At 41.2% G+C, this 57,671-nt stretch carries 55 protein-coding genes, 3 tRNA genes and 2 pseudogenes (2 of these 60 cut by a window edge); 27 read left to right on the forward strand and 33 right to left on the reverse strand.

Annotated features, from left to right (window positions below):
- Positions 1-876, forward strand: the end of a protein-coding gene (gene ptsP / locus C3F34_RS04545; RefSeq protein ID WP_104441143.1) for a phosphoenolpyruvate--protein phosphotransferase. The gene continues 1,422 nt to the left of window position 1, outside the view; the window shows 876 of its 2,298 coding nt (coding positions 1,423-2,298); its start codon lies off the left edge, out of view; the stop codon is at positions 874-876.
- On the opposite strand, the gene C3F34_RS04550 is transcribed toward ptsP, so the two are convergent.
- On the reverse strand, positions 873-1,073 hold the full coding sequence (locus tag C3F34_RS04550; protein WP_104441144.1) for a hypothetical protein: 201 nt from the start codon (positions 1,071-1,073) through the stop codon (positions 873-875). The two genes, ptsP and C3F34_RS04550, sit on opposite strands and share 4 nt — an antisense overlap.
- 252 nt (positions 1,074-1,325) lie before the next feature.
- Here C3F34_RS04550 and C3F34_RS04555 point away from each other — a divergent pair, with 252 nt between their 5' ends.
- On the forward strand, positions 1,326-1,766 hold the full coding sequence (locus C3F34_RS04555) for a MarR family winged helix-turn-helix transcriptional regulator (RefSeq protein ID WP_044740108.1): 441 nt from the start codon (positions 1,326-1,328) through the stop codon (positions 1,764-1,766).
- Positions 1,767-2,191: 425 nt separating this feature from the next.
- Positions 2,192-3,127, forward strand: coding sequence for an MDR family NADP-dependent oxidoreductase (locus C3F34_RS04560; RefSeq protein ID WP_044740109.1), 936 nt, complete (start codon positions 2,192-2,194; stop codon positions 3,125-3,127).
- 327 nt (positions 3,128-3,454) lie between these two features.
- Here the strand turns inward: C3F34_RS04560 and C3F34_RS04565 are convergent, their stop codons facing one another.
- The gene (locus tag C3F34_RS04565; protein ID WP_104441145.1) at positions 3,455-5,107 is read right to left on the reverse strand and encodes an acyl-CoA dehydrogenase family protein; all 1,653 of its coding nucleotides are present in this window, start codon (positions 5,105-5,107) and stop codon (positions 3,455-3,457) included.
- A 79-nt stretch (positions 5,108-5,186) separates the two neighbouring features.
- Here C3F34_RS04565 and C3F34_RS04570 point away from each other — a divergent pair, with 79 nt between their 5' ends.
- On the forward strand, positions 5,187-5,789 hold the full coding sequence (locus C3F34_RS04570; RefSeq protein ID WP_104441146.1) for a TetR/AcrR family transcriptional regulator: 603 nt from the start codon (positions 5,187-5,189) through the stop codon (positions 5,787-5,789).
- A gap of 289 nt (positions 5,790-6,078) precedes the next feature.
- Positions 6,079-6,687 carry a LysE family translocator gene (locus C3F34_RS04575; RefSeq protein WP_104441147.1) on the forward strand — a complete coding sequence of 203 codons (609 nt, stop codon included), beginning with the start codon at positions 6,079-6,081 and terminating at the stop codon, positions 6,685-6,687.
- Here C3F34_RS04575 and C3F34_RS04580 read toward each other — a convergent pair.
- Positions 6,637-7,560: a LysR family transcriptional regulator gene (locus C3F34_RS04580; protein WP_104441148.1), complete on the reverse strand. Its 924-nt coding sequence runs from the start codon at positions 7,558-7,560 to the stop codon at positions 6,637-6,639. The genes C3F34_RS04575 and C3F34_RS04580 overlap by 51 nt on opposite strands.
- Positions 7,561-7,750: 190 nt before the next feature.
- On the reverse strand, positions 7,751-9,940 hold the full coding sequence (katG, locus tag C3F34_RS04585; RefSeq protein WP_104441149.1) for a catalase/peroxidase HPI: 2,190 nt from the start codon (positions 9,938-9,940) through the stop codon (positions 7,751-7,753).
- Between the two features lie 314 nt (positions 9,941-10,254).
- Between katG and C3F34_RS04590 the strand changes: the two genes are divergently transcribed.
- Both C3F34_RS04590 and C3F34_RS04595 read left to right on the forward strand, forming a co-directional pair.
- Complete coding sequence (locus tag C3F34_RS04590; RefSeq protein ID WP_104441150.1) at positions 10,255-10,710, forward strand: thiol-disulfide oxidoreductase DCC family protein; 456 nt, start codon at positions 10,255-10,257, stop codon at positions 10,708-10,710.
- Positions 10,688-11,080, forward strand: coding sequence for a DoxX-like family protein (locus C3F34_RS04595; RefSeq protein ID WP_228155330.1), 393 nt, complete (start codon positions 10,688-10,690; stop codon positions 11,078-11,080). The genes C3F34_RS04590 and C3F34_RS04595 overlap by 23 nt, the downstream gene beginning before the upstream one ends.
- Positions 11,081-11,104: 24 nt before the next feature.
- Here the strand turns inward: C3F34_RS04595 and C3F34_RS04600 are convergent, their stop codons facing one another.
- The 7 genes from C3F34_RS04600 to hcaE form a co-directional block, all read right to left on the reverse strand.
- Entirely contained in the window at positions 11,105-12,154 is a 1,050-nt protein-coding gene (locus C3F34_RS04600; RefSeq protein ID WP_104441151.1) for an MBL fold metallo-hydrolase, read from the reverse strand.
- Between the two features lie 237 nt (positions 12,155-12,391).
- Positions 12,392-13,618: a 3-phenylpropionate/cinnamic acid dioxygenase ferredoxin--NAD(+) reductase subunit gene (gene hcaD / locus C3F34_RS04605; protein WP_104441152.1), complete on the reverse strand. Its 1,227-nt coding sequence runs from the start codon at positions 13,616-13,618 to the stop codon at positions 12,392-12,394.
- A gap of 5 nt (positions 13,619-13,623) precedes the next feature.
- A complete protein-coding gene (locus tag C3F34_RS04610) occupies positions 13,624-14,589 on the reverse strand; it encodes a 3-carboxyethylcatechol 2,3-dioxygenase (RefSeq protein ID WP_104441153.1) in 966 nt (321 codons plus the stop codon).
- Between the two features lie 324 nt (positions 14,590-14,913).
- Positions 14,914-15,729: a 3-phenylpropionate-dihydrodiol/cinnamic acid-dihydrodiol dehydrogenase gene (gene hcaB / locus C3F34_RS04615; protein ID WP_016168312.1), complete on the reverse strand. Its 816-nt coding sequence runs from the start codon at positions 15,727-15,729 to the stop codon at positions 14,914-14,916.
- A gap of 2 nt (positions 15,730-15,731) precedes the next feature.
- Positions 15,732-16,058: a 3-phenylpropionate/cinnamic acid dioxygenase ferredoxin subunit gene (hcaC, locus tag C3F34_RS04620; RefSeq protein WP_104441154.1), complete on the reverse strand. Its 327-nt coding sequence runs from the start codon at positions 16,056-16,058 to the stop codon at positions 15,732-15,734.
- Positions 16,058-16,576, reverse strand: coding sequence for a 3-phenylpropionate/cinnamic acid dioxygenase subunit beta (gene hcaF, locus C3F34_RS04625; protein WP_044740119.1), 519 nt, complete (start codon positions 16,574-16,576; stop codon positions 16,058-16,060). The genes hcaC and hcaF overlap by 1 nt, the downstream gene beginning before the upstream one ends.
- Complete coding sequence (hcaE, locus tag C3F34_RS04630) at positions 16,573-17,940, reverse strand: 3-phenylpropionate/cinnamic acid dioxygenase subunit alpha (protein ID WP_104441155.1); 1,368 nt, start codon at positions 17,938-17,940, stop codon at positions 16,573-16,575. Before hcaE ends, hcaF begins: the two co-directional genes overlap by 4 nt.
- 282 nt (positions 17,941-18,222) lie before the next feature.
- Here hcaE and hcaR point away from each other — a divergent pair, with 282 nt between their 5' ends.
- Positions 18,223-19,122 carry a DNA-binding transcriptional regulator HcaR gene (hcaR, locus tag C3F34_RS04635; RefSeq protein WP_044740121.1) on the forward strand — a complete coding sequence of 300 codons (900 nt, stop codon included), beginning with the start codon at positions 18,223-18,225 and terminating at the stop codon, positions 19,120-19,122.
- A gap of 303 nt (positions 19,123-19,425) precedes the next feature.
- Positions 19,426-20,103 carry a DUF1345 domain-containing protein gene (locus tag C3F34_RS04640; RefSeq protein WP_044740122.1) on the forward strand — a complete coding sequence of 226 codons (678 nt, stop codon included), beginning with the start codon at positions 19,426-19,428 and terminating at the stop codon, positions 20,101-20,103.
- 73 nt (positions 20,104-20,176) lie between these two features.
- Here C3F34_RS04640 and C3F34_RS04645 read toward each other — a convergent pair whose 3' ends face one another.
- The 10 genes from C3F34_RS04645 to C3F34_RS04690 form a co-directional block, all read right to left on the reverse strand.
- The gene (locus C3F34_RS04645; RefSeq protein ID WP_044740123.1) at positions 20,177-21,037 is read right to left on the reverse strand and encodes an alpha/beta fold hydrolase; all 861 of its coding nucleotides are present in this window, start codon (positions 21,035-21,037) and stop codon (positions 20,177-20,179) included.
- 280 nt (positions 21,038-21,317) lie between these two features.
- Entirely contained in the window at positions 21,318-22,556 is a 1,239-nt protein-coding gene (locus C3F34_RS04650; protein WP_104441156.1) for an OprD family outer membrane porin, read from the reverse strand.
- A 751-nt stretch (positions 22,557-23,307) separates the two neighbouring features.
- Positions 23,308-24,327, reverse strand: a complete 1,020-nt coding sequence (gene dmpG / locus C3F34_RS04655) for a 4-hydroxy-2-oxovalerate aldolase (RefSeq protein ID WP_016168320.1) — start codon at positions 24,325-24,327, stop codon at positions 23,308-23,310.
- A gap of 10 nt (positions 24,328-24,337) precedes the next feature.
- A complete protein-coding gene (locus C3F34_RS04660) occupies positions 24,338-25,234 on the reverse strand; it encodes an acetaldehyde dehydrogenase (acetylating) (RefSeq protein WP_016168321.1) in 897 nt (298 codons plus the stop codon).
- 25 nt (positions 25,235-25,259) lie between these two features.
- Complete coding sequence (gene mhpD, locus C3F34_RS04665) at positions 25,260-26,057, reverse strand: 2-keto-4-pentenoate hydratase (RefSeq protein ID WP_016168322.1); 798 nt, start codon at positions 26,055-26,057, stop codon at positions 25,260-25,262.
- 214 nt (positions 26,058-26,271) lie between these two features.
- A protein-coding gene (locus C3F34_RS04670; protein ID WP_104442269.1) for an IS4 family transposase occupies positions 26,272-27,362 on the reverse strand; the annotation gives its coding sequence in 2 pieces (ribosomal slippage) (positions 26,272-26,822 and positions 26,822-27,362; 1,092 coding nt in all).
- Positions 27,363-27,663: 301 nt separating this feature from the next.
- A complete protein-coding gene (locus tag C3F34_RS04675; protein ID WP_044740125.1) occupies positions 27,664-28,269 on the reverse strand; it encodes a glutathione S-transferase family protein in 606 nt (201 codons plus the stop codon).
- A 79-nt stretch (positions 28,270-28,348) separates the two neighbouring features.
- Entirely contained in the window at positions 28,349-29,032 is a 684-nt protein-coding gene (locus tag C3F34_RS04680) for a helix-turn-helix transcriptional regulator (RefSeq protein WP_104441157.1), read from the reverse strand.
- A gap of 74 nt (positions 29,033-29,106) precedes the next feature.
- Positions 29,107-29,775, reverse strand: a complete 669-nt coding sequence (locus C3F34_RS04685) for an HAD-IA family hydrolase (protein WP_104441158.1) — start codon at positions 29,773-29,775, stop codon at positions 29,107-29,109.
- A 247-nt stretch (positions 29,776-30,022) separates the two neighbouring features.
- Complete coding sequence (locus C3F34_RS04690; protein ID WP_104441159.1) at positions 30,023-30,961, reverse strand: RluA family pseudouridine synthase; 939 nt, start codon at positions 30,959-30,961, stop codon at positions 30,023-30,025.
- Between the two features lie 755 nt (positions 30,962-31,716).
- On the opposite strand from C3F34_RS04690, the gene C3F34_RS04700 reads away from it, so the two are divergent.
- The 5 genes from C3F34_RS04700 (at position 31,717) to C3F34_RS04720 (ending at position 37,500) form a co-directional block, all read left to right on the forward strand.
- Positions 31,717-35,043: an Rne/Rng family ribonuclease gene (locus tag C3F34_RS04700; RefSeq protein ID WP_044740128.1), complete on the forward strand. Its 3,327-nt coding sequence runs from the start codon at positions 31,717-31,719 to the stop codon at positions 35,041-35,043.
- Between the two features lie 188 nt (positions 35,044-35,231).
- A complete protein-coding gene (locus C3F34_RS04705; RefSeq protein WP_044740129.1) occupies positions 35,232-37,073 on the forward strand; it encodes a long-chain-acyl-CoA synthetase in 1,842 nt (613 codons plus the stop codon).
- A 133-nt stretch (positions 37,074-37,206) separates the two neighbouring features.
- A tRNA-Lys gene (locus C3F34_RS04710) sits at positions 37,207-37,282 on the forward strand.
- Positions 37,283-37,300: 18 nt separating this feature from the next.
- Positions 37,301-37,376, forward strand: a tRNA-Lys gene (locus tag C3F34_RS04715).
- A 48-nt stretch (positions 37,377-37,424) separates the two neighbouring features.
- Positions 37,425-37,500 (forward strand) — tRNA-Lys (locus tag C3F34_RS04720).
- A 98-nt stretch (positions 37,501-37,598) separates the two neighbouring features.
- Here the strand turns inward: C3F34_RS04720 and C3F34_RS04725 are convergent.
- Positions 37,599-38,255, reverse strand: coding sequence for a hypothetical protein (locus C3F34_RS04725; RefSeq protein ID WP_158654333.1), 657 nt, complete (start codon positions 38,253-38,255; stop codon positions 37,599-37,601).
- A gap of 293 nt (positions 38,256-38,548) precedes the next feature.
- Between C3F34_RS04725 and C3F34_RS04730 the strand changes: the two genes are divergently transcribed.
- Positions 38,549-38,815, forward strand: a complete 267-nt coding sequence (locus C3F34_RS04730; protein WP_044740555.1) for a PspC domain-containing protein — start codon at positions 38,549-38,551, stop codon at positions 38,813-38,815.
- Between the two features lie 85 nt (positions 38,816-38,900).
- Here the strand turns inward: C3F34_RS04730 and C3F34_RS04735 are convergent, their stop codons facing one another.
- Positions 38,901-40,001: an HPP family protein gene (locus tag C3F34_RS04735; RefSeq protein ID WP_416333158.1), complete on the reverse strand. Its 1,101-nt coding sequence runs from the start codon at positions 39,999-40,001 to the stop codon at positions 38,901-38,903.
- Between the two features lie 122 nt (positions 40,002-40,123).
- On the reverse strand, positions 40,124-40,534 hold the full coding sequence (locus C3F34_RS04740) for a lysozyme inhibitor LprI family protein (protein ID WP_104441162.1): 411 nt from the start codon (positions 40,532-40,534) through the stop codon (positions 40,124-40,126).
- 260 nt (positions 40,535-40,794) lie between these two features.
- Here C3F34_RS04740 and glyQ point away from each other — a divergent pair, with 260 nt between their 5' ends.
- The 6 genes from glyQ to C3F34_RS04770 all read left to right on the forward strand — a co-directional run bounded on the left by glyQ (position 40,795) and on the right by C3F34_RS04770 (position 47,691).
- Entirely contained in the window at positions 40,795-41,772 is a 978-nt protein-coding gene (gene glyQ, locus C3F34_RS04745; protein WP_104441163.1) for a glycine--tRNA ligase subunit alpha, read from the forward strand.
- Positions 41,772-43,841: a glycine--tRNA ligase subunit beta gene (glyS, locus tag C3F34_RS04750; RefSeq protein ID WP_104441164.1), complete on the forward strand. Its 2,070-nt coding sequence runs from the start codon at positions 41,772-41,774 to the stop codon at positions 43,839-43,841. Before glyQ ends, glyS begins: the two co-directional genes overlap by 1 nt.
- 90 nt (positions 43,842-43,931) lie before the next feature.
- Positions 43,932-45,638 carry a DUF262 domain-containing protein gene (locus C3F34_RS04755; protein WP_104441165.1) on the forward strand — a complete coding sequence of 569 codons (1,707 nt, stop codon included), beginning with the start codon at positions 43,932-43,934 and terminating at the stop codon, positions 45,636-45,638.
- 161 nt (positions 45,639-45,799) lie between these two features.
- Positions 45,800-46,189, forward strand: coding sequence for a hypothetical protein (locus C3F34_RS04760; RefSeq protein ID WP_044740561.1), 390 nt, complete (start codon positions 45,800-45,802; stop codon positions 46,187-46,189).
- Positions 46,190-46,498: 309 nt separating this feature from the next.
- Positions 46,499-47,074, forward strand: coding sequence for a hypothetical protein (locus tag C3F34_RS04765; protein ID WP_104441166.1), 576 nt, complete (start codon positions 46,499-46,501; stop codon positions 47,072-47,074).
- Positions 47,075-47,262: 188 nt separating this feature from the next.
- Entirely contained in the window at positions 47,263-47,691 is a 429-nt protein-coding gene (locus tag C3F34_RS04770) for a hypothetical protein (RefSeq protein ID WP_016168340.1), read from the forward strand.
- 61 nt (positions 47,692-47,752) lie between these two features.
- On the opposite strand, the gene C3F34_RS04775 is transcribed toward C3F34_RS04770, so the two are convergent.
- The 3 genes from C3F34_RS04775 to C3F34_RS04780 form a co-directional block, all read right to left on the reverse strand.
- Positions 47,753-48,706, reverse strand: coding sequence for a 2-hydroxyacid dehydrogenase (locus C3F34_RS04775; protein WP_104442291.1), 954 nt, complete (start codon positions 48,704-48,706; stop codon positions 47,753-47,755).
- 97 nt (positions 48,707-48,803) lie between these two features.
- Positions 48,804-49,001: a hypothetical protein gene (locus C3F34_RS20250; RefSeq protein WP_158654334.1), complete on the reverse strand. Its 198-nt coding sequence runs from the start codon at positions 48,999-49,001 to the stop codon at positions 48,804-48,806.
- 124 nt (positions 49,002-49,125) lie between these two features.
- Positions 49,126-50,409, reverse strand: a complete 1,284-nt coding sequence (locus C3F34_RS04780) for a hypothetical protein (protein WP_044740563.1) — start codon at positions 50,407-50,409, stop codon at positions 49,126-49,128.
- A gap of 277 nt (positions 50,410-50,686) precedes the next feature.
- Between C3F34_RS04780 and C3F34_RS04785 the strand changes: the two genes are divergently transcribed.
- Both C3F34_RS04785 and C3F34_RS04790 read left to right on the forward strand, forming a co-directional pair.
- Positions 50,687-51,463, forward strand: a complete 777-nt coding sequence (locus C3F34_RS04785) for a class I SAM-dependent methyltransferase (RefSeq protein ID WP_104442292.1) — start codon at positions 50,687-50,689, stop codon at positions 51,461-51,463.
- Positions 51,464-51,484: 21 nt separating this feature from the next.
- On the forward strand, positions 51,485-52,036 hold the full coding sequence (locus C3F34_RS04790; RefSeq protein WP_104441167.1) for a hypothetical protein: 552 nt from the start codon (positions 51,485-51,487) through the stop codon (positions 52,034-52,036).
- Between the two features lie 93 nt (positions 52,037-52,129).
- On the opposite strand, the gene C3F34_RS04795 is transcribed toward C3F34_RS04790, so the two are convergent.
- The 3 genes and pseudogenes from C3F34_RS04795 to C3F34_RS04805 all read right to left on the reverse strand — a co-directional run.
- Positions 52,130-52,537 carry a GFA family protein gene (locus C3F34_RS04795; RefSeq protein ID WP_016168346.1) on the reverse strand — a complete coding sequence of 136 codons (408 nt, stop codon included), beginning with the start codon at positions 52,535-52,537 and terminating at the stop codon, positions 52,130-52,132.
- A gap of 65 nt (positions 52,538-52,602) precedes the next feature.
- Entirely contained in the window at positions 52,603-53,790 is a 1,188-nt protein-coding gene (locus tag C3F34_RS04800; RefSeq protein WP_104441168.1) for a TIGR03862 family flavoprotein, read from the reverse strand.
- Between the two features lie 3 nt (positions 53,791-53,793).
- A pseudogene (locus C3F34_RS04805) lies at positions 53,794-54,159 on the reverse strand (SAM-dependent methyltransferase); the annotation flags it as partial.
- Positions 54,160-54,199: 40 nt separating this feature from the next.
- Here C3F34_RS04805 and C3F34_RS04810 point away from each other — a divergent pair.
- On the forward strand, positions 54,200-54,862 hold the full coding sequence (locus C3F34_RS04810; RefSeq protein ID WP_104440784.1) for an IS1595 family transposase: 663 nt from the start codon (positions 54,200-54,202) through the stop codon (positions 54,860-54,862).
- Positions 54,863-54,892: 30 nt separating this feature from the next.
- Here the strand turns inward: C3F34_RS04810 and C3F34_RS04815 are convergent.
- Positions 54,893-55,189 (reverse strand): annotated as a pseudogene (locus C3F34_RS04815) (SAM-dependent methyltransferase); the annotation flags it as partial.
- A gap of 87 nt (positions 55,190-55,276) precedes the next feature.
- On the opposite strand from C3F34_RS04815, the gene C3F34_RS04820 reads away from it, so the two are divergent.
- From C3F34_RS04820 to C3F34_RS04830, 3 genes are all read left to right on the forward strand, one after another.
- Entirely contained in the window at positions 55,277-55,450 is a 174-nt protein-coding gene (locus C3F34_RS04820) for a DNA gyrase inhibitor YacG (protein WP_016168349.1), read from the forward strand.
- 160 nt (positions 55,451-55,610) lie between these two features.
- Positions 55,611-55,793 carry a hypothetical protein gene (locus tag C3F34_RS04825; protein WP_016168350.1) on the forward strand — a complete coding sequence of 61 codons (183 nt, stop codon included), beginning with the start codon at positions 55,611-55,613 and terminating at the stop codon, positions 55,791-55,793.
- Positions 55,794-56,130: 337 nt separating this feature from the next.
- Positions 56,131-56,313 (forward strand): hypothetical protein, encoded by a 183-nt coding sequence (locus tag C3F34_RS04830; RefSeq protein WP_016168351.1) that lies wholly within the window; start codon positions 56,131-56,133, stop codon positions 56,311-56,313.
- A gap of 147 nt (positions 56,314-56,460) precedes the next feature.
- On the opposite strand, the gene C3F34_RS04835 is transcribed toward C3F34_RS04830, so the two are convergent.
- Positions 56,461-57,105, reverse strand: a complete 645-nt coding sequence (locus C3F34_RS04835) for an MBL fold metallo-hydrolase (RefSeq protein WP_016168352.1) — start codon at positions 57,103-57,105, stop codon at positions 56,461-56,463.
- Positions 57,106-57,120: 15 nt separating this feature from the next.
- Positions 57,121-57,671 carry the 3' portion of a ferrochelatase gene (gene hemH, locus C3F34_RS04840; protein ID WP_104441169.1) on the reverse strand. It continues 463 nt past the right edge of the window, so 551 of the gene's 1,014 nt are visible here — the last part of the coding sequence; its start codon lies beyond the right edge, outside the window; the stop codon is at positions 57,121-57,123.

The raw sequence follows: 57,671 nt of genomic DNA on the forward strand, positions 1-57,671 counted from the left end.
TCTGAAATTCCCTTTATGCTCCGTGACCGCTTCCCTGGGGAAGAGGAACAACGTGCCATCTACCGTCAGCAGCTCAGCCACTTTGCCAACAAACCTGTGGTGATGCGTACCCTCGATATTGGTGCGGATAAAGATTTACCTTACTTCTCGATTGAAGAAGAAAACTCTGCTTTGGGCTGGCGAGGTATCCGTTTTACCTTAGATCATCCCGAAATTTTTTCTTCACAAATTCGTGCCATGCTCAAAGCCAGCATTGGGCTAAATAATCTGCATATTTTATTGCCAATGGTGACCAGTGTCAGTGAAGTCGAGGAAGCCCTATACTTACTCGATCGTGACTGGCAAGCCGTACAAGAAGAAGAACAGGTTAAAATCAATAAACCGAAAATTGGTATTATGGTTGAAGTACCGAGTGTACTACTACAAATTGAAGAATTTGCGGAATTAGTGGATTTCTTTTCGGTTGGCTCGAATGACTTAACCCAATATTTATTGGCAGTTGACCGTAATAATCCTCGTGTTGCCAATGTCTACTCGCACTTTCATCCTTCGATTTTAAGAGCTTTAGCGCGTTTGGTTCAAGAGTGCCATAAATACAATAAGCCTATCAGTATTTGTGGTGAAATGGCTGGCGATCCGCTGTCTGCCGTTCTGCTTATGGCAATGGGCTTTAATACACTGTCGATGAGTTCAAGTAACATCTTACGTGTCCGTAAAGCGATTTGTCATGTTCCGATGTCTGATGCTCAAGAACAACTCGATCGTGTTTTAAAAATGAGTAATCCACTCATGGTGAAAAGCTGGATGGAATATTATTTCAAAACTCACGGTTTAGCCGATATGGTGAAATCGAGTACCCGTATTGTAGGTGCCTAATACACCAATCCTGCCGTAAAGAGTGGCAATAAAAAAGGGCGATAATCTTCAGAATATCGCCCTTGCTTATGTTTGCTATAACCTCGTTTTGCATTTTTCTTTCGATCTACAAAAACTTGGCTTTTGTTGACTTCATGCATGTGTTTTGCCACAAAGTTATGTATGACAAGTTCTGCTTGTCGTTTCTGTTTGGCCATTTTTTCACCTTTTGGATACAGACTTTTCAATTTTTCTGCATTTATAGCAGGAAAATGATCATACGCTTTTCTGACTATTTTACAAGCAGATTTAGGTGAGAATAGACGTCTTTCCTAGCGTTCCACCCCCATAACCTCAATAGAAGTAATCTCATTAAAATTTCGTCTAAGCATCTGAATGTGCAGATAACTATGTCGGCCATGCTGGCTTAAAGTTATAATAGAAATCATTTCATAGATTGGTATCGCCAAATGTCAAATCAAGAGGAGTTATTAAAGCTCGATAATCAACTTTGTTTTGCTTTATATTCAACTCATCTTGCGCTGAATCAGTACTATCGAAAATTATTACAACCTCATGGCATCACCTACCCACAATATTTGGTGATGCTGATTTTATGGGAGCAAGATCAACTGACTGTTTCAGAAATTGGACAGCGGATTTTTTTAGAATCTTCTACCCTTACCCCTTTATTAAAACGGCTAGAAAGTTTGGGTTTTATTGAACGTAAACGCTCGGTTGAAGATGAACGACGTGTCCTGATTTATCTAACAACTGAAGGACGTGCTTTAAAACAAGCCGTCATGCCTATTCCTGAACAGATTCTGGCAGCTATTCAATGTGCACCCGACCAAGTGAGTCAGTTGCGTGAGGAACTCAACCACTTACGTGCTCAATTGAAAGAACAATAATACAGAAAATGGATCAAATTCAGATTGAAATACAATCGCTGTACATTTTAAAATCAATCTAGCACATGCATTTATCTACACCCTCTGACAAACTTTTCAGCTTTAAAAATACTGAAAATTCGTCAATCTATTCATCAGCCCTGTCGTTGGGTCATTCAGCTTGGATACCACCTTAATCACCCAACGTTCTAAGGAAAAAACAGACAGGATAAAGGCCTCATCCAATCAATAAAAAGAATGAGCGTTAAAGCTATTTAATCCTTTAAGCAGGTATCAACAAGAACAATAGATTAACAATCTTTTTTATCCAATGCTTTGGCTTAATCCGTGCAATATCAATCCGAAGAAAGCAACTGTAAAAGGATAATAATAAAAAAAGGAATCAAGCATTTAGCTTGTTTAAATATCCACAAGGAAAATTGAGTATGGATATATTTGATATGGTTCCCTTGTCTTTACCAAATTTAACTGTGGGTGAGTTTTTGGTTAGGCAGACGCATATCTGCTTAGACCCTGTCATGCCTTATTGGTTACACCAAAGACATTACAATTCATTTACCTCTACGCAATATAGCGAAAGTCTTCAATCTTATGGCGTAGGTGAGGTCATTGAGTCCTTAAATCCTCAATTTCCTGTAGGAGCTCAGGTGGTGGGAATTACAGGCTGGCATGAATATGTTTTGGGCCATTCTGAAATGTATATTGTCGATTCTAGCCTACCTGCTGAAGCCATCCTTGCTCTCTTCTATTTTACTGGGCTTACGGCCTATATTGGGTTAATCAAGCTTGCTCAACCGAAAGCAGGAGAAACGCTCTTGATTGCCAATGCAGCAAGCACATTAGGCGCATTACTCGGTCAACTCGCAAAAGCCAAAGGGCTGAGAGTTATTGGCTGTTCAGACTCCAATAAGAAATGCCAGCACTTGGTGAATCAATTGGGGTTTGATGCAGCCATTCATGTGAATAACTCACATTCCGCAACGCAATTAAGCAGTGCAACCCCAGACGGTATAGACATCTTTTTTGATAATAAAGATGAACCGCTGCAAAAACTGGTTTATCCGCAGATGAATCCTTTCGGACGTGTCATCGTATTAGATAAGCAATCGACACATCATCAAACTTCTCACCCTGCACTATCTTGCAAGGAAATTCAGCATCGCTACCTAAGCATACACGGCACCATGCTAAGTCCTTATTTAGAGTTTATGAATGAATCAAATCGAGTGATGGCAGAATATTTAACGCAAGGGAAAATTACGTATCAGGTGCATCTGATTGATGGCTTTACCCATTTACCCGAAGCATTAATTCAATACTTCAATGAAGAGGCAATGAGTACCTTGATTGTGAAGTTTTAGCTCCACATGAATTTAATTTACTTCGGATTTAAAGGGCTTAGTTGCTTAAAAAGACGGTGACATAACAAATAAAAAAAGCCCAACATCCTGTCGGGCTTTTTCCATATTCGTTGCTCGGTATAACTTCCTGTTGCACCAAAACGATCCTTGCTTTAGAACATTTCAATCCTTGAATGTTCTGGAACATCCTGTTCCTGAATGAAATGCATGATAGGTGATTTCAAAAAGATTGCCTATACGCAAAATCCTTCATTAATTGTACGTTATAGCTTACACATTTGATTAAAAAATAAACTTCTTGCGCTAATTAAGGCTAATAACAACTCTTTAAATCGCCAACACGCGCTCCAAAATTTTATCAACATCGCTCGGTTGTATTTCAAGCATGCCCACAACACGACCATGAAATGCCTGATAACGAGATTGAATAAATGCATCTGCAATAAACGTTGGAGCATATTGTTGTAATAAACTGGCTTGTGCCAAGATGACCAATCGACTTACCAAACTACGAGCCATAAATTGCAGTTGCTCAGGCGTTTGCTGGAATAACTGTAGCAATTGTCGTAGTTCTGTTTTTAATAATGGCTGCTGATGGCTTGCATCCGCGAAAGACTGCAACAACACCTGCATGGATTCTGGCTCACGTTGAATCGCCCGCAATACATCTAAGCACATGACATTGCCTGAACCTTCCCAAATGGTATTTACAGGCGCTTCTTTAAAAATTCGCGCCATAATTCCTGCATCGACGTAACCATTACCACCAAAAACTTCCATCATTTCACCAGAGAGTTCCACCGCACGTTTGCAAATCCAGAACTTGGTAGCAGGTGTCATTATTCTTTTCCATGCCACCGATAAAGCATCATCTTGATCATAACAATGTGCCAAATGGAAACTGAGTTGCACTGCGGCTTCGGTTTCCAAAGCTACATCGACTAAAACGGCTTGCATCAACGGTTGATCAGACAAATGTTTTCCAAAAGCCTTACGCTGTCGGGTATAAGCAAGACATTGCACCAAAGCTTGCCGCAACATAGCACTACTGCCTACCGAACAAGTGAGTCGAGTGTAATTTGCCATTTCAATAATGGTGGGAATACCACGCCCCACCTCACCAACCATAATGCCCCACGCCTCTTTAAATTCAACCTCAGAACTAGAATTACTACGGTTCCCAACTTTGTCTTTTAAACGCTGTACCTGTATGGCATTTTTACTGCCATCTTCTTGCCAACGCGGTACAAAGAAACATGCCAAACCATCTTGTTCAGTTTGTGCCACCACCAAATGGGCATCGCACATGGGGGCAGAGAAAAACCACTTATGCCCTGTGAGCAAATAAGCTTGACCACGCCCCGACTCTGCGACTGGCACAGCCATGGTTTCATTGGCACGCACATCTGAACCACCCTGCTTTTCGGTCATGCCCATGCCCAGCCAAATCGATTTTTTCTGGCTAATCAGCACATCACGCTCATCATATTCTGTCGAGAGTAACTTATCGCCTATTTTGGCCCATAGTTCAGGCTCGCGTTGAATCAGCGGAATACTGCCGAGCGTCATCGCGGTGGGACACAAACTGCCACATTCGACTTGTCCACTCATATAAAAACGCGCCGCCCAATCCACCCATGCCGCTTTAGGTTGCTGGACTAAAAATGGATGAGCATGTAGTGCATAGTTGCGATTTAATGCCATCCACCGATGCCATGCGGGATGAAACTCAATAAAGTCTTTCCGACGTCCACGTGCATCAAAGGCATGTAAAATGGGGGGATGCTGATTAGCTTGATCGGCATATTGATAATATTCCGCCGAGCCAGCGACTTGTCCCAACTCCGTCAAAGCGACCTGATCCTGACTGCCATACCGAGCCAATATTTCTTGTAGAATCTGATCGGTACTAAATAAGTTATAGTCCTGTTTTTCATCAAATTGATTGCTGATTTGATGGGTCGTCCATGTATTGATCATTTCAACTTTGCTCTTGTTCTAGTTCGCTTTTCATTTCAGTATAGAGAAAAATTCATCTTGATATGTTCAGCTTTGTGCCATGAAAAATCCTGAAGTCCAAGTGCGCCGTAGACCGCGCCAATCCAGAGCCAAGCTCACGCAAGAAGCTTTGCAAGAAAGCTTTATTCGACTTTTACATGAGCGTCATGCGCATGAAATCACCATTCGTGAAATTACGGATATGGCTGGTGTTGGTTTAGGCACCTTTTATGAGTACTTTTCCAAGAAAGAAGATTTGATTGCATTGACCATTCATCAACATGTGAAAGGTAATGCAGAACAGCTAAAAAGTTATGCACAAAGTCTGATGGAGTTATCCACAAAATTAAGTTTTACAGACTATTTACAGCAGATTATCCACTTTCAGCTTGAACAGATTCAGGCTCGGCAGTTTCTTTGGGCACAGGCTTTTTTGCTCGAACGGCAGGTTTCGAACATTGAAAGTTACCGTAAAAGTTATGCCATGATGGTGCAGATGTGGTACAGCATCCTTCAGCCTTATATTGAGGATGAAGCTCAACTCAAGGGCATCAGTTTAAATGTGCAACGGGTGTGTTATGGCTTTGTGTCGCAGAGCTTGTTGGTCGAGCCAAAGTTTGTGGAGTGGGATCAACTCGAAAAGGATATTCACCAGAGTTTGTAGAAGCTTAATTTTTAATAAAAAAATTTTATACGCGAAGTAACCATCTTCGATTGGCAAAATAAAACTGTACTACTTTCAAAAAATCCGACTTGTTTCAAATTCGGATTTCTGTGTATTATTTAACAATAAATATTTGATATTTAAATAAAAATGAATTTAACTTTACATCATATCTATGATATTAAATAGCGGAAATTTCTAAAACTGTTTTTGATAAAAACAGGCTAATTCTATATATCGTATGATAGTAACCTTGAGCTACATAGATATTTATAAATTGATCGTAAAAATGTCATTAGCAATAATTTTAAGCATGTTCGTGTTCTCTCTAAGTATGTCTATTTCGCCTGGTCCTGTGAATATAACAATACTGTCAACGAGTTTAAAACATGGTTTTATTAAAACATTTCCTTTTATATCAGGAGCAACTATTGGATTCGTATTGCTTTTAATATCCGTAGGATTCGGATTTTCTAAAATTATAAATACTTATCCTATCATCTTTAGGTTATTAGAGTTTTTAGGCGCTTTTTTTATTATTTATATAGGCTATAAAATACTATCTTCTAAACTAGAAATTGAAGTCAATCATAATAGCTCTATACCCAATTTTATCGATGGATTCTTATTGCAGTGGTTAAATCCTAAAGCATGGATAGCATGTGCTTCAGGTACTGCTTTATTTTCAGTGCAGAATACTAACACTCCGCTTATAGTATTTATCTGTATTTACTTTCTAATTTGTTATTTATCTTTAGCTATATGGGGAGCTTTAGGTGAAAAACTATCTATTGCATTGAGTAATAGTAAGCGTATTTTATTGTTCAACAGATTGATGGGCTTTTCTTTAATCTTCATTTCTATATATATGATATTTAAGATTTTCACTGTTAAATGAGCTATAAATTTTATTAATTAACGAATAGGCAATACTATTGATGGGTAAATTGGCTGGCCAAATTGCATATACGTTTAAAGGTTGTAGTTCCCATTGAGGTAAAACTTTTACAATATCCCCCTTAACAATGTCATTTTGAATTAAATAATCAGGAGGAGCAGCCAAACCAGCATCAAGTTTTGCTAGTTGATAAGAAGCTTCTACATTATTTACACAAATATTTGGATTATATGAAATTTTTATTTCTTCACTATTCTTGTTGTTTTTCAATATTCTTGAATGTGGGCGCATACTTAGACCAATCCATTTCATTGCTTCTAAGTCATAGGGTATTTTCGGTTCACCGTAGGTCTTAAGAAAGTTTTTAGTTGCAACAATACTTCTTGGTAGATCAAATAAATACTTAGCTTTTAGAGAGCTATCCAAAGGCTCTCCTATTCTAAAAGCTACATCTATATTTTCAAAAACAATGTCATTTTTTTCATCATCACAAGTAATATTTAATATTAAATCAGGAAAATCCTTTATAAAATCAGTAATGTGATTCATAAATTCTCCATGGATAAAAATAGCAGGAATTGAGATATTTAATTTTTTATTCCCGATGATTGAGCTTTTTTTTAAATCGTTAATACCTTGCTCATAAGTTTCTAATATGGATTTAGCGGTTTCTAAAAGCTTTTCTCCATCATGTGTGAGAGTTATTTTTCTAGTATTTCTATAGAATAAAGCACACCCCAAATTTTTTTCTAATTTTGTAAGGTGTTGACTAGCGGTTGCACTCGATAAGCCTATCGCTTTAGCTCCTTTGCTAATAGAGCCTATTTCAGCAATTTTTGCAAAAACTATTAAATATCTAATATCTTCAATCATTTCATACCATATATTAAATAAAATCTAAAATTAACATAATACACCGTCTAAGAAAGGTAATTCATAACGTAGATATTCAAATATCTTAAGGTGTAAAAAGTATTATTTGCACAACTCATTTAAGTTTAAATTAAAAAGCATCATTCCATAAAAAACCGCTCTTACGAGCGGTTTTTTATTTGAGTGAAAACTACTTCACATCAAAACGGTCTGCATTCATGACTTTATTCCAAGCGGCAATAAAGTCATGTACAAATTTCTCTTTGTTGTCATCCTGTGCATATACCTCAGCATATGAACGTAAAATTGAGTTTGAACCGAACACCAAATCCACACGGGTTGCCGTCCACTTCACAGCACCCGTAGCACGGTCACAAATTTCGTAACGGTTTTTACCCACAGGTTTCCATGTATAATTCATGTCAGTTAAATTGACAAAGAAATCATTGGTTAAAACTCCCACACGGTCAGTCAATACGCCTTCTTTCGCACCGCCGTAGTTGGTATCGAGCACACGCATACCACCAATTAATACCGTCATTTCAGGTGCGGTTAGACCCATTAATTGGGTACGATCTAACAGCATTTCTTCAGGTTGCACCGCATAATCTTGTTTTTGCCAGTTACGATAGCCATCATGGGTGGGTTCCAAGTCGGCAAAAGAATATTCGTCGGTTTGCTCTTGCGTTGCATCACCACGTCCAGGCGTAAATGGCACTTTCACATTCACACCTGCGGCTTGCGCTGCTTTTTCTACCGCAGCCGTACCTCCCAATACAATCAGGTCAGCTATACTGACTTTCTTCGCTAACCCAGCCTGAATTTCTTCGAGCTTTGCGAGCACTCGTTGCAAACGCTCAGGCTCGTTGCCTACCCAGTCTTTTTGAGGAGATAAACGGATACGAGCACCATTGGCACCACCACGGTAGTCTGAACCGCGATAAGTTCTAGCACTGTCCCATGCTGTTGTAATTAAATCACTGCTGGATAAACCACTATTAATGAGTTTTTCTTTCAATTCATCAATTTCTGCTTCAGACAACGTGTAATCCACTGTCGGGATTGGATCTTGCCAAATTAAATCTTCTGCAGGAACATCTGCACCCAAGTAGCGAGATTTTGGTCCCATGTCACGATGGGTCAACTTGTACCAAGCACGGGCAAAGACTTCTGCCAAACGTGCAGGGTCTTTATAAAAACCTTCTGCAATTTTGCGGTATTCAGGGTCCATTTTGAGAGCCATATCCGCATCGGTCATCATTGGGTTACGGCGTACATTCGGGTTATGCGCATCAACAGGCTTGTCTTCTTCCTTAATGTTGATCGGTTCCCATTGTTTTGCCCCAGCAGGGCTGGTGGTTTTTTGCCACTCATAAGTGAATAGTAGATAAAGGAATTCATTATCCCATTTGGTTGGATGCGTGGTCCATGCTCCTTCTAAACCGCTCACCATGGTATTAGAGCCGTTACCTGTGCCTTCTGGGTTATGCCAACCTAAGCCTTGGAATTCGACATCAGCCCCTTCCACATCTTTACCGAGTAATTCAGCTTTACCATTACCATGCGCTTTACCCACAGTATGACCACCGACTGTGAGCGCAACGGTTTCTTCGTCGTCCATTCCCATACGGTCAAAGGTCACACGCATATCTTGTGCGGTACGCAATGGATCTTGCACACCATCCACCCCTTCAGGGTTTACATAGATCAAGCCCATTTGTACCGCAGCTAGAGGATTTTCTAATGATTTACGGTCTTGGTCACTGCCATAACGGTTGGAGGTTGGTGCCAACCATTCATGCTCTTCTCCCCAGTAAATGTCTTTTTCAGGATGCCAGATATCAACACGACCACCACCGAAACCAAAGGTCTTTAATCCTGCAACGTCATACGCCACTGTTCCTGCAAGGACAATTAAATCGCCCCAAGACAGTTTATTGCCATATTTTTTCTTAATTGGCCAAAGTAAACGACGGCCTTTATCCGTATTAACGTTATCTGGCCAGCTATTCAGTGGGGCAAAACGCTGATTACCCGTGTTGGCACCACCACGGCCATCTTGCTTACGGTATGAACCCGCCAAATGCCATGCCGTACGCACAAACATCCCGATGTAGCTGCCATAATCTGATGGCCACCAATCTTGGCTACTGTTTATCAGGTCGCGAATATCTTGTTTAACGGCTTCTAAATCGAGAGATTTGAAGGCTTCAGCATAATTAAAGTCAGGATCGAGCGGATTGGTTTTGGTATCGTGTTGTGAAAGGATGTCTAAATTAAGTGAATTTGGCCACCAATCGGTATTTGAGCTGGCAGCGGAGGTATTGGCACCATGTGAAAATGGGCACTTACCTGACGAGGCTTGCGAATTATTGTCCATGTTATGTCTCCAAACTCAAGTCTTTCAATGTTTATTATTGAACCGTGTAAAAGTAGTGTTCGACTATCAACATAGCCTTTTTTCTAGACAAGCTAAAGCGGTATTTACTAATCAAAACAATCGAATTCTTCTATATAAGCATTGAAGAAAAAAAGATTTTTAAATGGCTATAGACACACATTTGATGTCTGTAGGCTTCGTAACACTCATACCATTTAGCATTTCAAACAGCATGATTTTGAATAAAATATAGGCTACATATAGCCAGTAAATTCTGTTATTTTGAACAGATGAGAACTTTAGAATATAAAAAAATGCAGAATGATCTCGATCACATCATTCAACAATATGACATCATCTTATTTGATGCGATTTGTGTTATCTGTAATGGTTGGGCACGTTTTCTCATCCAACATGATACGCAGGCTCAATTCAAACTCGCTTCAGCCCAGTCCCTTTTGGGAGAAAAAATTCTTGAATATTATGGGATGTCGACCACACATTACACCACTATGATTGTGATTATCGATGGGCAATTATTTACAGAATCTACCGCCCTATTAAAAGTACTGGCTCGGCTCGGTCTGCCTTTCTCTCTGATGAAAACTGGTTATCTTATTCCACGACCATTTCGGGATTTTTTGTATCGTCGGGTTGCACTTAATCGCTATACCCTTTTTGGTAAAACTGATACTTGCCTCATTCCATCCCAAGAAAATAAACATCATTTTCTAGAACAGATCATCCGTGAATACTCAACGACTCAATAAAAAGACGCTTCAAACCATTCATATGAGCCTAGCAATACTGTGGATTTATCAAGGTCTGATTCCCAAAATTCTATTTCAAGCCGATGATGAACGCCGTATTTGGATGTTACAGGGATTTAATGATCAAGCTGCAATTAGCCTGATGCAATATTCTGGCGCAATCGAAATCATCTTCGGAGCATTATTTTTAACGGGTTATAAAACCTTAGCGCTCCATTATCTCAATATTGTCGGTATGCTCGGATTAAGCTTTTTAATTTTGATTGTCGACCCACACTATTTCACCCAAGCCTTTAATCCCTTTGTGATGAATATTGCGATGCTGGCTTTGTCCTTAACCGCCATTCGCCTCATAAAAGATCAAGAATAAACACTTTAAAACACGGATGATGCTTTAAACAATTAAACGCTTACCTTCCCGAATGCAGTAAAACGGATTCATTAATTTTGACGAACCACGCATCGCTACATGTAAATCATGTTCAGGCTGCTCGCGTGCTTCATCCGTCAATTGATAACTACGGTAATGAATAGCCAATGAACATCTGGCATGTAAATCTTTATGTGCCTGAAAAGCATCTTCAGGGTTCATATGCATATAACGCATCAACTCACGTGGCTCATAAGCACCAATCGGCAACAAGGCAATACGTGGAGGCCCCAAACGGGTATGAATTTCCTTAAAATGCGGTGAATAACCTGTATCGCCTGCAAAGAAACTATATTCACGTCCCTGTTTAACTGCAAAACCACCCCAAAGCGCCATGTTCTGATCACGTATTCCACGACCAGATCCATGTTGTGCGGGGGTATAGATCAATTCCAGTTCATGAAACTGTGCAGATTGCCACCAGTCCAGTTCAATCACATGCATACTTTTCGGTAAATACCAGCCATTACCCAAGCCTGTGTAAATCGGCATGGCGAACTTGTCATGCAACCAGTTCAGGCTTGCCAAATCCATATGATCATAATGATTATGGCTGAGCAAAACAGCATGAATGGGCGGTAATTCTTCTAGCGCAATCCCTGCGGGACAAAAACGCTTCGGCCCACGGCCCTGTTTCGGACTGACAAATTCAGCCCAAACAGGATCCGTGAGAAAATTATAAGGGCCAATCTGTAATAATACGGTGGCATGTCCCACAAACCAGACTTGCCAATCATTCAGTGCTGCATTGGGACGACTTTGTGGCAATACTCGTGGGGTGGTAGAAGCAGCATCTAATGGGGCTTCTTTGTCCCAAGTCGATGACTTTCGTTTTAACAACCACTTGAACAAATCAAAATGACTACGCCCCTCTGGTGCATGCAAAGGATTCGAAAAACGCGTGCCGTTAAAGTGGGCAGATTCAAGATACTGAAAAGCGGGTTTACGCCAAGTATGTGACCAACACTCTTGGGTTTTAATCTGAAAATGTGGTTGTTCTAAGTTCTGCTTCATGTACTGTCATTATCTATAAGAAATATCACATTCACTGCAATAACATGAATGTCGAGATTGGCGTGTTTCTTATTGTAGATACTCTGTTTGGTAATTCAAGCCAAACTGTAAAATATACCCCTTAGTCTTCGATGGGGTCAGGTGAGATAGTAACGCGCGTGGTCATACTAAAATTTGATGAAAAAAAGCGGCAGACTGGAATTCAGCCCAGTCTGCCGAGGTTGTAAACCCAGAAATTTAAGCAATTTTGCGTAAATCTAAACCTTGATCCAAATGCTGTTCGGCTTCAAATGCTGCATTTTTAGCAATTAACTTTTTCAAGTGACGCATCTCTTTGGCTGCATTTACTGTAATACCGCCCACAATGATGCCATTGGTTACACCAAACAGCACACAAGAACAAGCTGAACCTAAAGTGGCATCCATTTCACCGCGGACATGCCATTCTACTGCCTGCATATCACCGACAAACTGATAGTTAATATCGAGCTGATCCGTCCAGAACCATGCAGGATTTGGTTTTGGATGCTCCACACCCATCACGTGACGTGCAAAAATTCCAGCCTGTAAATTGGCATTTTCCCATGTTTCCACACGACGGTAATGCCCATCATCACGTAATTGAGTCGCGACATCACCCGCGGCATAAATATCGGGATGTGAAGTTTGGCAGTTTTCATTGACCTGAATCGCCCCCTCCACCGCTAAGCCAGCATCTAGCGCGAGCTGTGCATTCGGGACAATGCCAATGCCATAAATCACTGCATCTGCACGTAACTCTTCCCCTGTTGCAAGGGTGATTACCACAGTTTCACCATCTAAATGACAGTGATTAATGCTGCTATTCAAGCGTACATCGACACCCGCAAGACGTTGCTGTGCCAATAAAAACTCACTCAAAATCTGCGGGGATGAACGCCCCATTACCATTGGTCCCATTTCAATCACGGTCACTTGGCAATCTTTAAAACGCGCAGAGGAAGCCAGTTCCAATCCAATGACCCCTCCACCAATCAAGACAATTCGCTGTCCAGCTTGTAGCACAGGCACCAGTGCTTGAGAGTCTTCTAGATTACGTAGGGTATAAACATGTTTACCTAAAGCATCGAAATTCGGCAGGCGACGTGCTGCACCGCCAGTCGCAAGCAACAGTTTGTCATAAGCAACAACATTACCCTTTTGCAATTCAACGGTTTTTGCCTCTGGGTTAATTTTGACTACGCCATTACCACGAATATGAGCTACGCCCAAGGTCGCCAATTTCTCTTCAGATAAAATCTCAACCTTGGTTTCTTCAGGCTTTAAAATCACATCTTTGGATAAAGGTGGACGCTCATAAGGTAAATGAACTTCATCCCCAATCAGGATAATGTTGCCCTCATACTTGTTACCGCGAAGTTCTAAAATCGCACTCGCACCCGCCTGTCCCGCACCGACGATGACAATGGTTTCAATATTGCTCATTTGATTCACCCTTTTAACTCTGCCGATACAATACCAAAGCCCGCAATCCACTCGCTGATGTCTTCATAACAATGCGTGGTCATCTCGTATTCACCGAGTTCATGTAATGCAGCAAATGCCGCCATCCAAGAACGGACTTCCTGACCACCACGCCCACCATCACGGCGAATGTCTGCTTCAGTCATCGCTTCAATTGTGGCGAAGTCTGCTTTGGCAAATGTTTCAAGCAATGCACGATCCCATTCTGGATTGAGTGGCACAGCAACAGATTGATCGCCCGCAGCCAATTTCTGCCCAACAGCAATAATTTTGGCTTGACGATTATTCCGCGACTCTACAGATGGGTTACGTCCACAAATTAAAAACTCTTCCACTTCTGGCGGTACAGCGCCCATTTGTGGGGTCGGAGGATCATGCGAAAGCCCACCTGTCCCTAAAATTAACACTCGTTCATTTTCAAGATTTAATGACCGAATAAACTGTCCAACCGCACGTCCCAAAGCAATCGTTCGCTTGGTGGTGGGCATCGGTGCCGCTGCGCCATTAATAAAAATCGGAATGGTTGGATAACGATCTAGCTGACCATCACACAGGAAATGCAGTGGTTGCGTCACGCCATGGTCGGCTTGCATTCGGTAGGAATAGGCAACATCGACACCTTCATCAAGTACACGACGCACTAAAGCAATCGCAGTGTCTTCAGGGACATTAATTTTGTCGTTGTCTTTGCCGTAGTCCCAATCACCTGCCGCAGTTGCACGAATACCCACACAGAAACTTGGCATCAAATCATAGAAAAAACCATTAAAATGGTCTGGACCAAAGGTAATGATGAGGGTTGGGTCATACGCTTTGACTTCTGCTGAAAGTTGGGCAAAAGTATCACGTACAATCTGTTCTTTACGCTGTTCTTGCGGTGAAGCAAATTCCATTAAGGGACTGTGCGATGCACAAATGAGTTTAACGGCCATGTGTGACTCCAAAATAAAAATATCTACTAAAAAGACAGCTGCCCAGTAAAGTCTTTAGCAAATGGCTTAAATCATTGTGAGTGGTTTCAAATGAAATATAGAATTCACGATGCTATTCACTATCACGGTTGGCGACATGGACGTCGCCGTTGGGTGGGGGTTTCAGGGATGAACCTCTCACCCAACAATGGATTTTTGTTACTTTTGATCCGTCAAAAGTAAGGAAATGCCTCCGAAAAACCATCTAAACTTTCGCATTTATTTGAGGCTGTGCTTCATTTAATTTAAATCTGGGCTAATCAAAAACAAAGCAGCACACCCAAATCACTCATCAAAGAACCCTGCACGGGGTTGGCGTAAACCACGGATGCCTAAACCACATTCAGCATTGATCAGAACACCCGTCAGTGGACGGTTGTTTTGACGCGATGCCAATAAAACGTATGAACCCGTCATCTCTTCAGGTTCAGGCAAGAAATTCAGTGGCATACCACGAGCAATCTTTTCAGGGTCACGTGCATCGAGTAGCCCCAAATTTTCTTGACCTAAAGATGCCGCTCCTTTGATATTGACATTCATACCTGACGGCGCCACCGCGTTCACTCGTACTTTAGGCGCAAGTTCATAGGCCAATTCTTTCATCACACCTACACCAGCATGCTTAGAGGCTGTATATACGGGGCCTCCGCCTGCCGAGTACAAGGCTGAATTAGACAAAGTAAATATGATAGACCCTTCAGAAGCTATCAATGCATCCAGTGCAGCTTTTGCCCCCAAGATGAGCGACTTGGTGTTAATGCCCATAATTTCATCAAAGGCTTTGTCTAACTGCTCACCCGAAGTATTGACGATATCGGCATAATGATCCCAAATACCTGCATTACCGACAAAACAGTCCAGTTTGCCAAAACGCTCAAGCGTGGCATTCACGGCACGGACATTGTCTTCATAGCAAGCCACATCACCCGCAATGGCAAGAATGCGATCACCAAAATGTGCCTGTAATGCCTCAACTTTGGCTTGTGAACGCTGTAGAACAGCCACTTGTGCACCTTCTGCTAAAAAGCGCTCAACCAAAGCCCAACCCAGACCAGAACCGCCTCCCGTAATCAGGGCAACTTCACCTTGTAGCCAGCCCATGCTTATCCCCCTGTCATTTCAACAAACAATTGCCCATCTTCCACAATCACAGGAAAGGTCTGAATAGAATCGGTCGCAGGTAGGCATAAAGCCTGACCTGTTTTTAGACAGAAACGCGCAGAATGTAATGGGCATTCCACCGTGCCGTCCTCTTCCAAATAGCCTTCTGACATGGATGCATTGCCATGTGAACAACGGTCATTCATGGCAAAGAACTCACCACCATTGTTGAATACAGCCAGTGCTTCGATACCGTTCACACCGCAGTCCACTTTCAATGCTTCGCCTTCATCTAATTCATCGATTTGGCAAACAAAAATCTTATTCATTAGAAGAACACACTCAGGTTATGGGAGTTGTAAGTCACTTGGTCTAAAGTGATTTTACGGTTAAAAATCTGGAAACCCTGCTCGGTATCCACTTTGCGAATCTTGTCATGACGCTTACCGCAGTAGATGGTGACATCTTTTTCTTTCTGGGTACGGTAGAGTAAATACGTCACGTAAACGTCATACTCACCTTCGACTTCAGTCGCTTCAACCATGATGTTAGAAACCATATGCGTGGTGCGTGATGGAGGTTCTTCAGCCCATGCCATCCCTGTTTCCAAACGTGCAACACGACGTTCTAACAAGTCTTTAGTATCGTTAAATACCCACGTCGTCGGTGGCTCAACAGAACGACGACGGTCACGAGTTTGCGCATTCGGTGTGGTGCGTAGGGTATAGGCAATATCATCTGCCAAGACATCCAACCACTCACGGAATTTCCAGTCGTCGAGCAATTTTGCTTCACGGTAAAGGAACTGACTGATCTGATGTTGAAGTTCTAAGCTGATCTGACTCATTTCATCAACTCCTTTTCATAGTCTTCCGCGGCTTTTTCGACTTCTTCCCATGTTTCATGAATCAACAAATCTGCCCAACGACGGTACATTGCTCGTGCTGCTGTTTCAGAGAAAATGTAGTTAGTGATGCCTGGAATGCCATCTTCACGGACTTTTTCATTACCCAAGCCCATTTCCATAATCAACGGATTGTTACGCGCTTTATAACCACGAAGTACTTTTTGGATTTCAATCCAGTTTTCCGAGTCATCTTGCTCAAGGAAACCCGCAGGTCCAAAAGCACGCGTTGCAGAACGCTCAAAGGCTTCTTTCACTTCTTGAGAAGCTTCGGCGTCGGCGATACAGAACGCCCAGACTTCAGTTTTATTTGGACCGCGCGGATGCCATACTCGAAGCGTTGCCGTTCCATTTAACCACGACATGGTCGGGAACATGGTGTTATGCCCCGCAAGACGTAGTGCACGTACTTTACCCAAACGCTCTTTAACTTCCTCAAAGGTTTCACGGAAGTAGTTCGCTACTTCACCATCCACCCAAACGTTTGCATCGGGCTTTTCTGTAAAGAAGAAGCCTGAACCATGACCACGTGAACCGTACTGAATGGCATCTTTAGCGGTTTCCCAAACAGGACGTGCAGTTTGTGCAGCACCGAGTTTTTTAGATGAGTCATCGTCGGGTTTTGCACCCAAAACTTGAATGGCAGAAGCATGTGAAAACAATGCATGGTACTGGTCCGATGCAAACTGTTCCGCAGCAAATTTCCAGTTACACTCGATTTCCCATTTGTGTACCCCACCAATAATTTCCGTTCCGCCAGGACGACGGTCAAGCACACCATCTAAATACCAAGCAATGTCACCCATGTATTCAACGAGGTCAGGTGTAGATTCATCCCAACAACCGAAAATTAAACCTTTGTAGCTTTCGACACGGTTAACTTCAATCAAACCCCATTTTTCTTTACATGCGCCCTGTGGAAAAGCACGATCTTCTAAGGGAATATCCTTAAGTGAACCATCAACTCCATAAGACCAACCATGATATGGGCAGGTAAAGGCACGGGTGTTGCCACAATCAGCAAAGCTGACACGCATAGAACGGTGACGGCACTGGTTTAAAAGTGCTTTGATTGAGCCATCTTTTTGACGTACGACAATAATCGGGTCTTCACCCATATAAGTATTGAAAAAGTCGCCTGCCTTTGGAATTTGGCTTTCATGACATAGAAATAACCATGTACGCCCAAACACGCGTTCCAGTTCTAATTCGTATAAATCTGGGTCTGTATAGATGGATGGCGAGATACGTCCATTTTGTGCATCGACCAAAGCGTCGATTTCACGCACATCAATTTTTCCACTCATGAAAAGCTCTCCTGCGACCAATACACGGCACAACGTAAATAGACTCAACTTTTGAGGCATCATGATTTTTTAGACGGTTTTAGGGAAATATTTTTTTTGTTTCAATTAATACGTTTTAGCAATTATTGGAAAAGCTATTTCTTATATTAAAATCTCCGCACTCGGTTCAAGACCATTTATTTTCTAAATACTTGAATCATCTTCACGGCATAGTTGTTTATAGATTATACTTTGCCGTAGTCGTGGTAAGACATTTTTTGGATTACTCTGTGGGTTATTTATATGGAACTTAGACACCTTCGCTATTTCATTACCGTTGCTGAAGAACTGAACTTCAGTAAGGCCGCACTCAAACTGTATACTGCCCAACCCTCTTTAAGTCAGCAAATTAAAGACCTCGAAGAAGATGTTGGGGTACAGTTACTGTATCGAACCAAGCGAAAAGTGGAACTCACAGAAGAAGGGGCGGTTTTTCTAGAACAGGCACGCCTGACCTTGGCTCAGGCAGATAAAGCGATCGCTATGGCACGTCAGGTGTCACAAGCCAAGCAGCAAATGCTACGCATTGGTTTTGTCCCCGTCGCAGAAATGAAAATTTTCCCTTATGTCCTGCCGAATTTGCGGGTACAAAACCCAGACTTAAAAATTGAATTGCTCAGTATGAACAATACCGAGCAAATGCGCTTGCTCAAGAAAGGTGAACTGGACATTACCTTTACTCGACATAATTTTCATAGTGATGAAATCGAAAGTCAGTTTGTACTACGTGAACCGCTCATCTTCCTACTTCCGAAAGATCATCCTCTAGCAAAGTACGAACGCATTCCTGTTAAGGCTTTAAATGGTATTGATTTTATTATTCCTGCAGTCGAGCAATCACAGACCTTGCACCATACCATTTTAGAATTTGCCAAGGCGCAGAATATCGAATTTAACATCGTGCAAAAAGCTGACAACATTTTGTTCAATATCAACTCTATTGGCATGGGGCTTGGCTGTACCATTTTACCCGGTTACATTGCCCCACTGACCATGAGCAACACGGTAATTCGTCCACTTGAGGTTGAGCTACCCTATTTAGATTTGTATGTAAGCTATCGTAAAAACAACTCTTCACTGGCAGTAAATAAATTTTTAGAATTGCTGACCCGAGTTTTTTATTTAGATATTAATCGCGAATAAATCCACATACAGTCCAGATGAATCACTCAATTTGGCACACCATTATTTCCTGAATAAATAACAGTGTGCCTTTTTCGTGGCAAAATACCCTATATCACCAGCGTATTTTCGCCCTTTTGTGTTAAGTAATGCGCATCATATTCCACGTTTTTACTTTGCTTGCTTTTCAAGCAGAAGCATACTGATCACAAGCCAATTTTTTGTCAGGTTTTACCTACAACTTAAGTCTAAACTTAAACTTATATTCAAATAAATATGAATGCCTGAGTTGCACAAAAAAGTAAAACTAAAAAGGAGAAAATCATGCCTATGCCCACCTTACATCGCTTAAAAACTGGGATGCAATTTCGCCCTTACTTTTTTATTACTTTTTTGCTGACCGCCCTATTGTTTGGCTTACTCACGCTATTTACCAACTGGACATGGTCAACCAGTTTACTCATCAGTTGGAATATTGCCGTTTCCAGTTATCTCATTAAAACCATGACTACGCTCTGGTCTGTAGATCATCAACATATTCTGCAACATGCTCAACAACAGGATGCCAGTAAATGGATTATTTTATTGCTGGTGATTTTGACGCTAGGAATGTGTCTGATCGCAATCGTCATTGAACTTACGCATCTACCGCATAATACTGCACTGACATTTGGGCATCTATTGTTATCTCTGCTGACCATTATCAGCGCATGGTTTTTTATGCATACCATTTTCGCGATTCATTATGCGCATGACTATTACCTTGCTGTAGATGATGCTCAAGATGCAGGACTCGATTTTCCTAAGACCCGATATCCGACCTATCCCGACTTCTTATACTTTAGTTATGTGATTGGTACCTCTGCGCAAACTGCGGATGTTTCCATTACTTCCCGCTCCATGCGGATTTTAAATATTGTGCATATTATTCTGGCGTATGGTTTTAACACTTCCATTTTAGCCATCAGCATTAATGTTGCCGCAGGTTTTATCACACTATAAACTTGTTTGACTACGATGAAATTTCTGACATAAAAAAGGGATGGCTTAACCATCCCTTATCTTGCTTAATCGATTATTTAACACCACGTACGGTCAAATAATCTTTAATCACTGTATTAAATTCTTCGGCTTTTTCCACTTGTGACCAATGTCCACACTGACTAAAAATATGTGCATCGGCAAAAGGAACGGTATTCAAAATATCCCATGTACGAGATACAGGAATCACCACATCCTGAACACCATGAATCAATAGTACAGGCACTTGGATGTCTTTCATTTTTTCGAAATCGAGCGGGAACTCAAAACGGTCACGGTCACGTGCGCCCACGACATCCATTAAACGGTCTGAAGCATAATCATTTTTTGCTGCTTCATAACGAACTTTAACCAATTCATCGGTAATTAAGCTCTTATCCACCACAAACATCGACAAGGTGTTTTTAATGCCTTCTTCAGTCAACACTGGGTTGGCGTGGGCTTTTAGTGCAGCAGTTTGCTTCGCACCGCCTGTACCCATCGATACAATGCCCAACACACGTTCAGGGTAATCCAGCACCATTTGGAAGGCTAACCACCCCCCTAAGGAGTTACCCACTAACCAAGTTTTTTCAATACCCAAAGCATCCAATGTACGCACTGCATGATCGACCCATGCGCGAATTCCATAAGCCGTACCATCCGCCACCACTGTTTGACCATAGCCAATCGAATCTATGGCGATACAACGAGCTTGTTCACCAATTTGCGGTAAATTCAGCCACCAATTTGCTGCTGCAGAAACACCTGTTCCAGAGCCGTGTAAAAATAAAATCGGCGTTCCTTGCCCCACTTCATGGTAATGGGTTAACTCACCTTCAGCCGTTTCAATCCATTTATCTTCCAAGCCAAAAAATGGGTCGGTGGTGTAATTCGGGATTTGGACCGTGCTCATACATACTCCTCGTACAGCCTAAGACCTGTCTGATGTTCTGTGTTCAGGACAGGTCAATTCATTCATTTCGACAGGTTTTACTGCTCCATCTTACCTGTTCAAAAGCCTTGTACTGATACTTGTTTTCGATCACATACTATAAAAAAACGATTATTTAACATTATGTTTTAAAACAATATTTTCACTTAAAAATGAAGTATCAGCTCACAGTAAACGGTTTACGCTACACTGAAATAATAAGAGCGATGTGTGACCAAATCGCTCGATGGCAGTTTTAAACTTAGAATTTATAGCTATAGGTGGTCGCGATACGGTACTCTTTCAGGTCGCTTTTCCAGTCATAATCGGTATCGATATACATTGCCTGAACGCCCAAACCTTTGAATTTGCCTTCAGGTACCGTGTAATTCACAATCAAGTTCAGCTCTTGTTCGTCCTGATTCGTTTTTCCGCCCGCTTTAGCATCAAAGCCTGCAAAGTAAATGGCATTGGCATTTAAGCCTTTTAGCCCCAATTCGGTAAAGTCATACCCATAGGAGATATTCCAAGATTTCTCTTTGGCATTGGTAAAGGTTGCAACAGACCAATTCACCAAATAAGGCTGTGGTACCCAACCTGCCAATGTTGGGAAATTATTTTCCCCAAACATTTGTTGATAGCCCAGACCAAAGGTATGTGCACCATGATTGAATTTCGCCCCAATCGACAAAGCTTGGTTATCAATCTCACCATACAATTTATCGCCTGACTCAGAATTATCAAAATAACGAACATGGCTGGTCAGCTTAGTCTTCGAACCCAGCGTGGTGTTGTAATTGATACCTGCATAATGCTGCTGATAAATGTCTTTGACATCGGCATACCAATAGCTTGCTCCAATCGCAGGATTAAACTGATGATCAATCCCTGCGATATACATCCCATCCGCTGCTTTAGCAGTATTTGGGTTATTGTTCGGAAATAAACTTAAGTCCTGAAACTGATTGTCATAACGTGCATTAATCCCATCAATATATGCCAAACTCAGTTTAGTATCTTTCAGCTTTTTAGACTCCAACCATGCCCCGCTATACGTGGTCAATAACTGACGCGATGGATCAAATACTAAAACTGGAGAAACAGGCAATAACTCACCCACTTTCAATTCTGTTTGCGACACCTTGGCTTTTAAAGTCGCGCCCACTTTGCCAAAATTGCTGGCTTGTTCCTGTCCATTATGTGGAAGTACCCAATCGGCATTTTTGTCACGGCCATTTAGACGAAATGCATGTTGCACCAAAAGATCGGCGCCCAATTGCAAGCCACCCACTTCGGCATATCCTGATTTGGCATCTAAGGTGATGGCCTGTGACCAACTGCCCCAGTTGTTTTGTGGCACAGTTTCATACTGACGGTCTAAATAGAAATTTCTGAATTTTAACTGGACTTGGCTATCGTCGATAAATTCTGCATTCGTTGCAGTTGTACCTAATGCTGCAATTGCAACACAGATGGCTGTCCATAAAGTTTGACGACGCATGATATTCATTCCAATGATCACATTAAACTATGACACCATCATGCGGAACTCATCGAAGAGAAAAAATCCGACCACAGTCTTAAGAAAATGCGCTTCAACCCGACTTAACCCACTGAATAAAGCTCGCATTTTTTTGATTAAGATAAAATTACAATAATTCACTCTTTAGCAGATTTCGCAAGATGTGATGAAAGATTGAATCTATACCGTTTTTATTCGCCAAATCTGATTTATTTTCTGAATTACTGCAATGCTTAAGTGTTTTTTTGTTTAAATTTTAAGATCATATTTTCTAAGTTAGTTGCAGAATTATAAGAAAAAACGCTCATATCACAGATTTTTTCTATATGTACATCATGATGTTGAAGAGCATTAAAGCGGGAAAACTGTGCAAGCAAAAAAGGGAAAAGTTTGATTTTTTAAATGCAATCTAAAATAAAAAATCACTTTGCAATAATAACTATATTTTAAGTACCACCTTCTTCTTTTTAAGCTATTCACTACGGAGTCTTACCGCTTTAAATCCATTTTTCGGAGCTCATTTCGTTCTTTTGTTACGCCAAAAGAACCAAAAGCATTTGTCATCAGCAAAACCTGTTCAACAGATACATTAAAATACTGCTATTGCAAAAACAGGCAATTTCAAATTTCACGCAGGTTGCTGATGACATTTCACACTTCAAATAATTTCTAAATTGCAAAAAACAAAAAAGCGTCCCCAAGGACGCTTTTTAAATACATATTGATCAGCTTAAACCAAAGCAGCCTTCGCTTTCGACATAGTCAAAGCCAAATCTTCAATCATGTCTTCCTGACCACCGACCGTACCACGACGACCTAATTCCAATAAAATCTCACGTGCTGACACACCATATTTGGCTTCTGCACGTTTTGCGAATAATAGGAACGATGAATAGACACCTGCATAACCTAAAGTGGCTGCATCACGGTCAGCACGAATTGGGTTCAGCATCATTGGAATCACCAAATCCTCTGCCACATCCTGTACTTTAAACAGATCCACGCCTGTCTCTAAGCCCATACGGTTGGCGACTGCAATGAACAATTCCAATGGTGTATTACCCGCGCCAGCACCCAAGCCCGCAGATGCTAAGTCCACACGAATTGCGCCTGCATCAACTGCAGCTACTGTATTTGCCACGCCCATACCCAAGTTATGATGCCCGTGGAAACCCAGTTCAATACTGCTGTCCAGTTCTTGACGCAGCAAACCAACACGGTCCGTCACATCTTGCGGCAGCATATAACCCGCAGAGTCAGTCACATAAATACAGTTCGCGCCATAAGACACCATCTTTTTCGCTTCTTCTAAAAGACGTTCAGGTGATGCCATGTGTGCCAACATCAAGAAACCCACGGTGTCCATTCCAAGCTGACGCGCAGCAGTGATATGCTGTTCTGAACAATCGGCTTCGGTACAATGCGTTGCCACACGAATGGTCGACACCCCAATTTCATGGGCCATTTTCAAATGATCGACTGTACCAATACCAGGTAACAGCAATGCTGAAACTTTGGCATTTTTCATACGTGGAACAACAGCAGACAAATACTCTTCATCCGTTGCTGCGGCAAAACCGTAGTTCACCGATGAACCACCTAAACCATCACCATGCGTCACTTCGATCAGTGGCACACCTGCATCGTCCAAAGCGGTTGAAATTGCAATCATTTGCTCAACAGTAGTTTGATGACGCTGAGGATGCATCCCATCACGCAAAGTCATATCATGCACAATAATCTTAGACATGGGTTGCTCCTTATACTTCAGCCGTAGCCAATAAACGTTCCGCAAACATTTCCGCAGTGCGCGCAGCTGCCGCAGTCATAATGTCCAAATTCCCTGCGTACTTCGGCAAAAAGTCGCCTAAGCCTTCCACTTCAAGGAACATTGATACGCGGTTACCATCAAATACTGGACCATTCACTAATTTGTAGCCAGGTACATATTTTTGTACTTCGGTAATCATGGCTTGCACAGATGCTGTAATTGCAGCTTGATCTGGTTCACCTTCAACCAAGCAATGCACCGTATCACGCATCATCAATGGTGGCTCGGCTGGATTAATAATGATGATGGCTTTACCTTGTTTTGCACCACCCACTTTTTCAATTGCACCCGCAGTAGTACGCGTAAATTCATCAATGTTTTTACGTGTCCCAGGACCGACCGACTTGGTTGAAACGGTTGCAATAATTTCACCATAACTGACAGGTTGTACGCGGGAAATCGCTGCAACCATTGGAATGGTCGCTTGACCTCCACAGGTCACCATATTCACATTCGGCAACTCACCAGCATCCAAGAGTTCTTGAAGGTTGACAGGCGGTACGCAAAATGGACCAATCGCAGCAGGCGTCAGATCAATCATCTGCACACCTAATTCGTTCAACTTACGGCTATTTTCCGCATGAACATAAGCTGAGGTCGCATCAAAGGCAATTTGAATTTCATCCGCAAGCACATGTGGCAATAGTCCATCCACACCTTCTGCTGTGGTTTTTAGCCCCATACTCGCGGCACGGGTCAGACCTTCTGAACTTGGGTCAATCCCGACCATCCATACAGGCTCAAGGAATTCGCTACGCTGCAACTTATACAATAAATCTGTTCCGATATTTCCCGGACCGATTAATGCACATTTAATCTTTTTCATGCATCTACTCTCTCAAAAATCCAATTTATTCCGCAGCAAATGCAGCGACTACTGAACCAAATCCTTCAATTTCAACTTTAAATTCATCACCCGGTTGTACAATCACCATTGGACCTAAAGCACCTGTTAAGATGATGTCACCAGCAAGCAATGGACGACCACGGCGCACCATTTCATCGGCAAGCCAAACTGCGGCATTTAAAGGGTTCGCTAAGCAGGCTTTACCGATGCCTTGCGAAACCACTTCATCCCCACGAGTCATGGTCATTTTGCAATTGACCAAGTCAAGTTGATCTAATTTGACTGGACGTGAACCCAACACAAACGCCGCAGAAGACGCATTGTCCGCCACAGTATCAATCAATGAAATTTTCCAGTTTTCAATACGGCTATCCACGACTTCTATCGCAGGCAAGGCATACTCAGTTGCACTGATAATGTCTGCATAACTGTGTTTTTTTTGGGTTAAGTCTTTGTTAATCACCAACGCAATTTCAGCTTCTACTTTCGGCTGAATCAATAATCCTGCTGGAATGACTTCGCCATCCCCATAAGCCATGTCTGCGAATAACATTCCAAAGTCAGGTTGGTCGACCCCAAGTTGCGCTTGTACTACTTTAGACGTCAGGCCAATTTTACGCCCGACTAAGCGACGCCCTTCTTTCAAGGCACGTTGAGTATTTACTTCCTGAACCGCATAGGCACTATCGACGTCTGCTTGTTCCGCACCCAGTTGTGGGCGAATGGGTGCTATCGCAGTCTGTGTAAGCTCAGCGTTACGTAAAGCCTGCGCAACGGATTCAAAAACAGCAGAATTCGACATCTAGATTTCCTTAAACTGCAAAAATGGACGGATACTGTTTTAGATGAAAAATGATTGAGTCAGATTTAAAACTCAGATCGATTAGAACAATTGCGACAGACAAGCGCTGTCTGATCATCTATAAAACGCGTATGTGTATAAACAGTTCAAGCATCGGAAAAATGACGGCTTTACGCCAATACTTATTTTATTTTTTCTCTGTACACGACAAATTTCATAGGGCCCTTGTCCTATCAGGCTTTTTCTTTCTTAAAATTGCTAGCACTTTCTTAAATTCTTCTTTTTTTCCAAAACCAATCAAACGTAGAATAGCCATCTGAACATAGTCCAAACCGTAGCGAAATAAACTTACTGAAAGTCGTCCATGCTTCTTTAGTTTTATCGCTTTTTTTCGATCATGTTGCCATTCACCTGTTAAATAGCACCAACAGAAACCGATCGCTAGCACTGCTATCAATTTCTTGACTCGTCTAGGGTCTGTTAAACGAGTATTTTCAAGATTGAATCCACGTCCTTTGAGACAACTAAATAAGGTTTCGATTTCCCAGCGTAATGCATAATCACCAATAGCAGAAGCATTAAACATAGGAGAAACAACAAGTAAAAGTTCTCCATCTTCTAATCGTAGCGCACTAATATACAGTTTCACTCGACCAACCCAAATACGTCGTTTACGACATTCTGTTTGACCAACTTGAAGATGACGAAATAAATCACTAATTTTATGATTCTTGGCTAAGTGATTGGTCACAATAAAGTTTTTTTAACACGTATACAGAAGTTAATGTCATTTTCAATTAACCATGTAAACCATTTCTCACCGATAAATTCTCTGTCTGCGAACACATTCACAATACGATCTTTACCAAAAATGGAGATAAAGCGTTGAATCAAAGCAATACGCTCTTTTGTATCTGAATTTCCACGTTTATTGAGCAATGTCCAAACAATAGGTATCGCTATTCCACGATAGACGATGGCTAACATCAAGATATTGATATCTCGTTTTCCCCATTTCCAGTTGGTTCTATCCAAAGTTAATTGGACTTTATCGAATGAAAATATATTGAAAATTAACTGAGAAATTTGACGATAATCGAAATACTGATCTGCAAAGAAGCGTTGTATACGTCGATAAAATGATTGTGGTAAGCACGTGATGGGTAAGGCTTTAGATGCAGAAGAAAGATTACATGTCTGTTTTACAATTAATGCCAGCATAATCAGTGTAAAACATTTTACACGTGACTTGTTCCACTTTAGATATTTGTTTAAGATGAGATGTAACTCATTGAAATGTGTCATCATATTCGTCGTCAGAAAACAAGTATTATGCCATTATTTCAATGAGTTGTCTTTTTTTGTCGTGTACAAAGTTATTTTTTACAATAGTTAGAACTTATAAATCTTTTTTGTTTTATCCATCAAAATAAACAGTGTAGAAAAATCAAAGAGAAAAATGCGCAAACCATTCAGAATTAGGCTTTATATAGTGGATTAAATTTTTTCACCTACGACTAAAAAATAATACGCGAGCAGTCTCTGGGGATAAATCTACAACTCAAAAAAGCCTCTTTCATCAGAGGCTTTTTTGAGTCAAATGACCTTATGCTGCAAACAAAGCAGGATTTTTCTTTAAACTTTCACGTTGCTGTATGGCCGATACATAGCGGTCAATTGCAGGGTGTGGCTTTAATAAATTCATTTTTAATTGCCACATGATGATTGCCCCTAAACTAATATCGGCTGCCGTAAACTGTGAACCGCATAAATACGGGCTTGCTTGTTCCAAACCTTGAACCAAGGCTTGATAGGTATCCTGATAATCACCATAGCCCATAAACATTTTTTGCTCTGGTGCAACTTGAACTTTTAAATGCTCATTGTCCGAAGCGGCCGCAAACGGGCCTGCACCAAAGAATAACCAACGATAATATAGACCTCTTTTCGGATCATCGAGTGCAGGCGCTAAACCTTTTTCAAAGAATTTATCTGCCAAATATGCACAAATGGCATCCAACTCATAAATCACCACATCACCATCAACCAAAACTGGCACTTTACCAAAAGGGTTGAGTTTTAAAAATTCGGCTGATTTCATTTCCTCGCCATAAGCGACTTCTATACGGTCAACCTCAATCCCCAAATCAAGAATGAGCCAATCCACCACAACGCCCCGAGATTGCTGATTTGTATATAAAGTTAAAGCCATTGTTCTATCCTCTGTGTTTATTGTTTTTTTAGAATAGAACGGAGCTGTGTCAGTTTTTGTCAGTAGTGTTGGGTCATTTTTATGAATTTGAAAATTCCTTTTGACACCATTGCTGAAACAAATGACGTTTAAATTGAGGATAGACTTGTTCAGTCAATATGAGCGTTTGTATTCGATCTAAACGGAAATTTCTAAAATCTTCCCGTAATTCACACCACGCAGCCAACAACATTTTGTCGTTAAAATATCCCAATGCAAACGGCCATAATTGCCTGTGTGAAATCTTTTTTTGTTCATCAATATAATCAATCTGGATTTTAATTTGTAAACGAATGGCAATACGAACTTGTTCAACAACCGTTTGGTCAACTTCAATCCACGAATGAATGGATTTGAGATAAGTATCATTTAAAAATTCTTGTTTTCTTTGCGGTAATACAGCTCTTAATTTGCTTAATACCGAATGTGAAGCCTGTTGTAATGCTTGATCAGGAATAGATTTGGCCCATTGTAATGCCAAATACATGGCTTCAATTTCTGATTCATCCAAACTCATGGGTGGAAGAAGAAAGTTTTCTTTTAATTGAAATCCTACACCAACACTTCCCTCAATATTGACCCCTTGATCACGTAAACTTTCAATATCACGATAAACACTTCGCACACTGATTTGTAAATGTTCAGCCAAACGTTGCGCAGTAACAGGATAACGCTGTTCACGAAGATGCTGTAATAAATGAAGTAATCGAATAGAACGACTCATAGCGGATTTTCTTGTTATTCAAAAGTAATTTGAGGCGTATATCCTTACACGCCTTGAAAAATAATCAACTGCGCTTAAGCCACATCAGAAGCATTGACTTGCAAATTTAAAAACTGATCTAAACTTGCGACATCATCGGCAATGGTCAACGGATTAAACTGCTGCAAAATATTTTTAGTATGTACACCATAGGCGACGCCGACTCTTGGCATGGCAATATTTTGTGCCATTTCCAAATCATAAGAAGTATCCCCGACCATAATTGCCTGTTCTGGGCGTAAGCCTGTGAACTGCAAGATTTCCTGCAACATCAACGGATCAGGTTTAGACTTAGTTTCACTTGCTGCACGCGTAATCTCAAACAAATCATGACTATTGGTTTGAGCCAGCACACGATCCAAACCTCTACGGCTTTTACCTGTCGCCACCGCAAGTCGTGCACCCTGATTTTTGAGTCCGTACAACATTTCCGCAATACCCGCAAACCAGGCATCATCCTTTGAATGTGCAACGTAATGATCGCCATAACATTTCAAAAGATCAGTATGTAATTCAGGCACTGTCGGAAATAAAACTTGAGCCACTTCAGGCAAACCTAAACCAATAATACTTTTTGCCGCTTCAGGAGTTAGGGGTTGTTCAAATTGCTGCGCTGCAAACAAAAGACTATCTACAATTTGCCCCACTGAATCAAATAATGTGCCATCCCAATCAAAGATAATCAGTTCTACAGGTTTTTGCATGCTGGGGTTCCAATATTTGCTTTTATGAAGAAAATTTACACGATGCATTTGCTACATGATGGCGACAAGGATGTCGCCGTTGAGCTGTGATACAAGGACGTTCCATCAGCTCAACAAAAGATTTTTGTTACTTTTCATCTTTGAAAAGTAAAAATGACCAATACAGCATCATTTCCAGTTAATCACGACAAAAGAGGTCCTATTTTATTACCTCTCTCTAACCCTCTCCAAAGGAGAGGGAAAAGGTTTAGTCCTTTTTCTGTGCTCTTAACTGCGCCACAATACTCTGCATATCCTCAGGTAAAGGCGCTTCAATTGGTGGATAACCAGGAATATCCAAACGCATAGCGTGTAAACATAACCGACGCGGTTTAGGGCCATTGTACTCAGTTTCATGACCATATTTATCATCACCAACCAAGGGATGACCAATACTTAAACCATGTACACGAATTTGATGGGTACGACCTGAAAGCGGTGAAGCATACACCAAAGTCGCATGCATAAAACGCTCAGCGACATTCCACTGAGTTTTCGAATCTTTCCCTTCTTTAGATACGCGCACACGACGTTCACCGTTCGAGAGTTCATAACGATGTAAAGGCGCATCAATCAACTGTTTATCAAGGCTCACAACACCTTTGACCACAGCAGCATAAGTCTTTTTAATTTTGTGTTCACGCAGCATATCTTGCAAAGTTTTTAACACACTACGTTTTTTAGAAATCATCACCAAGCCAGATGTATCACGGTCAATACGGTGAATCAGTTCCAAATATTTTTTACCCGTCGCAGTCCGTAAGCCTTCAATCAGACCATAAGCCACGCCACTGCCGCCATGTACCGCGATGCCCGAAGGCTTATTCACCACCATCAAGCCTTCATCTTCATACACCACACGACTCAGTAAGCTTTGCGCCACTTTGTCAGACACAGGTGCTGCCGTTTCATCTTTTTGTTCATAACGAATCGGTGCAACACGAATCTGGTCACCAATCGCCAATTTAGTTTCGGCTTTAATGCGCTTTTTGTTCACGCGCACCTGCCCTTCACGAATCAAACGATAAATGCGACTTTTCGGTACACCCTTGAGTCGGCTAAATAAAAAATTATCGATGCGTTGACCCGCTTGATGCTCATCCACTTCAAACCAAGTGACACTTTGCCATTCTTGCGTAGAATTCATACAGATACTGTGACCTAAAAAAATACTAAAATTGATTAAAAACTGATCATTTAGGCTATACTTTTCACTAGAAACGTAAGCTTAGCCCATAGGCAGATGATGCAAGGTTTGCTATAGTCAGCGCACGGAAACCACCGTAAGTGAATCATCATCAACACATTTCAATTATATTCATATTGAAATATGGCTGAAATTTTGATTATAAACTCGGAAAGGTCCCAAAAGAATTATGCCGACGCCGAAGGCTTATTATATCGGCAAAACTGCAAACTGTTGCGTTTAATTGTACCTCAGGTACATAAATCAGTTTGCCTGAAAAAATATGTCGCCAACCTCAAGTTGGTTTTTAAACGTAAACTGATACACATCAGATTAGTCGCACCCTGAAACCACATTCAGGCTACAGCGTCTGATGCATTGGATCTGCACAATTTGTAAAGATACGACGATAATTCCGTATCAAGACACTCTTATGTAGGGATGCTCTTCGAGCAATGTGACAGTGAAAGTTACTCACATCCAATGCACCGCTTGTCCGCCAGTGAAGTGTGCAGGTGACTTTAATCGTTTAAAGATTGAAGCCGTATTGCCATCATCAATACGTGAATCAAAACTGGAGCCCATCTTTAAAAAGGCCAGTGAAAACCCTCAGACCACAATTGGTTTATTTGAGATCTGAGTTTGATCCGTGATGTTTGATGTTCGCTACGTGTATAGCGATTTTTTGCTGTGTATCACTATAAGGTGTTACACCCATGAAACGTATGTTGATTAATGCAACACATGCCGAGGAAATCCGCGTTGCACTGGTTACAGGTCAGCGTCTTTACGATTTTGATTTAGAAAATCGTACCCGTGAACAAAAAAAATCGAATATCTATAAAGGTCACGTGACTCGCGTTGAACCTTCTCTAGAAGCCGTATTTGTTGAATACGGTGCGGGACGCCAAGGCTTCCTGTCTATGCGTGAAATCGCAAATTCATATTATAAAGCTGACCCTCGTCAGACTTCGAATATCCGTGAACTGATTACTGAAGGCACTGAACTTTTAGTTCAAGTTGAAAAAGAAGAGCGTGGCAACAAAGGTGCTGCACTTTCTACTTTCATTTCTTTGGCAGGTCGCTATTTAGTCCTCATGCCTAACAATCCAAAAGGTGGTGGTATCAGCCGTCAAATTTCGGGTTCGGTTCGTGAAGAATTGAAAGAAATGCTTGCATCACTCAATGTGCCTCGTGGCATGAGCGTGATTGTACGTACTGCGGGTATTGGTCGTTCTCAAGAAGAATTACAACTCGATCTACAGCACCTTCTCGACCTTTGGGCACAAATTCAAAATACAGCGAGTTCTGGTCCATCACCAATGTTGGTGCACCAAGAAGCAGGTGTCGTGACACGTGCCATCCGTGATTACTTACGTGATGATGTGGCTGAAATTTTAATTGACTCTGAGCAAGCCTATAACGAAGCTTATAACTTCGTAAAAGCGGTGATGCCTCGTCAAATCGACAAGTTAAAAACCTATACTTTGAATGAGCCTTTATTCGCTCATTTTGGTATCGAAAGCCAAATTCAAACCGCTTACGAGCGTGAAGTGAAATTACCTTCTGGTGGTTCAATCGTGATTGACCAAACAGAAGCTTTGGTTTCTATCGATATTAACTCGGCAAAATCGACTCGTGGACACGATGTAGAAGAAACCGCACTCAATACCAACCTTGAAGCTGCTGAAGAAATTGCACGTCAATTGCGCTTACGTGATATTGGCGGTTTGGTAGTGATCGACTTCATCGACATGACCAAAGACCGTAACCAACGTATGGTCGAAGCGAAATTACGTGAAGCCACCCAAAGTGACCGCGCGCGTATTCAGTTTGGTCAATTGTCTCGCTTCGGTTTAATGGAAATGAGCCGTCAACGCTTACGTCCATCTTTAGAAGAAGCCACTGGTTATGTTTGCCCACGTTGCCACGGTACAGGTATGGTGCGTGACTTGCGCTCACTTTCACTTTCAATTATGCGTAAAGTGGAAGAAATTGCCCTACGTGAACGTCATGGTGAAGTTCAAGTTGAAGTGCCTGTAGAAATTGCAGCATTCTTATTGAATGAAAAGCGTCACAGCTTGGTTTACTTAGAACAAACGTCAAATGTGCGTGTAACGGTATTGCCACACCCACACTTAGAAACGCCTCATTACGAGATTTCTTATAATCCTGAAGGCTTCGCGCCAACCAGCTATGAACGTACTGAAGCAACTCGTTCTAGCGAAAAAGAATTGGGTTATGAAGCTTCAGATTGGCACTTAGAAGATGCCGATCAACAACCAAGTGTTGCACCAGTTGCTGACAAACATGGCAAGAAAAAGCCACAGCAAGCTGCTCAACAACAGCAAACTCCTGCTGCTGCACCAACTGCATCAAGCAGCCCATGTGCATGGTTAGAAAACTTGTTTGTTCAAAAGCAAGCTGCAACTGTAGATCAAGCACGTACAGCAAATAATGCAGCAGCCGCAATTGAGCAAATGGTGAATGGTGGTGCTGTCAGTCGTGGCCAGTTTGGTCAAGTGACCACCCCTGTTGCTGTTGCGCCTACGCCTGTAGCCAACAACAACGTGTACTTATCAGCAACATCTGCTCCACAAAAAGCGGAGCAACGTGACTTTGTAGAAAAAAATTCTGAGAAAGAAGAAAAATCTCAACGTCACAACAAAAAGCGTAACAACAACAAGCAACGCGAACAACGTGAGCAACCACAAGAACAAAATCAAGTGGTTGAAGAAGTTGTGCAAATGACGCGCCAAGAGCAACGCCAAGAACAGCGTGAGCAAAAGCGTCAACGTCAACAACAACGTCACCCTCAACAGCAAGATCAACAGAGCGAAACGCATGCTGAGCAAACTGTACCACGTCGTGACCGTAACAACCAACAGCGTCCAAATCGCCCCAATCGCCATCGCGACCAAAGCGTATTCAATGAACAGCAAGCTGCGGTAGCTGCACCTGCTCCAGTCGTGGTCGATGAGCAACAGGTCAAGGTAGAAGTGATTGATGCTCCGCGTCAAGACATCCTGCCGACAGCACTTGTGGTGAATGTTGATCAAGCTCAAAGTGAAATCATTGCCATCAACACGACCTCAACCGCAAAGGCCGTTGAAGCAGCAAAACCTACCACCACTGAAACATCGGAAGTGGTTAAGGCAACTCCTGTAGCGGTTGAACCTGAAGCAAAAGTTGAAGTTCAAACTCAAGCACCAACTGCTGAAGTTAAAACAGAGGAGCAAAAACCTCGCTCTGATGGAAAACGTGCGAGCAATGACCCGCGTATGCGTCGTCGTCAACAACGTGATGCTCAAACTAAACAAGTGCAAGCGCCTAAGCTTAATCCATCACAAGTACCGACTTTAGCGCAATACACGGTAGGTAGCTTAATTCGTCAAGTGTATGGTGAAGATTGTGCCGTACTGATTGAACAATTTGGTTTAATTCCAACCTTCAACCGTGCATTAGAGAAGTTCACTGCTGAATATGCAGCGAGCCTCAATACCAGCACTGTAGCTGTTGAAGTTGAGAAAAAACCTGTCACGCGTGATGTCGAAGTGGCTAAAGCGACTCCTGAAGCTGAACCTGCACCAGTGTTGGACTTAACACCACCAAAGCCAGAGTCAGAAAAGCGTGTTGCCAATGACCCGCGTGAACGTCGTCGTTTAGCAAAACAAGCCGCTGAGCAAGCGCTTGCACAAGCAAAACAAGCACAAGCGGAAGAAGCACCAGTTGCAGCTGAACCAACTGCTGTGGCAGTAGTTGAAAAAGTTGCTGAGGTGGTTGAACCTGCCCAAGCAGCTACCGAAGTTACAGTAACCGAAGCTGTTGCTGAACCCGTAGTAGCAGAAGAAGCAACGGTTGAAACAAAGGCGCCTGCGAAAGCCAAAGCGAAAGCAGAACCTGTACAGACTGAGTTGGCTGTAGATGTTGTCGAAGATACAGCGACAGAAGAAACTGCGGCTGAAAAGGAAGAGAAAGAAAAAGCTCGTCCGCGTCGTCCACGTGGTCGCCCACCGAAAAAAACCACACCTACAGCAGAGTAAGTATTTACCCAATTGTTGTAAAATAATTAAAACCTAGTCATTTCGATGGCTAGGTTTTTTTTGTTATTTTGAACAGATTAGGTTGATTGCACTAGAAAGAAACGATTAAAAGGACAACTGTACAGATTACTTCGTTCAACCTGTAGACAAAGACATCGTATTGGACACGAAAAATAAATAGGATTCTTATGAGCCAAACCACACAGAGCGATCTTATTGGAATTACAGACGTCGCTGCCAAAATCCCACAATTTATTGGAAAACTTCCGCATCTGGTTACAGGGTTGAAACAAGCATATTTACGTACCCCGAACTCACCCGCGGGCTTAGGTATTGCGTTTGAAAAAGCCGTAAAACGCAACCCACATGGCTACGCATTATTATTTGAAGAACAGAAATATACTTACCAGCAACTCAATGATTGGGCAAACCAAATCGGACATTATTATCTGTCGATTGGCGCACAAAAAGGTGACGTCATTGCAGTGATGGTCGAAAACCGCCCAGAACTGGTTGCCAGTGTCTTAGCCTTGGCAAAAATTGGGGTAACTGCTGCTTTAGTGAATACTTCACAAGTTGGCAAAGTCTTGGCACATAGTATTAATTTGGTCAACCCAATTGCACTGATTGTCGGAGAAGAATGCCGTACTGCCGTAGATGAAATTCGTCAAGAGCTTAACTTACCTGAGCAGCGCTTTTATTGGTTTGCCGATCAAGAAACACGTCAACATGCAGGTACAGCACCTGCACATTATCTGAACTTAGCTGAAGAAATCACCACCTTCCCGACCTTTAACACGCCAACCACACATAGTGTGAAAGGCAAAGATGGACTATTTTACATCTATACTTCGGGCACCACTGGCTTACCGAAAGCGGTCATCTTCACCCATAGTCGCTGGACACTTGCCTATGGCACTTATGGACACGTGCTGGATTTAAACAGTGACGATGTTATGTACGTTACCTTACCGCTCTACCATGCGACAGGCATTGTGGTGTGCTGGTGTGGTGTGATTGCAAGTAGTGCGACTTTGGCATTACGACGCAAATATTCGACCTCTGCATTTTGGAAAGATGTGCAAAAATTTAACGCATCTGCGATTGGCTATGTAGGAGAACTATGCCGTTACTTAATGGATGCACCTGCATCGGAGTTAGACCATACCCATCGTGTCAAAAAAATGATTGGCAATGGCATGCGCCCGAATATCTGGGACAAATTTAAACAACGTTTTGGTGTAGAAGAAGTGCTTGAACTCTACGCATCTAGTGAAGGTAACGTTGGCTTTAGCAATGTATTTAATTTCGACAACACTGTCGGATTCTCCCCAACACCGTATGCCATTGTTCAATTCGACAAAGAGAAAAATGAACCTATTCGAGACACACATGGTTGGTGTCAAAAAGTAAGTAAAGGCGAAGTCGGCTTGTTGATCGGTAAAATTACACGTCGTTCCCCTTTTGATGGTTATACCGACCCTGAAAAAAACAAATCCGTGATTATGTCCAACGTGTTTAAGAACGGGGATGCTTACTTTAATACGGGTGATTTAGTCCGTGATATTGGTTTCCGTCATGCACAGTTTGTAGATCGTCTCGGCGACACCTTCCGCTGGAAAGGGGAAAATGTTTCCACCACCGAAGTCGAGAATATGTTGTGTGAATATCCAAAGATTGTCGAAGCTGTGGTGTATGGTGTAGAAATTCCAAACACCAATGGCCGTGCAGGCATGGCAGCCATCACCTTAGCAGAGCAAGCCCAACTGAATGAACAAGACCTGCAAGCCATGCTCAGTTGCTTCAAAAAGAGTCTACCTACCTATGCGATTCCTGTATTTTTAAGAGTCCAGAAACAAGTCGAAACCACAGGTACCTTTAAATATCAGAAGAACAAGCTAAAAGAACAAGCCTTCAATCCAGAAAAAACCGATGAGCAAATATTAGTCTTATTGCCAAATAGCAGTGCCTATTGCCATATGAGTACTGAAATTTACAGCAATATTCAGCAGTATCAGTATCGCTTCTAAATTGAAATTTTGGCAATTTTTTGCATAAAATCAGGCAAAGTTGTTGTATTTATAATCAAACATCAACAACTTTGCGATTTTTCTCTTGCGCTCGTTCGATATCTTGCTACAATACGCTCCATCAAAACGAGATGGGTCGTTAGCTCAGTTGGTAGAGCAGCGGACTTTTAATCCGTTGGTCCCGCGTTCGAGTCGCGGACGACCCACCACTTATTTTGATTCCTGATGGGTCGTTAGCTCAGTTGGTAGAGCAGCGGACTTTTAATCCGTTGGTCCCGCGTTCGAGTCGCGGACGACCCACCATCTTTAAGCTTTATCTAAAAGCTGTCATAATGTGAAAGCATTCTAAATGGGTCGTTAGCTCAGTTGGTAGAGCAGCGGACTTTTAATCCGTTGGTCCCGCGTTCGAGTCGCGGACGACCCACCATTTATTGCAAAACATCTTAAAATATCTCTTTTAACACCGCTCTCCGCATAGCTACTGCATTTTCATAGCATCTTTATCTCTTCTAATTTTATTGCAAATTATTGATCTTTAATTAAACGATAGGCTTGTGTTGGCATCGGATAGCCCGCTGCAAATAAATGCTGATTAATTTGATTGTCCAAATCTAAAGTTCGATCCAAATCTAAAATAAGATTATGTTGTTTATCCACTCGATAATAAAATTCCGCACCCTCTTCCAAATGCACCACCAATTCAGAATCTTCTGGGTTCACTGACCACGTATCACGTCGATAGGTTCGAATATTGCTGTCTTCAGCCATTTTTTCACTAAACAGCTTGCCCGTGTAAACAATACTCCGATAGGCAGAACCATCGGCAGCCAAAGTCAGAATATATTCTGCTGAACCTTCGGAACATTGAACAAAGTCATCTTTACAGGAAATCTTGACATGATAACGCCCAACATAGGGAGCTTGTTCATCGACTAAATCTTGTTGCACTTTTGATACCGACTCGTTAGGCATACTTGCCTGCCCTGCCAGTTCTGTGAGTTTCTTGCCTGACTGCTGTGAATGGGCAGTAGATGTAGGCTGTGCTTCAGAAGCAGATGCTGTTTGATCAGCATCTGAAGGAGTTGAACGACTACATGCTGTCAAAACTAGACTGATGCATAAACACCCCAATAACGTCTCTCCGAACTTCTGATGAAGTCGTACACTTTTCCATTTCATCACGTTAATACACAACCCACATTTATTTAACCGAGCACCCAAAGGGTAAAAAAATGTTATTGCGTCATTTATCCTTAAATTCAGCAATAGCATTGCAAGTACCTGTATTTACTTATCAAAAACAAAGGTATCTGTAAATTTGATCACATTTTATGTAGAGCTCGGCTGAACGCCTATATGTATTTACATAACTTAACTATTTTCGTGCTGGCTTTGCTTTAAAAATTGAATTGCATCACCATTTCTTAATTATGGGATTGCAAAATATCTCTCATTCTATTTTTAAGGAGACCTGAATGGCCAATGTTGGTTTATATCGTTCGAATCGCCAAAATATAATTGCAGGTGTTATGGGCGGTATTGCTGAACGTTTTGGTTGGAATGCAAACTTATTAAGAATTATTTTCTTTTTGGTTTCAATCATGAGTGCCGCATTTCCAGGCATTTTAGTTTATTTGATTTTATGGCTCGTCATTCCGAAACGGGTAGAAGCGATGGATTCAGATGCATCGAATTACCCACGCCCTATACGTACTGTGAATAACAACAAGACGCCATTATAGATTTTAAAACAACATCTTTTGACCTACCATTTTGGTCGCTACGACTTTTTCCCCAAAGAGTCGTAGCTTTTTTTATTTAGCTCACTTATTTTTGATTTTTCAATTGAATTAATTGCTGGTTTAATGCCGCAATCATATCTGCACGACTGATCATTCCCACCAACTGTTGCTGCTCAACCACAGGAATGTAGTTAAACGAACGCTCAACAAAATACGGCACCAAATCTTGAATCGGCTGGCTCGGCTGTACCGTCACCACTTGTCGATTCATAATCTGTTTCACCTGATGCTCCCAACTGGCTTTCGGGTCGGCAGCACGTTTAAACCATTCCACGACTTCATACAGTGCTAGAGTTCCCACCAACTGCCGTGCGTTATTGACCACAGGCAAGCTCATTAAATTAATCTGTTTAAATTTATCTAAGGCAAGATGAATATCATCTTGCTCATTCAGCATCAGTACATCTTTAGACATCAGGTCTTGGCAGGTTAGTTCGTTCACTGCACGTGCGTTGGCAATTTCCTGCGCCTTGAGAATAATCTTTTGTAAATCATATTCACTGATGTCGAGCAACTGTGGCTGATGCTCCAACACATTATGAATATCTTGCGGCTGAATGGTGACTTTTTGAGTCGGTGTTGGATCGATGGAACGTGAGTTTAGCTGTGCCGTTTGCGGATATTGGCGCCCCAACATTCGGTTAAAAATAATAGCGATGATCAGTAGCAATAATGAATTCAACAACACAGGATAGGCAATAAAAGCATAACCTAGTTCATGTACGCTTTTACCACCCAATACCGCAGTAATCGCAACTGCACCGCTAGGTGGATGTAAAGAATCGGTGCTCATCATCAAAAAGATCGAAAACGCCACCGCAACACTGAATGCTTCAGTTAAATTCGGCATATATAATGCACAAGTGACACCGATAAAACCTGCCAAAGTATTACCAATAATCATGTTCCATGGCTGTGCCAGAGGACTGGCGGGTACAGCAAACAGCAATACAGAAGAGGCGCCCATTGGGGCAATGTACCATACATTAATATCACCCAATACCCACCAACTAATGAGCGAGGAAAGTGCCAAGCCCAACAATGCACCTAAACCACAGAGTATTCTTTCCTTTAGCGGCAACACTTTAAAATTTGGTTTTAAGGTATTTAACCATTCAAGTTGCATATGAAACACAGCCGCCCTTCTACTTTTTCGCACTTAACTGGTGCAAAATTATACGTGGTCTTACCAATAAGATGCATTTATTTTATATCTTACTTTTATGAGTAATTCTGTTGAATAACCTGTTAAATATATTGCTGTAACTGTGCAACCCGCTCAGCATAATGCTGAATTGGGCAATATGAATACATCGACGAACCAATATACTGTCCAGCATTATCACACTCTTGATCAACATACGCCTTCCACAAACGCTGTGACTTTAAAATGGCTTGGTAATGTTCGGGCTGCTTCCATTCTGCACTTTGTGCGCGAATTTGATCGAGTAATGCCACAATTTGCTTTTCGTAACCTTGTTTAGTCTGATCCGCACAAATTTGTACCACGCTATTGTTAATCCCTGGCAATTGCTGTTCTTGAATGGTTTGCTCAACACATTCACTATACGGATCCGACTCAGTTGTCGGTTGTTGGGCACACGCCAATCCAATAGCACCAAAAACCAATACACTGGTAGATAGAATAAATTTCAGCATAGCTTGAACTTTTGTTGTTATAAATTGCTGTCACTATAACAAAATACTTAACGATCCCCCAATCCACACAATTGATCATCAAGCTTAAAACTCAGATTTAAAGCATCTAAATTCAGCAGTTCAGTTCATCCAATAGTGTTCAAGCTGCTGCAAATACATGTATAAATTTTAAATTGATGATTCAAGCTGAACCCTTTGCCACTCCCCTGCAAAATCCTTATACTTAAGGGCAATTTTTCTCATAAATTCGTGGATGCTACATGAGTCGCGCCATCTCGCACATTGATACATTTCAGGGCTTAATTCTTGCCCTACAAAACTATTGGGCCGAACAAGGCTGCGTCGTACTACAACCTTACGATATGGAAATGGGCGCTGGAACATTCCACACCGCAACATTCTTACGTGCTTTAGGGCCTGAAACTTGGAATGCTGCATACGTTCAACCTTCACGTCGTCCAAAAGATGGTCGTTATGGCGAAAACCCGAACCGTTTACAGCACTACTACCAATTCCAAGTGGTGTTGAAGCCTAACCCAGATAACATTCAACAGCTTTATCTTGACTCATTAAAAGCGATTGGTATTGACCCACTTGTTCATGACATCCGTTTTGTAGAAGACAACTGGGAATCTCCAACACTCGGTGCTTGGGGCTTAGGTTGGGAAGTTTGGCTGAACGGTATGGAAGTGACTCAGTTCACTTACTTCCAACAAGTCGGTGGTGTTGAATGCTACCCTGTAACTGGTGAAATCACTTACGGTTTAGAGCGTTTAGCCATGTATCTACAAGGTGTAGACTCAGTTTACGACTTGGTTTGGACCAAAGGTCAGTTTGGTACGGTAACCTATGGCGATGTATTCCATCAAAATGAAGTTGAGCAATCGACTTACAACTTTGAATATGCCCCTGTCGACAAATTGTTTGAATTGTTCGATTTCTACGAAGGTGAAGCCAACCGTTTAATCGAAGCGAAATTGTCTCTTCCTGCTTATGAACAAGTGGTTAAAGCATCTCATACCTTTAACTTACTTGATGCACGTGGCGCAATTTCTGTGACTGAGCGTCAACGTTACATCCTACGTGTACGTACTTTAGCGCGTGCTATTGCACAAAGTTATGTACAAGCGCGTGCAGAGCTTGGCTTCCCAATGGCGGAACCACACTTACGTGATGAAGTATTGGCACAGTTAAAAGCACAAGCTGAAAGTGAAGCAGCAAAGGCGGAGAAAAACTAATGAGCAAACATACTGTTTTATTCGAACTTGGCTGTGAAGAGCTTCCACCAAAAAGCTTAAAAACTTTACGTGATGCCTTACAGGCAGAAACGGTAAAAGGCCTAAAAGATGCTGGCTTAAATTTCGCATCAATTGAAGCTTATGCAGCTCCACGTCGCTTAGCGCTTAAAATTGTTGATATCGATGCTGCTCAAGCTGATACACAAAAACGTTTTGATGGCCCTGCAGTTCAAGCGGCTTACGATGCAGAAGGCAAACCGACTAAAGCACTCGAAGGCTTTATGCGTGGTCAAGGGATTACAGTTGACCAGCTTTCTACTTTCCAAGCAGGTAAAGTTGAAAAAGTTTGCTATTTAAAAGATGTGAAAGGTCAAAGCCTTGATGCTTTACTTCCACAGATTTTACAAACTGCGTTAGACAATTTACCAATTGCTAAGCGTATGCGTTCTGCTGCAAGCCGTACCGAATTTGTACGTCCAGTGAAATGGGTTCTTTTACTCAAAGACGATCAAATTGTTGACGCGACTATTCAAGATCACAAAGCTGGCAATGTGACTTATGGTCACCGTTTCCATGCACCTGAAGCTGTGACGTTAGCGCATGCAAATGACTATTTAGCTGCTTTAGAAAAAGCTTACGTTGTTGCAAACTTTGAAAAACGTCAAGCAACCATTCAAGAACAAGTAAAGAAATTGGCTGATGAAGTTAATGCAACTGCGATTGTTCCAGCTGACTTACTTGATGAAGTAACAAGCCTCGTTGAATGGCCAGTTGCTCTTCGTGCAAACTTTGAAGAGCGCTTCCTTGCTGTTCCTCAAGAAGCGCTCATTACGACAATGCAAGACAACCAGAAGTATTTCTGCTTGATCAATGCGGAAGGCAAATTACAGCCTTACTTCATTACTGTTTCCAATATTGAGTCTAAAGACCCAACGCAAATTATTGAAGGTAATGAGAAAGTGGTTCGTCCACGTTTGTCGGATGCTGAGTTCTTCTTCTTACAAGACCAAAAGCAACCGCTTGCATCTCGTAAAGAAAAACTGGCGAATATGGTATTCCAAGCACAATTGGGTACGCTTTGGAACAAATCTGAACGTATTGCCAAATTGGCGGTAGCCCTTGCGCCAATTACAGGTGCAACCGTTGCTGATGCTGAAAAAGCAGCACTTCTGGCAAAATGTGACTTAACCTCTGAGCTTGTGGGTGAATTCCCAGAACTTCAAGGTATTGCAGGTACTTACTACGCAAGTCTTGAAGGCGAAAATGACGAAGTGGCTGAAGCTTTAGGTGAGCAGTATCTTCCGAAATTCGCTGGTGATGTTTTACCAAAAACTAAAACAGGAACGACCATTGCCCTTGCAGACCGTTTAGACACGCTTACTGGTATTTTTGGTATTGGTCAAGCGCCAACAGGTTCTAAAGACCCGTTTGCATTACGTCGTTCTGCCATTGGTATTTTGCGTTTAATGACTGAAAACAACCTTGATGTTTCAATTGAAGCACTCATCAAGTTGGCTCTAGCGGCTTATGGCGATGTATTGAAAGATCACGACAAGACTTTGGCAGATGCAGTTGCGTTCTTAGAAGGTCGTTACCGTGCGAAATACGAAGACCAAGGTGTTGCGGTTGATGTGATTCAAGCGGTTCAAGCTTTGTCTCCAAAATCTCCACTTGATTTTGACAAGCGTGTAAATGCGGTCAACCACTTCCGTAATTTGCCTGAAGCTGCTGCTTTGGCTGCAGCAAACAAACGTGTTGCTAACATTCTTGCAAAAGAAGCAACTCCTGAAGGAAGCGTTGTTGAAGCGAAATTGGTGGAAGATGCGGAGAAAGCATTATTCGCTGAACTTCAAGCCATTACCCCAGTGGTTGAGCCATTATTGGCTGCAAAAGACTACACCGAAGCAATGTCTAAACTCGCTGCCCTTCGCGCGCCAATTGATGCCTTCTTTGATGGTGTAATGGTGATGGCAGATGATGCAGAATTGAAAGCTAACCGCTTACGTTTACTGGCGCAGTTGCGTGGCTTATTTACAAGTGTTGCGGATATTTCAGTGTTACAGCACTAAAATTTAAGTTACTTGAATTTAAAATAAAACCCCGTTATAAATTAGCGGGGTTTTATTTTAATTCATTTATAATTTATTAATAGGTAAACAATGGAAGCAGGAAAAAGAACTATTCGTGAAGTATTTAACCGCGGACGTAATTTAGAAATACCTTTTTTCCAACGCCAATATGTTTGGGATGAAAAAGAATGGGAGCGTTTTTTAGATGATATGGAACAAATATCAACATCCAAAAAACCATATTTTTTAGGCTCTGTCATTTTAAAACAGCAACAAACTCCATCTAATTCAGATGAAAGAAGAACTGTTGTCGATGGTCAACAAAGATTGACTACTTTAAATATATTTTTTAAAGTTCTATGCTTAAAAGAAGATTTAAATAGTGACTTCCAACAAGTTTTTAAAAAACAAAGAAAGCCACATGATAATATTTTAATTCATAATAGACATGACATCTCATCCTTCAACAAAATACTAAATTTGGAAAAATTAGAAGACATCACATCAAGCGATCAAATTACAAAAGCATATAATTTTTTTAAAGAAAAAATTGATAATACTCGTTTAGCCCATTTAGATATTTTCAATCTATTAGATAATATTGTATTTGTTGGTATCGATCTTTCTTACGATGATAATGAGCAACTAATTTTTGATACTATCAATTCTTTAGGTGTACGCTTAACTACAGCAGAGCTTCTTAAAAACTATTTATTCAATGCTGATACTATTCAAAACTATGAAAATTATTGGCAACCTATATTTGAAAAAGACAAAGATACTATAGCCTATTGGGATACAGAGCTACATACAAATAAAAGAACATTAAGTGATATTTTTTTATTTTCTTACTTGCAAATAAAAAGCAACGAATCTAATTTTTCTGTAACACCCTCTGATAAAGCAGATTTCTTTAAAGTTGAGGATTTATTCCAGTCTTTTAAAACATTTAATCAACGATATTTAAAACATAAGCTTCAATCTGAAGAATCATTAGCTGAAATAAAAGAATATGCTGAGATTTTTAAAGCTAATTTTCATTATGAATCTTTAAATGATACAACTCCTCCCCATAACGGGATAGCTCGAATACAAACTATTATCTTTGCCTTAGATACTACCACCCTTATACCTTACGTACTATATATACTCAAAAATGTAATAGACATTAAAACTCAAAATGAGTTATTTGGTCTAATTGAATCATATATTATGCGTAGAATAGTTACTAGAGAAAGTACTAAAACATATAGTAAACTTTTCATTGATCTTATTGATAAGCAAATCTTAAGTTCAGCAGCCTTCTGCCAGTATATAAAAAAGGCAGAACCAACTCACAAATTCCCAAGCAATTTCGAATTAAATGAAGGGTTTAAATCTTCTTCTCTTATAAACAAACAAGCTTTAGGTATTTTATATCTATTGGAAACAGCTCAATATAATTCAAAATCATCTACCACTCCCTTAAATATTAGCCAGTATACACTGGAACATTTAATGCCTAAAAAATGGGAAGCTAACTGGGGAACTGCACAAAATCTAGAAATTCGGAATGAAATAATCCTAACTTTAGGAAATTTAGCGATATTGACTCATTCTTTAAATTCTTCAATCAAAAATGCTAACTGGTCAACCAAGAAAACTGGGAATAGCAAATCAAAAGGTTTAAATGATTATGCTCATGGTCTAAAAACTCTTGCTCCATACTTACCATTATCAGATTGGGATGAATCTACAATTTCAGCTCGTTCAAATGACTTATATAATCTTGCTTTAACAACATGGCAAGAAATCTAACAACTAATATTGAGTAAAGGCTGAATTCAAATGTTACCTAAGTTTAAACCAATTTTTTTAGTGTTATTTCACGTTAAATATTAACCTATTGTACCTATAGTCAACCTTTACTCAATTCCCTATACTCAAGCTAACAGCACTCAACAAGAAAGAACGTTAATATGAAATTAAAAACACTTTTACTTACGGGCTTCACTTGCGCAGCACTTACAGCATGTACTTCATCTCCTAAAATTCCACAACTGGAAACAGGCGTACTACAAGAAGTCCAAAACTTAGATGTATATCCAGATACAACAGACAATAAAGCCAAACTGACCAAATTTGTAGACAAATGCATCATCGAATTTACAGGGAACTTAGACGGCAACAAAGTCGTCGAGCAATGGTCTTTTAGAGGCAATACCCTCATTACAGGTGGTACAGCAACCTTCGCGAAAGATGGAACCAGTCAAGCCAGCAATTTCGACCTGAACAATGCCCAAGTACAACAAAACTTTATTAAATTACGTAAAAACTTCGCTAAAGATGCCGTTGCACAATGTAACTAAGCAACACAGCGGCTTTGCGTCCATATGACGCAAAGCTTTTTAATCATCCTTAAAATTCAAAACCATAAATTCATTTTCTGCAACTTCCCCGCACTTACATAACTTTGCTGATATCAACAAATGGCAGTATTCAGATACATCAATATCCTATAGCAAGCGTGTATTTATACAATCTTATAGCGAGTGTTAAGCTGCTGTATTGAACTGTGTAAGTTTCATCTCAAACGCCAAAATACATATTGAATCTGTTTATGATGCCTCACACATCCCCATCCCAATAACGGGTGCAATAATAGAGGAAAATCCAACATGAACATGATAAAAACAGCATTCATAAGTACTGCTTTTTTTGCTTCTGCTTCAGTCTTTGCGAATGTCGCAGTGAATGGGCAGGTCAATGCCTCTGTTGAAACTCAAAGCAATACTCACGGTGTATTACACAGCATTCATGAAGGTGTAACGACTTCTGCCAAGAAAGTCGGTAATGGTTTAAGCACAGCAACAGAAAGTGTTGGACACGGACTCAGCACAGCATCTGAACGTGTCGGTCAAGGCATTGAAAATGGTGCTCAAAAAACTAAATCTACCAGTAAAGCAGTATGGAACAACACTAAACAGTTCAGTGCAGAACAAGCGCAAAATGTAAATCAAACTGCAACTAAAGCTAAAGACTCCAGTGCGGAAAAAGCCGACAGAACCCAAGCCTATTTGGGGCAAAAAATGCGTCAAGGCAAAGCAACTACTCAACAGACTTGGAACAAAACCAAAACTGCACTCCGTACAACTGCACAGGCAGATGTGAACGCACAGGTGGGTGTACATACCCCTCTTGCCAAAACTCAGCTTGGGGTTTCATCACAAACGGCAGTAAACACAACACAATAATGCTACCAATCGATTGGTGTAGACACATTTTTAAACCAAGCAGTACTTGGGCATTCAATGAAAATTCTTGACGTCCGATGGGATACAGCAGAAGATGAAGTATCCCATCGAGAGTGACACTATAGAAAGCATGTCAGCCTACAGCGTGCTTTCTACAAAATAGTGAACAACAATAGAGGACGATGTGCATGCAGTTGATGAAAGCAGTTTTAATTTCCAGTACGATGTTCATGGCTATGGCTCTATCTGCCCATGCCGCAGAAAGCAGCAAGAAAAAAGGCTACCGAGATAACCCGAACATTTTTGAAGTTTTAGGACAAAAAACCTTAGACACTGCTCAAGATGCTGCCAATGCAGTAGATCGTGGCACGCAAAAAGGCATTGCCAAAGTCAAACCGAAAGTGGCTGAAACTTGGCATGAAACCAAAACTTATAGCGAAGAACAAACAGAAATTGCCAAAGAAAATTCTCAGAAAGCCGCAGCTACGGTCAATAGAAAATGGAAGCAAGCCAAAGCCAGTGTTTTAGGTGATCCTAATAGTCCACCTGCACCTATTGAATCGCACCCATTGAGCCAATCTAGCACTACTCCTGCTCAGAATGAACAGCTCAACTAAATCACACTATTTTTAAAACCATAAAAGCACAGCCTAAAGACTGCGCTTTTTTCGTCTTTAGTTAGGCGACTTGGCGAATCGGCTGTCCTTGCTGAAAGGCAGTCACATTTTCTACCATCTGCTGCACTATACGCTGTCGTGCATCGACACTGCCCCACGCACTATGTGGCGTGATAATTAAATTTGGAATATCTGCTGCCAGCAATACATTACCATCTTTCGGTGGCTCTACTGTTAATACATCGGTCGCAGCACCTGCAATACACCCTTCACGCAAAGCCTGTGCCAAAGCAGCTTCATCAACAATCCCACCACGTGCGCAGTTAATCAGAAAGGAACTGGCTTTCATCAGTTCAAACTCATCCTTACTGATTAAGTTACGGGTTGAATCGGTTAGTGGACAATGTAAGGTCAGAAAATCGACCTGTGGCAATAATTCTGCCAAAGGCAAACGGCCTTCACGCTGTGGACGATCTGGCAACGTTGCAATCAAGACACGCATGTCAAAGGCTTGTGCCAGTTTGGCCACAGCCTGGCCCAACTCACCATAGCCGATGATACCCAATGTTTTACCCGCCAACTCCACAATAGGGAAATCCAACAAGCAGAACTGTTTGGCGTTATTCCATGCACCCTGTTTCACCGCATGGTCGTATTTTAATAATGAGGTGGCCAAGGCTAACATCAGCGCCAAGGTATGCTGTGCTACCGCTGAAGTACCATAGCCCTGACAATTACACACCACGATGCCCTGTGCTTTAGCTTGCACCAAGTCGACATTATTCGTGCCTGTGGCGGAGATTAAAATCAGCTTTAACTGCGGACATTGCTGCATCACTTGCGCAGAAATCTGTACTTTATTGGTGATAATGACATCAACATCTTGCACGCGTTGCAGTACCTGATCACTGCTCGTGGCTGGATATAAGTTGAGTGTATCAAAAGCAGTAGTTAAGGGGCTCAAATCCAGATCATGTTGATCTAAAGACTCTACATCTAAAAATACCGCTTTCATTCGGTGCTCCTGCTGATTTTTCTCATCATCTGTATGCAGTTCATTAAAAGCCAAAGCGGGTTTTGGTTCAATACATGTATAGAAAAAGAAAAATCCACTATTTTGTGGATTCTTTTATACACTCACGGACAGAAAGCCGAATTTGCTGATAGACATAACTGGCCAACATTAGCACCACCAGTACACCACTAGCAAAAATGATGACTGCCAAATCAAGACCTTGATTGATAAGATAAATCAAACTGAAGATCAGTAAGATAGACAAAAGTACAGCAGGTATAAATATCCTATTCATACAACCTGACCTTAAGTGAGACATTTAAAAGAGTGGATATTTTTTATCCACTCTTTCGATCTTAAACCAATTTAGTTAAAAATCAAGCTATCCGAATCGAATAAGATTCACTTAATTCTTAAGCTTATTCTGCTTCCTCAGATTCTTCTGGTTGAGTCATAAACTTGGCGGTTTCAGGCGTATCTTCGATAAAGTCATTGCCACCATATTCATCACTGCTGAGGTTAAATTGCTTATAGCTGAGCAAATAATAGTCACTATATTTTTTTAACACCAACGGGTGCATTCCCGCAGACAATTCATCCTGTTCTTTGAACAGTTTCATTACATGACGGTCATTCATGGCAATCATATAGCGTTCATCATTGAGGCTAATCTGTACCAGGCCTGTACCTTTGGCAAAAATCGGAATCAGGAACTTATGGTTTAGGTTAATCGCATTTTGCGCATAACTTTCAATTTTCTGGGTAATCACGTTAAACACTAGACCATGCCCAAAACTATCGAGCAACTGACTGTTACTTTCCTGTGGCAAATTCACCTGAATACCCAATTTCAACAGATCTTGTTCACTGACCTGACGATTACTCAGTAACTGACGAATAATGCTTTGTTTCAATTTGGCATCAAAGAACTGGCTGTCGAGCTGCATGTCATTATTTCTGAGAATTTTCCCCAACGAACGACGATGGTGCGGGAGCAGTGTTTCAATCACTTTACGGTAATAGAACTTACTGCCTTTTTTTACTTGGCGAATTTTTTGATAGAAATAAACACTGTCAAATTCGCGGGTTAAAAAATCTTTAAGCAGCTCCGAGCTTGCCAATACAGCAATCGCATCATGTCCTGTAAAGGGCAAGTTCAACACTTTAATATCTGGGATGACCTGTTCCAATTTAACAAAATGCGCGCGGTCTTCAGCACAATAAGGGTCATAGACCACGATGTATTCACAGTTCACCGCAATATCCTGTGTTTGTACCTGCATATTCGCATTGAGTTCAGCATGGTAAAACATGTTATAGCGGCTGTCTTCCACCACTTCTGGGTCAATTGAAAACTGCGGAACCAAAGACACCACACGGCTTAAACCCAATAACTTTGAGTATTTAATCGCGGCATAACCACCCATTGAACCGCCATAACCAATGCGTTTTTGAAAGGGTGCAATCAAGTCTTCAATGGCTTTGAACAAGTTGTGCATGGACTCCGCAGGAAACCATGATTTTTCTTTGGGCATAATGCCAATGACATTAAACTCAAATTTGGCTAATGATTTTTCTGCGTTGATTGCAAGTCCTTTAGCGCGAGTAATTAAGTCACCAAAAGAAAAAACTAACTCGTCAGACGAACCTTTTAAAAAAATAGCGCGAATTTGTTCGTCTTCAAAAATAATGTGTTTATCCATGTCCACACCGAAACAAATCGGCCCTAATTTTTTGTATCAATAAAATTCATAGATCAGCAGCCTATCACGCTGTCTATGTAGGAGAATGTGTCGATGTCATCTCAATCACAATCAACAACAATTTAAAACTACAGCATTACATCGCCGTGGCAGCATTTTAACGTAAGCTTGAACCGATGTATGTATAAGAAAAACATGTCCTGTCGAAGCTTGCTTATTTCACGTAACAAGGACTATGTTATTTTATAGATGCTCAGCAGATAAAAAAGCGCAAAATATGACACAATCACTTCATCCTGCCGCACAACAAGGCTTCAGTTCTGCCGCTGAACTTTATCAACAGGTTCGTCCAAATTATCCACAGCAGATCGTGACGTGGTTACAACAACAATTAAATTTAGATGAGCAATCGACCGTGGTCGATTTAGGCTCGGGCACAGGAAAATTTCTTCCTTATCTGCAACAGGTAACATCTCATATCATTGCCGTTGAGCCGATTGTAGAAATGCTGACACAATTACAGCAAGCCTATCCACAAATTTCTACCCTACAAGCCAGTAGTGATCGGTTATCGCTAGCCTCGGAAAGTATTGATGCCGTGATTTGTGCCCAATCTTTCCACTGGTTTGCCAATATTGAAAGCCTGAACGAAATCCATCAAATCTTAAAACCTCATGGACAACTGGGTTTGGTCTGGAATCAACGTGATATTCAGGTGGATTGGGTCAAAGCATTGGCAGATGTGCTCGAACCTCTCGAAGGTGATACCCCACGATTTCATAGCGGACAATGGCAACAAGCCTTTGAACAGCAATTTTTATTCGAACTGGATCAGATCAAAACCTTCCCACATGTGCATATCGGGCGTGTCGATGAAGTGGTGTCCAAGCGCTTGCTCTCCACTAGTTTTATTGCCGCAATGCCAGCAAAGCAACAACAACTGTTAAAACTGCAGTTTGAGCAGATTGTTGCCGATTACACAGGCAAAGCAGCACATGATGAAATTGCTTTCCCTTATGTGACCTACGCGTATAATTTTAAGAAAACAACATAAATATTCTTTAGGATAACCACGATGCATAACTTTAAAGCTTATTTACTGCCGCTACTCTGCAGCTCGCTGCTGTTCACTGGCTGTAGTAAAAACAACGAAGCCGATGCTCCTGATCCCTCTCAAGATCGGATGATGAAGGAACTGGAGTCTTCACCAGTCAAAGAATTTCCAAAAACTGCCAATGATCAACACGACATTACGCTTTTGGTCGACTATGACCGTCGTTTCAGCGAGATGAGTGATGAAATGGAAGATGAACTGATTAAAATGCGCGACAATGGCAGCCTCACCGATGAATTTGCCCGTAGTCGTAAACAAGACAATATCCAATCCGCTCTAACCATGTTGAAAGCACTAGATTTAAAAACCGAACAAGGTCGCTATATTCAGGGATTAATGGCGCAATATTGGGAAAACCAAGCCAAGTTATTAAATCAAAACAGTAAAGCTTCGCAAGATATTCCTAACTCAACACCCGACAATATTAAAGGCTTGGGTGAATTCTTACATGCACAAGAACAACTGGATCATTGGGAGGCACAATATGAACCTGCTGAGAAAAGTAAGTCTTAATACAGACTCATCACCCAGAAAGTGAAGGCTTTAAACTAAAAAACCAGATGCAATCTTATTTCCATCTGGTTTTTTATAGCCCTACAAATGAACTTAAGGACGTTCACTGTATTGTGGCAACCCATCCTGTATGCTGTCCCATTCTGCTTTAGAGTCAACAAAAATATGCATGGTCGGTTTTTGCGTTAACGTGGTATCTAAAGTACCAAGGCGTAAACGATAATACTCTGGTGTATCCGTTTTAATACTCATAATCGGCGAACCACACTCACTACAAAAACAACGCTGCGTGGTCTCAGTGGACTGGTAAGCTTTCAGGAATTGTTCACCTTGCACGATATGAAAATCTGTTTTCTTAATCGGGGCATTGGTGGCAAAAGCTGTACCATTGGCTTTACGACAACGCTGGCAGTGACACTGCACAACATCACCAATTTCACCCCGCACTTCATAACGAAGTGCACCACATAAACAGCTTCCCGCATAGTATTGTTGTGACATCAGTTCAGCCCTCAGAATGAAAGAGTTTTAAACTAACATGTCTAACTTTGGCTTTACACCGCTTTTTAGTGAGAAACCAAATATTCATGCACCCCTTCACCTGCTGCACGCCCTGTCGCAAAACATGCGGTTAAAAGATAGCCCCCTGTGGGTGCATCCCAATCTAGCATCTCACCACAACAAAAAATCTGTGGGTGTTGCTGCAACTGCAAATGAGCCGTTAAGACCTCTCGTTTCACGCCACCCGCACAGCTAATCGCTTCTTCGATTGGGCGAAAACCTTTTAATTCAATTCGCAATTGTTTAATTTGCTGTGCCAATTTTTCAGGGTTATTCCAGTCAGCTTTCGGTATCAACTCACGAACCAAACTGGCTTTTGCTGCATCTAGACCCGCTTTACGCCATAAATTACTCAAAGACTGTTTCTTGCTCGGTTGTAATTTTTGTACCAATTGCGCATGGCTCAGCTCAGGCAACAAATCGAGCATTAGCTGCATTTCTGACTGTTGTCTTAAAGCTCGCCCCAGTTTATAAATCAAACCACTTTCCAAGCCATAATGGGTGATCACAATATCGCCCTGACTCTTTTCCTTTACATCAACCCAAGCCACAACTCGCTTTAGCGGTTGTCCAAATACTGCTTGCATAAAGGTAGACCATTCCCGTTCAACCCCAGCGTTACTGGCTTGAAATGGATTTAATAGGTCTGCTGCTAACCATTGTTGCCACTGACCATCACTGCCCAATTGTGGCCAAGAAACTGCACCACACGCCAGTACAATGGCATCAAAGTCTTCACTAAATTCGCGTTGCTGAACTAAATCTTGAATTTTTACAGTATTGGACTGAATCCCTAAGCATGCATGTCGATAATGAAATTGTATGCCCTGCTCGGTTAAACGTTTGAGCCACGCGCGGAGTAATGGTGCGGCTTTCATCTCGACGGGGAAAATACGCCCTGACGATCCCACATAAGATTCAATACCCAAGCCCTGCATCCAGTTTTGAATCCATGTCGCATCCCAACGGCGGATCCAATCGGAAAGCCAATCGGCCCGATCATAACGCTGAATAAATTGCTCAAACGGTTCAGCATGTGAAATATTCAGCCCCGTCTTCCCTGCCATTAAAAACTTGCGCGCAGCAGACGGTTTCTGTTCATATACATGTACATCATAATCCCACTGGCTTAACACCTCAGCTGCCATTAAACCCGCAGGACCTGCACCGATAATCGCAATTCTTTTTTTCATGGCTTATGCATCGCTTTGTGCAGAATCCGATTTAGGTATATTTACCCCTGCCAATGCCTGAAAATCATCAAAGCGCGTGGTGTAATTCTCAGGTTTTTGAATCAGTAATTGCTGACATAATTCTCCACGCTCCAAATATTTAATCTCAAAATGAGTACGTGCTGAATCAGAAGCAATTACCTCTTTTACATAAGGTAGCTTCCAAATCTCTTGTAGTTGTTGTTCTGCTTCGGCGATGTATTCTGGAATATTACTGGCTAGCGTAATCTGACCACCGACTTGCAATCTAGACAATAAAAACTCGAAGAATGGCATGTTCAACCAGCGCTGCGCAGGATTATGTGGCTCTGGATTCGGATATAAAATGAAAGGCTCTAGACTAGCAGACTAGTTATGTTGGTCTGTAATCATGATTAAAAACAGTAAATTAAGCCACTACAAGATTAAAAAAATCATTCAATGCTTTTGCATTGATATACCCGCTTCTAAAACTGCATTATTACTCAATTTAAATCGTAATACGATCAACTATTGGTACATGCTTTTTAGGGAAGCTATTTATGATCATCAAACAGATTTAAGAACTAAATTTGTAGGTTCTATTGAAGTGGATGAAAGCTATTTTGGCGCTAAACGACAACGTGGTTTTCATGGGAAGTTAAAACGTGGTCGTGGCACTTTAAAACAACCCGTATTTGGAATATTTGAACGGGATGGGCGTGTTTATACTGAAATCGTTCCTGACTGTAAAATGAAGACTTTACAAAAGGTTATCTTAGGTAAGGTGGCACTAGAAAGTGTCATTTATAGTGATGGATGGCGAGGCTATAATGGTCTAGTTGATGTTGGTTATTCAAAGCATTTCAGGGTAAATCACGGAGCAAATGAGTTTGCTAGAGGACAATGTCACATAAATGGAATAGAATCATTTTGGAGTTTCTGTAAACGAAGATTATCCAAGTTCAATGGTATCTCAAAAGATTATTTTGACTACCATCTGAAGGAGTCTGAATGGCGTTGGATGAGAGAACCTAATGAGTTAGCAACTGAGTTGTGGAACATCATTAGATAAAATTAAGTATAAATCTGCTAGTCTAGAGCCAATGAAAAATTGCTGAACTTGTTGAGGTGCCAAAGCATGGACAATCCACGGCAAAGCATCAGCATGCACAGTTTGTAAATTTGTTTGCCCTTCTAATTGATGCTGTTTTTGCATCGCCACAAACTTCTCGCGGGTTCGTTCTATGGCAATTAACTTGCTTTCTGGATGCTCACGAGTAAACAACAAAGCATGCTTGCCTTTACCCGCACCAATTTCCACACAAATCGGGGCTGAATCGATCATAATAAAATCACGAGGAGCATGCATGTGCTGTGCTTGAAATTGACGAATCGGCATAATCAGATCAAACTAAATAAAATCTGCGCAAGTCTAACACTGCACCAAGCTTTGACCAAATATCTTCCCCGCTATCAGGAGCCTCTTATGCCGAAGACCTTTGCTTGCCCACGTTGTGGCAAACCTTCAACTTGGGAAGGCAATCCATATCGACCATTTTGCTCTGAGCGTTGTAAATTGATCGATTTAGGTGCTTGGGCAAATGATGAATACAAACTTCCTACGCAAGATGCGCCTCAAGCAGAAAATTCAGAAGAATAGCGCTTTACTTTTACAATTCATCATATCGACATACAAATCATTAATTATTTTATACATGATTATTATTTGCACAGATGACTTTTGGGCACCATAATATATCTAATGAGAATCATTCTATTCTTTGATTTTATTGTGCTGTGTTCTATTTTGAGAATTTCCCATGAAAGAATTAATCTTAAAAATATTCTTCTACCTTTCTATTGCCCTCACTTTCTGTAGTTTTATTTTGGCCGTTTATGCTCAGGATCTGATGTTCGCCGGAATTGGAGTTTTATTAGCAATTGCAGCGGTATTATTAGGTTTAGAAAGTAAGCAATTTTTGGCAAACCCATTCCGAAAATAATCCACATTTGTAAAGGTCGGACGATTCAAAACTAAACATAAGTCACTGCCTACATCTCATAAATGTTAGACCGTTGTTTTTCAATTTTTTGATCGACCTTTATTTTAAGGACTCAGTAGGAACAGAAAAAATTGACTTTACTGAAGAAATTAACCAACAAATGTTTTCGACAAATACTATATCTCCATAGCACTTCTCCATAAAAACCTAAACCAGTTATCATTTTTTCAACATTTATGTAGATTTTAATAAAAACCTCCATATAATGCATAAAATCTTACGCATCAAGTAACAAATTGTTAAATGCGTACCTTTATGCCAATACATGGAATCTCCTATGAAAGAATTAGTTCTAAAGTTCTCTTTCTATCTGCTGATTGTTTTAACCTTATGCGCTGTTACTCTGAGTCTATTCACTCACGACATGATGATCATGGGTGTAGGTATTCTATTGGCGGTGGCTACACTTTTACTTGGGCTTGAGAAAAAACAACACAGAGCAGATCCTTTCAGAAACTAATATTCAGCAATTGGATTGACACATAAAAAATGGGAGTCCAACGCTCCCATTCTTTATCAAAAAAAAATTTGATTTATAGACCATTCAACAACATTTCATTTTACGCTTGTTTTCTGTTTACTTTGCGACTCGTCCTCTGACACAGAACTAACCCGCTTTACTGGCCACAAAAGGATTGTGCTGTTTTTCGAAACCGATTGTGCTGAGTGGTCCATGTCCAGAAATAAATTGCGTTTCATCAGGTAAGCTAAAACATTCACGCTGAATTGAGTCGATCAATTGTTGATGATTCCCGCGAGGAAAATCGGTACGCCCAATTGAACCTTTGAACAGCACATCTCCAGTCCATAACAAACCATAGTCTGCGTTATAGAACATGACATGCCCTGGTGTATGACCAGGTGCAAAACGGACTTCAAAGCTTTGTTCACCTAAGTGTAATGTTTCACCACCTTCAAGCCACTGCGTCACTTGAACTTTTTCTGGGATTGGAAAGCCATAACGCTCGGATACCTCTTGCAGCATATCCAGCCAAAATTGATCTTCCTTATGTGGGCCAATGACGGGGATATTCCAAATGCGACTTAAAGTACCTACTGCACCTGCATGGTCTAAATGCCCATGCGTTAACCACAGTGCTTTTACCGTTAACCCCAATGCTTCAACTTCAGCCTGTAATTTCTCAGGCTCACCCCCTGCATCTATCAGTACTGCTTCTTTACTTTCAGAATCCCAAACAATAGAACAGTTCTGCTGAAATGCAGTTACAGGTACAATTTTCACTTGAAGCATAGTCGCTGGTCTCTCTTAGGCAGATGCTAATGTTTGTTTCAAACCATCAAGATTAGCTTGCAATAAGCACAAGAGCAATTGCAGATGGTCTTCACGTGCATTCAAGGCAGGAATATACACATATTGCTCACCGCCCAATGATAAAAATAATTCGGCATTCTGAATAGCAAGTTCTTCTAAAGTTTCTAAACAATCAGCAGAAAATGCAGGACTCATGATTTGAACCGACTTAATCCCTTGTGCTGCCCAATCTTGCAATAATTGGTCTGTATAAGGCTTGACCCATTCCTGCTTACCAAAACGTGACTGGAAGCTAATGGCCCATTCTTCATCATTTAAATCCAGAGCCTGAGCCAACAATTGAGCTGTTTTACGACAACGGTCTGCATAAGGATCTCCCTTATCAGCATAAGGCTGTGGAATGCCATGAAATGACATCAAAAGCTTTTCCGCGCGACCATGTTCCGCCCAATACTCTTTTACACTCTGGGCCAAAGACTGAATATACAAAGGATGCTGATAATAATCACGGACAATCGAAAGTCCAGGCAAATTACGCTGCTTTT

It is taken from the genome of Acinetobacter sp. ACNIH2 (assembly GCF_002934965.1).
GTDB classification, from domain to species: domain Bacteria; phylum Pseudomonadota; class Gammaproteobacteria; order Pseudomonadales; family Moraxellaceae; genus Acinetobacter; species Acinetobacter tandoii.

Coding starts and splice junctions, on each gene's coding strand:
- C3F34_RS04550 (WP_104441144.1), bottom strand. CDS start 1,073: ATGGCCAAACAGAAACGACAAGCAGAACTTGTCATACATAACTTTGTG.
- C3F34_RS04555 (WP_044740108.1), top strand. CDS start 1,326: ATGTCAAATCAAGAGGAGTTATTAAAGCTCGATAATCAACTTTGTTTT.
- C3F34_RS04560 (WP_044740109.1), top strand. CDS start 2,192: ATGGATATATTTGATATGGTTCCCTTGTCTTTACCAAATTTAACTGTG.
- C3F34_RS04565 (WP_104441145.1), bottom strand. CDS start 5,107: ATGATCAATACATGGACGACCCATCAAATCAGCAATCAATTTGATGAA.
- C3F34_RS04570 (WP_104441146.1), top strand. CDS start 5,187: ATGAAAAATCCTGAAGTCCAAGTGCGCCGTAGACCGCGCCAATCCAGA.
- C3F34_RS04575 (WP_104441147.1), top strand. CDS start 6,079: ATGTCATTAGCAATAATTTTAAGCATGTTCGTGTTCTCTCTAAGTATG.
- C3F34_RS04580 (WP_104441148.1), bottom strand. CDS start 7,560: ATGATTGAAGATATTAGATATTTAATAGTTTTTGCAAAAATTGCTGAA.
- katG (WP_104441149.1), bottom strand. CDS start 9,940: ATGGACAATAATTCGCAAGCCTCGTCAGGTAAGTGCCCATTTTCACAT.
- C3F34_RS04590 (WP_104441150.1), top strand. CDS start 10,255: ATGCAGAATGATCTCGATCACATCATTCAACAATATGACATCATCTTA.
- C3F34_RS04600 (WP_104441151.1), bottom strand. CDS start 12,154: ATGAAGCAGAACTTAGAACAACCACATTTTCAGATTAAAACCCAAGAG.
- hcaD (WP_104441152.1), bottom strand. CDS start 13,618: ATGAGCAATATTGAAACCATTGTCATCGTCGGTGCGGGACAGGCGGGT.
- C3F34_RS04610 (WP_104441153.1), bottom strand. CDS start 14,589: ATGGCCGTTAAACTCATTTGTGCATCGCACAGTCCCTTAATGGAATTT.
- hcaB (WP_016168312.1), bottom strand. CDS start 15,729: ATGGGCTGGCTACAAGGTGAAGTTGCCCTGATTACGGGAGGCGGTTCT.
- hcaC (WP_104441154.1), bottom strand. CDS start 16,058: ATGAATAAGATTTTTGTTTGCCAAATCGATGAATTAGATGAAGGCGAA.
- hcaF (WP_044740119.1), bottom strand. CDS start 16,576: ATGAGTCAGATCAGCTTAGAACTTCAACATCAGATCAGTCAGTTCCTT.
- hcaE (WP_104441155.1), bottom strand. CDS start 17,940: ATGAGTGGAAAAATTGATGTGCGTGAAATCGACGCTTTGGTCGATGCA.
- hcaR (WP_044740121.1), top strand. CDS start 18,223: ATGGAACTTAGACACCTTCGCTATTTCATTACCGTTGCTGAAGAACTG.
- C3F34_RS04640 (WP_044740122.1), top strand. CDS start 19,426: ATGCCTATGCCCACCTTACATCGCTTAAAAACTGGGATGCAATTTCGC.
- C3F34_RS04645 (WP_044740123.1), bottom strand. CDS start 21,037: ATGAGCACGGTCCAAATCCCGAATTACACCACCGACCCATTTTTTGGC.
- C3F34_RS04650 (WP_104441156.1), bottom strand. CDS start 22,556: ATGCGTCGTCAAACTTTATGGACAGCCATCTGTGTTGCAATTGCAGCA.
- dmpG (WP_016168320.1), bottom strand. CDS start 24,327: ATGTCTAAGATTATTGTGCATGATATGACTTTGCGTGATGGGATGCAT.
- C3F34_RS04660 (WP_016168321.1), bottom strand. CDS start 25,234: ATGAAAAAGATTAAATGTGCATTAATCGGTCCGGGAAATATCGGAACA.
- mhpD (WP_016168322.1), bottom strand. CDS start 26,057: ATGTCGAATTCTGCTGTTTTTGAATCCGTTGCGCAGGCTTTACGTAAC.
- C3F34_RS04675 (WP_044740125.1), bottom strand. CDS start 28,269: ATGGCTTTAACTTTATATACAAATCAGCAATCTCGGGGCGTTGTGGTG.
- C3F34_RS04680 (WP_104441157.1), bottom strand. CDS start 29,032: ATGAGTCGTTCTATTCGATTACTTCATTTATTACAGCATCTTCGTGAA.
- C3F34_RS04685 (WP_104441158.1), bottom strand. CDS start 29,775: ATGCAAAAACCTGTAGAACTGATTATCTTTGATTGGGATGGCACATTA.
- C3F34_RS04690 (WP_104441159.1), bottom strand. CDS start 30,961: ATGAATTCTACGCAAGAATGGCAAAGTGTCACTTGGTTTGAAGTGGAT.
- C3F34_RS04700 (WP_044740128.1), top strand. CDS start 31,717: ATGAAACGTATGTTGATTAATGCAACACATGCCGAGGAAATCCGCGTT.
- C3F34_RS04705 (WP_044740129.1), top strand. CDS start 35,232: ATGAGCCAAACCACACAGAGCGATCTTATTGGAATTACAGACGTCGCT.
- C3F34_RS04730 (WP_044740555.1), top strand. CDS start 38,549: ATGGCCAATGTTGGTTTATATCGTTCGAATCGCCAAAATATAATTGCA.
- C3F34_RS04735 (WP_416333158.1), bottom strand. CDS start 40,001: ATGCAACTTGAATGGTTAAATACCTTAAAACCAAATTTTAAAGTGTTG.
- C3F34_RS04740 (WP_104441162.1), bottom strand. CDS start 40,534: ATGCTGAAATTTATTCTATCTACCAGTGTATTGGTTTTTGGTGCTATT.
- glyQ (WP_104441163.1), top strand. CDS start 40,795: ATGAGTCGCGCCATCTCGCACATTGATACATTTCAGGGCTTAATTCTT.
- glyS (WP_104441164.1), top strand. CDS start 41,772: ATGAGCAAACATACTGTTTTATTCGAACTTGGCTGTGAAGAGCTTCCA.
- C3F34_RS04755 (WP_104441165.1), top strand. CDS start 43,932: ATGGAAGCAGGAAAAAGAACTATTCGTGAAGTATTTAACCGCGGACGT.
- C3F34_RS04760 (WP_044740561.1), top strand. CDS start 45,800: ATGAAATTAAAAACACTTTTACTTACGGGCTTCACTTGCGCAGCACTT.
- C3F34_RS04765 (WP_104441166.1), top strand. CDS start 46,499: ATGAACATGATAAAAACAGCATTCATAAGTACTGCTTTTTTTGCTTCT.
- C3F34_RS04770 (WP_016168340.1), top strand. CDS start 47,263: ATGCAGTTGATGAAAGCAGTTTTAATTTCCAGTACGATGTTCATGGCT.
- C3F34_RS04775 (WP_104442291.1), bottom strand. CDS start 48,706: ATGAAAGCGGTATTTTTAGATGTAGAGTCTTTAGATCAACATGATCTG.
- C3F34_RS20250 (WP_158654334.1), bottom strand. CDS start 49,001: ATGAATAGGATATTTATACCTGCTGTACTTTTGTCTATCTTACTGATC.
- C3F34_RS04780 (WP_044740563.1), bottom strand. CDS start 50,409: ATGGATAAACACATTATTTTTGAAGACGAACAAATTCGCGCTATTTTT.
- C3F34_RS04785 (WP_104442292.1), top strand. CDS start 50,687: ATGACACAATCACTTCATCCTGCCGCACAACAAGGCTTCAGTTCTGCC.
- C3F34_RS04790 (WP_104441167.1), top strand. CDS start 51,485: ATGCATAACTTTAAAGCTTATTTACTGCCGCTACTCTGCAGCTCGCTG.
- C3F34_RS04795 (WP_016168346.1), bottom strand. CDS start 52,537: ATGTCACAACAATACTATGCGGGAAGCTGTTTATGTGGTGCACTTCGT.
- C3F34_RS04800 (WP_104441168.1), bottom strand. CDS start 53,790: ATGAAAAAAAGAATTGCGATTATCGGTGCAGGTCCTGCGGGTTTAATG.
- C3F34_RS04810 (WP_104440784.1), top strand. CDS start 54,200: ATGATTAAAAACAGTAAATTAAGCCACTACAAGATTAAAAAAATCATT.
- C3F34_RS04820 (WP_016168349.1), top strand. CDS start 55,277: ATGCCGAAGACCTTTGCTTGCCCACGTTGTGGCAAACCTTCAACTTGG.
- C3F34_RS04825 (WP_016168350.1), top strand. CDS start 55,611: ATGAAAGAATTAATCTTAAAAATATTCTTCTACCTTTCTATTGCCCTC.
- C3F34_RS04830 (WP_016168351.1), top strand. CDS start 56,131: ATGAAAGAATTAGTTCTAAAGTTCTCTTTCTATCTGCTGATTGTTTTA.
- C3F34_RS04835 (WP_016168352.1), bottom strand. CDS start 57,105: ATGCTTCAAGTGAAAATTGTACCTGTAACTGCATTTCAGCAGAACTGT.